Source organism: Pantoea sp. CFCC18177, assembly GCF_059412425.1.
The window spans coordinates 1-57,671 of sequence record NZ_JBNBPL010000029.1; the positions used below are offsets into that span (position 1 = coordinate 1).

At 54.4% G+C, this 57,671-nt stretch carries 51 protein-coding genes and 1 tRNA gene (1 of these 52 running past the window's edge); 26 read left to right on the forward strand and 26 right to left on the reverse strand.

Annotated features, from left to right (window positions below; translation table 11 throughout):
• The first annotated feature begins 271 nt into the window (after positions 1-271).
• The 6 genes from olsF to ACPUC8_RS22280 all read left to right on the forward strand — a co-directional run bounded on the left by olsF (position 272) and on the right by ACPUC8_RS22280 (position 10,385).
• Positions 272-1,990, forward strand: coding sequence for a bifunctional ornithine lipid synthase OlsF (gene olsF / locus ACPUC8_RS22255; RefSeq protein WP_039328865.1), 1,719 nt, complete (start codon positions 272-274; stop codon positions 1,988-1,990).
• Positions 1,991-2,444: 454 nt separating this feature from the next.
• Positions 2,445-3,509 carry an ABC transporter ATP-binding protein gene (locus ACPUC8_RS22260; RefSeq protein ID WP_059109764.1) on the forward strand — a complete coding sequence of 355 codons (1,065 nt, stop codon included), beginning with the start codon at positions 2,445-2,447 and terminating at the stop codon, positions 3,507-3,509.
• A 25-nt stretch (positions 3,510-3,534) separates the two neighbouring features.
• Positions 3,535-4,524: an ABC transporter substrate-binding protein gene (locus tag ACPUC8_RS22265; protein WP_494927366.1), complete on the forward strand. Its 990-nt coding sequence runs from the start codon at positions 3,535-3,537 to the stop codon at positions 4,522-4,524.
• A 2-nt stretch (positions 4,525-4,526) separates the two neighbouring features.
• Positions 4,527-6,269 carry an ABC transporter permease gene (locus tag ACPUC8_RS22270; RefSeq protein ID WP_494927367.1) on the forward strand — a complete coding sequence of 581 codons (1,743 nt, stop codon included), beginning with the start codon at positions 4,527-4,529 and terminating at the stop codon, positions 6,267-6,269.
• Positions 6,257-7,375 (forward strand): MBL fold metallo-hydrolase, encoded by a 1,119-nt coding sequence (locus tag ACPUC8_RS22275; RefSeq protein ID WP_494927368.1) that lies wholly within the window; start codon positions 6,257-6,259, stop codon positions 7,373-7,375. The genes ACPUC8_RS22270 and ACPUC8_RS22275 overlap by 13 nt, the downstream gene beginning before the upstream one ends.
• 166 nt (positions 7,376-7,541) lie before the next feature.
• Entirely contained in the window at positions 7,542-10,385 is a 2,844-nt protein-coding gene (locus tag ACPUC8_RS22280; protein WP_494927369.1) for an EAL domain-containing protein, read from the forward strand.
• Positions 10,386-10,536: 151 nt separating this feature from the next.
• Here the strand turns inward: ACPUC8_RS22280 and ftnA are convergent, their stop codons facing one another.
• Positions 10,537-11,046 carry a non-heme ferritin gene (ftnA, locus tag ACPUC8_RS22285; protein ID WP_038644750.1) on the reverse strand — a complete coding sequence of 170 codons (510 nt, stop codon included), beginning with the start codon at positions 11,044-11,046 and terminating at the stop codon, positions 10,537-10,539.
• A gap of 238 nt (positions 11,047-11,284) precedes the next feature.
• Between ftnA and ACPUC8_RS22290 the strand changes: the two genes are divergently transcribed.
• The 11 genes from ACPUC8_RS22290 (at position 11,285) to mrdA (ending at position 24,139) form a co-directional block, all read left to right on the forward strand.
• On the forward strand, positions 11,285-12,388 hold the full coding sequence (locus ACPUC8_RS22290) for a M20 peptidase aminoacylase family protein (RefSeq protein WP_494927370.1): 1,104 nt from the start codon (positions 11,285-11,287) through the stop codon (positions 12,386-12,388).
• Between the two features lie 302 nt (positions 12,389-12,690).
• A complete protein-coding gene (prfC, locus tag ACPUC8_RS22295) occupies positions 12,691-14,280 on the forward strand; it encodes a peptide chain release factor 3 (RefSeq protein ID WP_039327028.1) in 1,590 nt (529 codons plus the stop codon).
• A gap of 319 nt (positions 14,281-14,599) precedes the next feature.
• Positions 14,600-15,187 (forward strand): molecular chaperone OsmY, encoded by a 588-nt coding sequence (gene osmY, locus ACPUC8_RS22300; protein WP_039327031.1) that lies wholly within the window; start codon positions 14,600-14,602, stop codon positions 15,185-15,187.
• A 96-nt stretch (positions 15,188-15,283) separates the two neighbouring features.
• On the forward strand, positions 15,284-15,445 hold the full coding sequence (locus tag ACPUC8_RS22305; RefSeq protein WP_013510475.1) for a DUF1328 domain-containing protein: 162 nt from the start codon (positions 15,284-15,286) through the stop codon (positions 15,443-15,445).
• A 183-nt stretch (positions 15,446-15,628) separates the two neighbouring features.
• Positions 15,629-16,672: a patatin-like phospholipase family protein gene (locus ACPUC8_RS22310; protein ID WP_039327032.1), complete on the forward strand. Its 1,044-nt coding sequence runs from the start codon at positions 15,629-15,631 to the stop codon at positions 16,670-16,672.
• On the forward strand, positions 16,669-17,445 hold the full coding sequence (locus ACPUC8_RS22315; protein ID WP_494927371.1) for a TatD family hydrolase: 777 nt from the start codon (positions 16,669-16,671) through the stop codon (positions 17,443-17,445). The genes ACPUC8_RS22310 and ACPUC8_RS22315 overlap by 4 nt, the downstream gene beginning before the upstream one ends.
• A gap of 290 nt (positions 17,446-17,735) precedes the next feature.
• Complete coding sequence (gene deoC, locus ACPUC8_RS22320; protein WP_494927372.1) at positions 17,736-18,515, forward strand: deoxyribose-phosphate aldolase; 780 nt, start codon at positions 17,736-17,738, stop codon at positions 18,513-18,515.
• 108 nt (positions 18,516-18,623) lie between these two features.
• Positions 18,624-19,946 carry a thymidine phosphorylase gene (deoA, locus tag ACPUC8_RS22325; RefSeq protein WP_058968697.1) on the forward strand — a complete coding sequence of 441 codons (1,323 nt, stop codon included), beginning with the start codon at positions 18,624-18,626 and terminating at the stop codon, positions 19,944-19,946.
• Positions 19,947-20,037: 91 nt separating this feature from the next.
• Positions 20,038-21,261 carry a phosphopentomutase gene (deoB, locus tag ACPUC8_RS22330; protein ID WP_494927373.1) on the forward strand — a complete coding sequence of 408 codons (1,224 nt, stop codon included), beginning with the start codon at positions 20,038-20,040 and terminating at the stop codon, positions 21,259-21,261.
• A gap of 33 nt (positions 21,262-21,294) precedes the next feature.
• Positions 21,295-22,008: a purine-nucleoside phosphorylase gene (deoD, locus tag ACPUC8_RS22335; RefSeq protein WP_034828492.1), complete on the forward strand. Its 714-nt coding sequence runs from the start codon at positions 21,295-21,297 to the stop codon at positions 22,006-22,008.
• 253 nt (positions 22,009-22,261) lie between these two features.
• Positions 22,262-24,139 carry a penicillin-binding protein 2 gene (gene mrdA / locus ACPUC8_RS22340; protein ID WP_494927374.1) on the forward strand — a complete coding sequence of 626 codons (1,878 nt, stop codon included), beginning with the start codon at positions 22,262-22,264 and terminating at the stop codon, positions 24,137-24,139.
• A gap of 59 nt (positions 24,140-24,198) precedes the next feature.
• Here mrdA and ACPUC8_RS22345 read toward each other — a convergent pair whose 3' ends face one another.
• The 5 genes from ACPUC8_RS22345 to ACPUC8_RS22365 form a co-directional block, all read right to left on the reverse strand.
• A complete protein-coding gene (locus ACPUC8_RS22345) occupies positions 24,199-24,909 on the reverse strand; it encodes a GGDEF domain-containing protein (RefSeq protein WP_081998037.1) in 711 nt (236 codons plus the stop codon).
• Positions 24,906-25,292, reverse strand: a complete 387-nt coding sequence (locus tag ACPUC8_RS22350) for a DUF1987 domain-containing protein (RefSeq protein WP_039327053.1) — start codon at positions 25,290-25,292, stop codon at positions 24,906-24,908. The genes ACPUC8_RS22345 and ACPUC8_RS22350 overlap by 4 nt, the downstream gene beginning before the upstream one ends.
• 7 nt (positions 25,293-25,299) lie before the next feature.
• Positions 25,300-25,851, reverse strand: coding sequence for a SiaB family protein kinase (locus ACPUC8_RS22355; protein ID WP_052205854.1), 552 nt, complete (start codon positions 25,849-25,851; stop codon positions 25,300-25,302).
• Between the two features lie 10 nt (positions 25,852-25,861).
• Positions 25,862-27,085, reverse strand: a complete 1,224-nt coding sequence (locus ACPUC8_RS22360; protein WP_494927375.1) for a SpoIIE family protein phosphatase — start codon at positions 27,083-27,085, stop codon at positions 25,862-25,864.
• A 139-nt stretch (positions 27,086-27,224) separates the two neighbouring features.
• Positions 27,225-28,550 (reverse strand): methyl-accepting chemotaxis protein, encoded by a 1,326-nt coding sequence (locus ACPUC8_RS22365; protein ID WP_494927376.1) that lies wholly within the window; start codon positions 28,548-28,550, stop codon positions 27,225-27,227.
• A 194-nt stretch (positions 28,551-28,744) separates the two neighbouring features.
• On the opposite strand from ACPUC8_RS22365, the gene ACPUC8_RS22370 reads away from it, so the two are divergent.
• Positions 28,745-28,820: transfer RNA gene (locus ACPUC8_RS22370), tRNA-Phe, on the forward strand.
• 189 nt (positions 28,821-29,009) lie between these two features.
• Here the strand turns inward: ACPUC8_RS22370 and ACPUC8_RS22375 are convergent.
• Positions 29,010-29,342 carry a MerR family transcriptional regulator gene (locus tag ACPUC8_RS22375; RefSeq protein WP_052205856.1) on the reverse strand — a complete coding sequence of 111 codons (333 nt, stop codon included), beginning with the start codon at positions 29,340-29,342 and terminating at the stop codon, positions 29,010-29,012.
• Positions 29,343-29,415: 73 nt separating this feature from the next.
• Here ACPUC8_RS22375 and ACPUC8_RS22380 point away from each other — a divergent pair, with 73 nt between their 5' ends.
• Positions 29,416-29,796: an EthD domain-containing protein gene (locus ACPUC8_RS22380; protein WP_494927377.1), complete on the forward strand. Its 381-nt coding sequence runs from the start codon at positions 29,416-29,418 to the stop codon at positions 29,794-29,796.
• 9 nt (positions 29,797-29,805) lie between these two features.
• Here ACPUC8_RS22380 and ACPUC8_RS22385 read toward each other — a convergent pair whose 3' ends face one another.
• The 6 genes from ACPUC8_RS22385 to ACPUC8_RS22410 all read right to left on the reverse strand — a co-directional run bounded on the left by ACPUC8_RS22385 (position 29,806) and on the right by ACPUC8_RS22410 (position 36,097).
• Entirely contained in the window at positions 29,806-31,848 is a 2,043-nt protein-coding gene (locus ACPUC8_RS22385; protein ID WP_494927378.1) for a pyridoxamine 5'-phosphate oxidase family protein, read from the reverse strand.
• 10 nt (positions 31,849-31,858) lie between these two features.
• Complete coding sequence (locus tag ACPUC8_RS22390; protein WP_058968966.1) at positions 31,859-32,476, reverse strand: glutathione S-transferase family protein; 618 nt, start codon at positions 32,474-32,476, stop codon at positions 31,859-31,861.
• Positions 32,477-32,639: 163 nt separating this feature from the next.
• Complete coding sequence (celB, locus tag ACPUC8_RS22395; RefSeq protein WP_494927379.1) at positions 32,640-33,992, reverse strand: PTS cellobiose transporter subunit IIC; 1,353 nt, start codon at positions 33,990-33,992, stop codon at positions 32,640-32,642.
• Positions 33,993-34,079: 87 nt separating this feature from the next.
• On the reverse strand, positions 34,080-35,396 hold the full coding sequence (locus ACPUC8_RS22400) for a 6-phospho-beta-glucosidase (protein ID WP_494927380.1): 1,317 nt from the start codon (positions 35,394-35,396) through the stop codon (positions 34,080-34,082).
• Entirely contained in the window at positions 35,389-35,730 is a 342-nt protein-coding gene (locus ACPUC8_RS22405) for a PTS lactose/cellobiose transporter subunit IIA (protein ID WP_058968976.1), read from the reverse strand. Before ACPUC8_RS22405 ends, ACPUC8_RS22400 begins: the two co-directional genes overlap by 8 nt.
• Positions 35,731-35,791: 61 nt before the next feature.
• Entirely contained in the window at positions 35,792-36,097 is a 306-nt protein-coding gene (locus ACPUC8_RS22410) for a PTS sugar transporter subunit IIB (RefSeq protein ID WP_039327081.1), read from the reverse strand.
• 292 nt (positions 36,098-36,389) lie between these two features.
• Between ACPUC8_RS22410 and ACPUC8_RS22415 the strand changes: the two genes are divergently transcribed.
• Positions 36,390-37,388, forward strand: coding sequence for a MurR/RpiR family transcriptional regulator (locus ACPUC8_RS22415; protein WP_494927381.1), 999 nt, complete (start codon positions 36,390-36,392; stop codon positions 37,386-37,388).
• Here the strand turns inward: ACPUC8_RS22415 and ACPUC8_RS22420 are convergent.
• The 12 genes from ACPUC8_RS22420 to ACPUC8_RS22475 all read right to left on the reverse strand — a co-directional run bounded on the left by ACPUC8_RS22420 (position 37,369) and on the right by ACPUC8_RS22475 (position 49,606).
• Positions 37,369-37,908, reverse strand: coding sequence for a fimbrial protein (locus ACPUC8_RS22420; RefSeq protein WP_039327083.1), 540 nt, complete (start codon positions 37,906-37,908; stop codon positions 37,369-37,371). The two genes, ACPUC8_RS22415 and ACPUC8_RS22420, sit on opposite strands and share 20 nt — an antisense overlap.
• An 8-nt stretch (positions 37,909-37,916) precedes the next feature.
• Positions 37,917-38,402, reverse strand: a complete 486-nt coding sequence (locus ACPUC8_RS22425) for a fimbrial protein (protein ID WP_494927382.1) — start codon at positions 38,400-38,402, stop codon at positions 37,917-37,919.
• Between the two features lie 9 nt (positions 38,403-38,411).
• The gene (locus ACPUC8_RS22430) at positions 38,412-38,924 is read right to left on the reverse strand and encodes a fimbrial protein (protein ID WP_082672277.1); all 513 of its coding nucleotides are present in this window, start codon (positions 38,922-38,924) and stop codon (positions 38,412-38,414) included.
• Entirely contained in the window at positions 38,917-39,537 is a 621-nt protein-coding gene (locus ACPUC8_RS22435) for a fimbrial protein (protein ID WP_153011391.1), read from the reverse strand. Before ACPUC8_RS22435 ends, ACPUC8_RS22430 begins: the two co-directional genes overlap by 8 nt.
• Before the next feature lie 16 nt (positions 39,538-39,553).
• Positions 39,554-40,330: a fimbria/pilus periplasmic chaperone gene (locus ACPUC8_RS22440; protein ID WP_058969155.1), complete on the reverse strand. Its 777-nt coding sequence runs from the start codon at positions 40,328-40,330 to the stop codon at positions 39,554-39,556.
• A gap of 38 nt (positions 40,331-40,368) precedes the next feature.
• Positions 40,369-42,891 carry an outer membrane usher protein gene (locus ACPUC8_RS22445; protein ID WP_494927383.1) on the reverse strand — a complete coding sequence of 841 codons (2,523 nt, stop codon included), beginning with the start codon at positions 42,889-42,891 and terminating at the stop codon, positions 40,369-40,371.
• Between the two features lie 14 nt (positions 42,892-42,905).
• Positions 42,906-43,454 carry a fimbrial protein gene (locus ACPUC8_RS22450; RefSeq protein ID WP_039327092.1) on the reverse strand — a complete coding sequence of 183 codons (549 nt, stop codon included), beginning with the start codon at positions 43,452-43,454 and terminating at the stop codon, positions 42,906-42,908.
• Between the two features lie 76 nt (positions 43,455-43,530).
• On the reverse strand, positions 43,531-44,070 hold the full coding sequence (locus ACPUC8_RS22455; protein WP_039327095.1) for a fimbrial protein: 540 nt from the start codon (positions 44,068-44,070) through the stop codon (positions 43,531-43,533).
• A gap of 524 nt (positions 44,071-44,594) precedes the next feature.
• Positions 44,595-45,989 carry an MFS transporter gene (locus ACPUC8_RS22460; protein WP_039327100.1) on the reverse strand — a complete coding sequence of 465 codons (1,395 nt, stop codon included), beginning with the start codon at positions 45,987-45,989 and terminating at the stop codon, positions 44,595-44,597.
• 151 nt (positions 45,990-46,140) lie between these two features.
• A complete protein-coding gene (locus tag ACPUC8_RS22465; RefSeq protein ID WP_494927384.1) occupies positions 46,141-46,917 on the reverse strand; it encodes an MrpH family fimbial adhesin in 777 nt (258 codons plus the stop codon).
• Between the two features lie 278 nt (positions 46,918-47,195).
• The gene (locus ACPUC8_RS22470) at positions 47,196-48,284 is read right to left on the reverse strand and encodes a tartrate dehydrogenase (RefSeq protein WP_494927385.1); all 1,089 of its coding nucleotides are present in this window, start codon (positions 48,282-48,284) and stop codon (positions 47,196-47,198) included.
• Positions 48,285-48,301: 17 nt separating this feature from the next.
• A complete protein-coding gene (locus ACPUC8_RS22475) occupies positions 48,302-49,606 on the reverse strand; it encodes an MFS transporter (RefSeq protein WP_039327106.1) in 1,305 nt (434 codons plus the stop codon).
• Positions 49,607-49,736: 130 nt separating this feature from the next.
• On the opposite strand from ACPUC8_RS22475, the gene ACPUC8_RS22480 reads away from it, so the two are divergent.
• On the forward strand, positions 49,737-50,645 hold the full coding sequence (locus ACPUC8_RS22480) for a LysR family transcriptional regulator (protein WP_494927386.1): 909 nt from the start codon (positions 49,737-49,739) through the stop codon (positions 50,643-50,645).
• Positions 50,646-50,652: 7 nt separating this feature from the next.
• Here the strand turns inward: ACPUC8_RS22480 and ACPUC8_RS22485 are convergent, their stop codons facing one another.
• The gene (locus tag ACPUC8_RS22485) at positions 50,653-51,696 is read right to left on the reverse strand and encodes a LacI family DNA-binding transcriptional regulator (RefSeq protein ID WP_058969013.1); all 1,044 of its coding nucleotides are present in this window, start codon (positions 51,694-51,696) and stop codon (positions 50,653-50,655) included.
• A gap of 242 nt (positions 51,697-51,938) precedes the next feature.
• On the opposite strand from ACPUC8_RS22485, the gene iolG reads away from it, so the two are divergent.
• The 5 genes from iolG to ACPUC8_RS22510 all read left to right on the forward strand — a co-directional run.
• On the forward strand, positions 51,939-52,970 hold the full coding sequence (gene iolG, locus ACPUC8_RS22490; protein WP_494927387.1) for an inositol 2-dehydrogenase: 1,032 nt from the start codon (positions 51,939-51,941) through the stop codon (positions 52,968-52,970).
• Positions 52,963-53,757, forward strand: a complete 795-nt coding sequence (locus ACPUC8_RS22495) for an SDR family oxidoreductase (RefSeq protein ID WP_494927388.1) — start codon at positions 52,963-52,965, stop codon at positions 53,755-53,757. Before iolG ends, ACPUC8_RS22495 begins: the two co-directional genes overlap by 8 nt.
• Before the next feature lie 50 nt (positions 53,758-53,807).
• On the forward strand, positions 53,808-54,737 hold the full coding sequence (locus tag ACPUC8_RS22500; RefSeq protein WP_494927389.1) for a sugar ABC transporter substrate-binding protein: 930 nt from the start codon (positions 53,808-53,810) through the stop codon (positions 54,735-54,737).
• A 225-nt stretch (positions 54,738-54,962) separates the two neighbouring features.
• On the forward strand, positions 54,963-55,925 hold the full coding sequence (locus ACPUC8_RS22505; RefSeq protein WP_058969024.1) for a LysR family transcriptional regulator: 963 nt from the start codon (positions 54,963-54,965) through the stop codon (positions 55,923-55,925).
• Positions 55,926-56,259: 334 nt separating this feature from the next.
• Positions 56,260-57,671, forward strand: partial view of an NAD(P)-binding domain-containing protein gene (locus ACPUC8_RS22510; protein ID WP_039327127.1) — the 5' portion only. 43 nt of this gene lie beyond the right edge of the window; only the first 1,412 of its 1,455 coding nucleotides appear in the window; the start codon lies at positions 56,260-56,262; the stop codon falls past the right edge of the window.

Consider the following 57,671-nt stretch of genomic DNA (forward strand, 5'->3'; position numbering starts at 1 on the left):
AAAAAGCTGCTGCAGCTGGCTTATGGAGTGCTGAAATCAGGCCGCCCGTTCGATGCAGAAATATGTCTTGCCAGGTAACTGGCAAGACGGTATCTACAACGGCAAGGCACGATTTTCGTAAGGTGCGCATTGATGCGCACCTGCAATCTGCCATGAATGACGCTGCTTTTCCGTTCTACGCTTTTTCCGGTCCACCCCGTCACCAGTCATAAATCTGAAAACAAGCCTGTTTACCTTCGGTGCGATAACCTCTGCGCACAAAAGGTGAATGATGTTCTCTGTTGATCAACTTCTCGATACTTACTGGCCAGGCCATCACCCCGCGAACTGGCAAAAACGCCTGCTGAAATGGGCGGTTCGCGAACATGAATTCCAATCCTTTGCTGACCGTTATCGCCACCTGAAAGGGGTGGATATGGTTGAGCAAGTGCTGGAGCACCTGGATGTGCGCTGTGAATTAAGTGAACGCGATCTGGAGCAGATCCCGACTCAAGGCCCGGTGGTGATTGTAGCTAACCATCCGCTGGGTGCGTTGGACGGTCTGGCGCTGCTGGCGGCGGTCTCTCAGGTGCGTCGCGACGTGAAAATTGTTGCGAACCGCATGTTGATGATGCTGGAACCGATCAACAACCTGATGTTACCCGTGGATAACATGGGTAACCGCACCAGCCGTGAACAGCTGTCACGCATGCAGCAGCATCTCGACAATCAAGGTGCGCTGATTATCTTCCCAGCGGGTGAAGTCTCACGCCTTGGCACTCAGGGCGTACGCGACAGCAAATGGCACCACAGCTTCCTACGTCTGGCGGCGCGTGCTCGCGCCCCGATTGTGCCGGTGCACGTGGTGGGTCGTAACAGCCTCGCATTTTACGCGGCGGCAAAAATTGCCTCGCCGCTGGCGCTGCTGATGCTGGTGCGCGAGATGTTTCGTCAGCGCGGTTCCCGCATCAAACTGCACATCGGTGAGCAAATTCCCTTCGCCAACTGGCACGACGGCCACACGCCGGGTAAAGAGCTGGCAAAACGGCTGCGCAAACATCTCTATCGCATTGGTCAGGGGCGGCGCGGTTTGTTCCTGACAGAAGCGGCGATCGCGCGTCCGGAAGATCGTGCCGAACTGAAAAAAGCGCTAATGGAGAGTGAGCGACTTGGCTCGCTGCCGGATGGCAAGCAGATCTATCTGTGGCGACGTAACGGGGCCACCTGGGTGCCGCTGTTACGCGAACTGGGACGCCTGCGCGAGATTGCTTTTCGCGCGGTAGGCGAGGGCAGCGGCCGCCGCCGTGACCTCGATAAATACGATGATGATTACTATCACCTGATTTTATGGGATGACGATGCGCTGGAGATCGTCGGGGCGTACCGCTTCATTCCGGGGGCCGAGCAGTTAAATCGTCGTGGCCTGGAAGGCATTTACAGCGACAGCCTGTTCCACTACGACGAGCGCATGCTGCCGATCATCAATCAAGGGCTGGAACTCGGGCGCAGCTTTATTCAGCCCGCCTACTGGGGTAAACGCGGTCTGGATTATCTGTGGATGGGGATTGGTGCCTACATCGCTAAATACCCGGAAACCCGCTACCTGTTCGGCCCGGTATCGATTTCCGGTGGCATGCCACTGGCCGCGCGCGATCTGTTAGTGGCGTTCTACCGCATGTACTTCCCGACCGAGTTGCCGCTGGCGAAGTCACGCCGACCGTATCCGGCTTCGTTGCCAGAGGTGCTGGCGCAGTTCACCGGGGATAATTACACGGAAGATTTACGTCGCCTCAAGCATCTGCTGGCAAACCTGGGCACCGCGATTCCAACGCTCTATAAGCAGTACTCAGAGGTGTGCGAACCGGGAGGAGTGCAGTTTATTGATTTCGGTAGCGATCCCGATTTCAACAACTGTATTGACGGGTTGGTGTTGGTGGATCTGACACGCGTTAAGCCATCCCGTTATGAGCGTTATATCGGCATGCATTTGCAACCGCAGGATATGGCATAAAATTGTAGCGGCGCGATTTATCGCGCGTATTTTAGGCTTTTTAACGCTGAAAGATGCGCAATGAATTGCGTAATGCTCGTCAGTTAAGCGACTGACGATAACGCCGTCTGGGGCCGCACCGGGGCTGGCGGTCCTCGCGCCGCTGTCGCGGTGCCTTCACTTCACTCGCCTGCCTTACGGACCGGTGCCGATGGAACATCCATGTTCCAGCGCCACCTTTCGCCCGCGTCCTGCGGGCTCTCCTGGCATACTCACTCAGCTCAGCGCTGCGGATGCCAGCCCCGGTGCGGCCCCAGCCAGCTCATTAGCTTCAGTGCGGGTTGTCAAAAAGGGCACATTGGCGGCAGAGCCCGCACAGAAAAGAAAGGCCACTGGTGTAAGTACAGCCATGTCATGTAATCGTCATCGTCGTGTCGTAGGGTCTTAGCCGGACTGTCAGATAAAGGCCAGAAACATGGCAACGATCACACTTCGCGGGTTGTGCAAATCTTTCGCCGCCCAACCGGTACTGCAAGATATCTCTCTGCAGATTGCGCAGGGCGAGTTTATCGCCGTGCTCGGCCCGTCCGGCTGCGGCAAAACCACCTTATTACGCTTACTCGCCGGGTTTGAAACCGCCGATGCCGGTGAAATCCACGTTGGCGAACGCTGCTTTGCGGCACCGGGTGTGCATCTGCCGCCGGAAGATCGTCAACTCGGCGTGGTATTCCAGAGTTATGCGCTGTGGCCTCATATGACGGTGGCAGAAAACGTCTGCTACAGCCTCAAAGTCAACGGTGTGGCGCGTCAAGAACGCGACAGCCGCACCCAGCAAGCGCTGGAACTGGTGGGCTTGGAGAAATTTGCCGCCCGGCGTCCGGCGGATCTCTCTGGCGGTCAGCGTCAGCGTGTGGCACTCGCCCGCTGCCTGGTGGCCCAGCCCACGCTGGTGCTGCTCGACGAACCGCTTGCCAACCTCGATGTGCATCTGCGTGCCACCATGGAAGAGGAGTTCCGCCGCTTCCATCGTCACAGCCACGCTACCTTGATTTACATCACCCACGATCAGCACGAAGCGATGGCGCTGGCCGATCGCATTGTGGTGATGGATGGCGGCCGCGTCATGCAATTCGCCACACCCCAAACCCTGTGGCGCGAACCGGCGAACGCCATGGTCGCGGGATTTATCGATGACGGCAAAGTGCTGCCGGTCAGTGACATTGAACCCTGCGCTGACGGCCACGCCTTTGCCACGCTGTGCGGCCTGCGCGTGACGTTGCGCTGCGCACCCGATCAGCGTCCGATGCCCCACGGCCACGCCAGTTTTCACGCGGTGGATTTCCGCCTGGCACAGCCGGACGAGCCACAATTCGCGGTGCATGTTCAGCGGGTTATCTATCGCGGCGGGCACTATCAGATCGATGTCGCCCCTGTGGCGGCACCCGACACCAGCATCACGCTACTGTCCGATACCCCTTTACCCGTTATCGACGCGACGCTGGGTGTCGCGCTGCGTGACGGTTGGATTCTTCCTTCATAACGTTCAGATACTTAGGGAAATTGCTATGCGCACGTCGTTTAACGCTTTGATGTTAGCCAGTGGATTACTGCTTGCCGCCGCCAGCCAGGCGGAAGATGCACCCTCCGGGAAGCTGGTGCTTTACACCTCGCAGGCGCCAGAAATCGCGCAGCAAACCGTGGATGCGTTTAAAGCCGCCTATCCGAACGTGCAAGTGGAGTGGACGCGCAACGGCACTACACAGCTGATGAACGTGTTGCAGACCGAGATGATGAGCGGCGGGGCCAAGCCCGATGTGTTGCTGATTGCCGATGCCATCAACCTTGGCGCGCTGAAAAACCAGAATCAGCTTTACAGATACACGGATGCCCCGCTGAGCCACATCAACCCTTCGTTTTACGATAAAGATAAAACCTTCTTCGGCACCAAAATCATCGCCACGGTGATCGCGTATAACACCCAACACGCACAGCCGATCGACAGCTGGAACGCGCTGGCGGTGGAAGCCAACAAAGGCCAGATCGCCGTGCCAAGCCCACTTTACTCTGGCGCGGCGCTCTACAAACTGCACACCGACATCAATACGCCAACCATTGGCTGGAACTTCTATAAGAAGCTTGCAGCAATCGGCGTGGCACCGCAGGGCGGTAACGGCCCGGCGCTGAAGGCGGTGGCCAGCGGGCTGGATAAATACGGCATCATCACCGATGCCGACGTGATTCTGGCGAAGAAAAAAGGTTCGCCGGTGGATCTGGTGTATCCGAAAGAGGGCGTTTCCTACGTCACTGAGCCGGTTGCCATCATGAAATCGGTACATAACCTGCCAGCCGCCAAAGCCTTTGTTAATTTTATGCTGTCCGAGCAAGGCCAGAAGCTGGTGGTCGAGCAGGGTAACCGTCCGGTTGACGATCGCGTTTCTGCGCCAGCAGGCTTCACGCCGATCAACAAAATCAAGCTGCTGACGCCTGATGTGGCGAAAGCCATCAAGGAAGATGCCACGGTGCGCGATCAGTTCACCGCGCTGTTTGGCGGCTAAGCATGAGCGTGGTGAGCAACGAATGGCGTAACGCGACGCGAGGCGTTCAACGCCTCCGTTTCAACAGTGAAAAGCTGGTCTTGGCGCTGATGGTGCTGCTGATTGGCCTGCTGTCGGTTGCGCCCTTAGTGCGACTGGTATGGACGGCGATTGCGCCGCAGGGCGTGCCGGATATGGCACGTCTGATGCGCCTGATTGCCAGCGACCGCGTATTGATCGCCAGCGGCAATACTTTGCTCATCGCGCTGAGCTCGACCCTGATTTCCGTGCTGCTGGGTACTGCCGCCGCCTGGCTGGTGGCGCTCAGCGATTTACGCGCGAAAACGGCCTGGGTCTTCGCCTTTATCCTGCCGCTGATGATTCCACCGCAGGTCACGGCACTCGCCTGGCTCCAGGCGTTGGCCCCGTCGAGCCCGTTAGCGCTGCTGTTTGGCTCGCTGGGTTTGCCGTGGTTTGCGCCGGGCGAGCAGCCGCTCTATTCGCTGAGTGGCATTGTCCTGCTGCTGGGCACCCACAATGCGCCACTGGTGTTTCTTACGGTACGCGCGGGTTTACGCCGCCTGCCCGCGGATTTGGTGGAAGCGGCGCAGGTCAGCGGGGCATCTCAAGCACGTGTGCTGTTCACTATTATTCTGCCGCTGGCACGACCGGCGATCTTTGCCGGGGCGGCACTGACCTTTGTTGCCGCCGCCGGTAACTTTGGTATTCAGGCGATGCTCGGTATCCCTGCGCGGGTGCCGACACTCATCACGCTGGTGTATCAGCAGCTCAACGGTATCGGCCCCAGCGCTCTTCCGAACACAGCCGTTTATGCGCTGCTGATCGCGGTGATTACGCTGGCGGGCATGGCGGCCAGCGCCTGGCTGGGCGGACGCCACGATGTGCGCGTCAACGGCGCACCGCGCCTGTGGCAGCAGTCATTGGGGCGTGGACGCATGGCGATTGAAGGGGCTGCCTGGTTGTGGATGGCGCTGACGCTGCTGCTGCCCATCAGTGCGCTGTTGATTACCGCGCTGACCAGCGGATTTGGTCAGGCGCTGACATGGCAAACCCTGACGCTGGAGAACTTCCGTAGCGCGCTGTGGGGCTATCCCGCGGTGCGACACGCGTTTATCACCAGTCTGGGATTAACCTCGCTGGCCGCGATCATTTTGACCGCCACTGCGCTCTTCCTTGCCTATTTCCTTAGCTGGCGGCGGACCAAACTGGTACGTGGCCTGTGGCTGGCCAGTGAACTGACCTACGCATTGCCGGGCATTGTTACCGGCGTCGCCGCAATGCTGTTCTTTCTGCGTCCGCTGCCGATTATCAATGTGTCGCTGTATGGCACGGTGTGGATCATCCTCGCGGCCTATCTCGCCAACTTCCTCGCGCTGGTGCTGCGCCCAACGCTGGCAGGATTCGCCCAGCTCGAACCGGCATTAGATGAAGCGGCACGGCTGTGCGGTGCCGGATTTATGCGTCGTATGCGCGATATTTTGCTGCCGTTAGCGGCGCCTTCTGCGCTGGCGGGCACGGTGCTGGTGTTCCTCACCGCACTCAATGAAATTCAGGTCTCGGTATTGCTGGTCACTTCGCAAACCCAGACCATCGGACCCACCATCGTGTTTCTGGACGAAGGGGGCTCCGCCTCGCTGGCGGCCGCGGTAGGCTGCCTGATGATTCTGGTCGTCTGTTTGCTGATGGGACTGGCAACGCGGCTGGCGCGGCGATTGCCGCAAGGGGTATTACCATGGCAAGCGTAACGGTGATCAGCGGTGTGGGTGGCAAGCTGCCTGCGGCATTTTTGCTGGAGATTGATGGCTATCGATTACTCATGGATCTTGGCGCCGGGCCACAGCCCGGCGTGCGCCCGGATATTCCAGCCATTGGTCGTGTAGATGCACTGTGCCTGACGCATTCACACATTGATCATGCTGCTTCGCTCGATTGCTGGGGGCAAATTGGTTCCCCGCCCGTCTATGCCACCGAACAGACTTGGCTGCAGTTAGGCGACGTCGCGGTGCCGATGTATGCGCGCCGTCTGCTGCCGTTACGCGGTCAGAGCGCGATTGGCCCGCTTAACCTGTTTACTGGCCGCAGTGGCCATTCACCCGGTTCGGTGTGGTTTCATCTACCGGTTGCGGGCGGTATCACCTACATGGGGGACTGGAGCCGTGAAGCGTTGCTGCTGCCTTTTGACTGCCCGCCCCAGGCAAAATTACTGATCACCGATGCGTCCTACGGTGACCGTAATCAGCGCCTCAGTGAGCAGATGGACGCGCTGGCGATAGCCGCCTGCAACGGTGCGGTGGTGGCGGTGCCCGAACACGGACGCGGGCCGGAGGTGGCATTACAGCTGGTGGCGCGCGGTCTGGCTGTGCAACTCTGTCCGCAAATCCGCAGCGAAGTTACCCAATTGCTGGCGATAGATAAGTTACCGGCTGCGACGGTGTTAGGTTTGGTGCGTCTGTTGCAACAGCCACAGCCGGAGCAGTGGTTGCCCACCAGCGTGATCGTTGCGGCGGATGCGGTGGCCGATCACGGCTTAGCGGCCCAGCTCAGCCAGTGGGATGATTTCCGTCTGATCTTCAGTAGCCACGTAGCAGCGGGCACGCGCGCAGCGGAACTACTGGCTACCCAGCAGGCGCGCTGGCTGCCGTGGAACGTGCATCCCCCGCTGGATGACCAACAGTGGCTGATCGGCAAAACCGGCGCTCAGCGGGTGGTCCCGGCGTTTGTCGCGGCGGCGGAATGCCCACAATTGGCCGCCAGCGCACCGCTATGCTGGCAGGCGCACATTCCTCTGCAATGTCATCTTGAGAGTCCCCGCTTTCCCCGCGAGCACCGTCAACGCAGCATAATAAGTTGAGTATCCCTCTGAATAATTTTTCGCCACTGCCGATAACCTGACTACCAACTTTTGTCTGATGATGATTAGCGCTTGTAAGCCAAGCGCTTTTGCGTTTAAGTCAGCACATTGATTAAGAAATATCTTAAGCAGCAATGTACACCAGGCCAGCAATAGGCGAACAACAATGAATAATAACTCTGACGTCATGTACCGGCTTCTGGTGCAGAGCGTGGTGGATTATGCCATTTATATGCTCAAACCCGACGGCACCGTAGCAAACTGGAATGCTGGGGCGCAGCGTGCCAAAGGCTATACGCCGGACGAAATCGTCGGCAAAAACTTTGCGCTGTTTTACAGCGAAGAAGATCGTAAAAACGGTGCACCGCAGCGTGGGCTTTCCGTCGCGACAGCGGTGGGGCGCTTCGAGACGGAAGGTTGGCGCTATCGCAAAGATGGCAGCGCTTTCTGGGCACATGTGGTGATCGATGCGATTCGTGACGACTACGGCGAGCTGCTTGGCTTTGCCAAAATCACTCGCGACTGTACCGCACAGCAGGAGCTACAGCGTAAGCAGCGTGAGCAGGAGCAGCGTTTCCGTTTATTAGTTGAAGGCGTAACGGACTACGCCATCTACATGCTTGATCTCGACGGTAATGTCGAAAACTGGAATGCCGGCGCGCAGCGTGCCAAAGGCTATGTGGCTGAAGAGATCGTCGGCCAGCACTTCTCGCGCTTCTACAGCGCGCAGGACCGCAAAAATCATATCCCAGAAAAAAACCTCAGCACCGCTTTCAAAACCGGACGTTTTGAAGACGAAGGCTGGCGTTATCGCAAAGATGGCAGTGCGTTTTGGGCGCATGTCATTATTGATGCCATTCGTGATGATTCAGGCAAGCTGATTGGCTATGCCAAAATCACCCGCGACTGCACCGAACAGCGTGAGCTTCAGCGTAAACAGCGTGAGTATGAGAAAACCTTCCGTCTGCTGGTGGAAGGCGTCACTGACTACGCCATCTACATGCTGGATTTGCAAGGCCGCGTAGTGAACTGGAACGCCGGTGCACAGCGTGCCAAAGGCTATGTCTCCGATGAAATTGTGGGTCAGCATTTCTCCGTGTTCTACGGTTCGCAGGAGCGCTTGGCCAATACGCCGGAAGCTAATCTCGGTATCGCACTGAAAACCGGTCGCTTCGAGGATGAGGGCTGGCGCTATCGTAAAGACGGCTCCGCGTTTTGGGCTCATGTGGTGATCGACGCGATTCACGACGAAGAGGGCAAGATGATTGGCTTTGCCAAAATCACCCGAGACGTCACAGAACGCCGTGAGAACGAACAGCAACTGCTGCGGGCGCGGGATTTGGCGCAGGCGCAGAGTGCCAAAATGTCTGAGCTTTCTACCTTCCTCGACACTGTCATCGCCAATATCCCGTCGTGCGTGATTGTCGAAGATGCCATCAGTCGCGAAATCCTGATGGTCAACGACAAAGCTGAGCAGCTGTTTGGCATCAGCAAACATCTGATCATGCACAAACGCCCGCATGAGTGTATGTCAGCGGAGCAGAGCGATTACTTCAACAGTCTGGCGGATATCGCGCTGCGCAGTGAAGGTATCCACTCGCGTGAGCAACTGCTGCTGACGGCGGGCGGGGAGCGCATTCTGCATACCCGCGCCACCACCATCAGCGGCAATGATATGCGACAGAATTACGTAATGCTGATTGTGGAAGACGTCACCGATCAGCGTGAAGCGGATGCGCGCATTCATCACATGGCGCATCACGATACGCTTACCAGCTTGCCAAACCGTGTACTGTTCCGGCAGAAATTGAGCGAAGCGTTGCGCGTGGATAATCAGCACCATTCGCTGAGTGCCACGCTGTGCCTTGATCTCGATAACTTCAAGAACGTCAACGATGCGCTGGGTCACCAGATTGGTGATGACCTGCTGCGGGTGGTGGCGAAGCGTCTGCGCAGTGCGCTGCGCGATCAGGACACGCTGGCCCGTATTGGCGGCGATGAGTTTGCCATCGTGCTGCCGAATATCAACAACGCCCAGGAAGCGGCGGTGGTGGCACAGCGCCTGATTGAAGCGATCCGTCCACCGGTCAACGTGGAAGGGCACAACCTGTCGGTTGGCTTGAGCGTCGGCATTGCCCTGACCTCGCAAACCACTAACACGCCGGAGCACATGCTACGCTGCGCGGATATGGCGCTGTACGAAGCCAAACGTAATGGTCGTAACCGCTTTGAGCACTTCACGCTGGAGATGGATGACCTGGCGCGTAGTCGTCGTGTGATTGAAAACGATCTGCGTGATGCGATTACCGGTCGTCAGCTCAAGCTTTACTATCAGCCGATCACCAATGAAGAAGGCATTATCGGTTATGAAGCGCTGATGCGTTGGCATCATCCGATCAAAGGATTGATCATGCCGAATGACTTTATTCCGATTGCCGAAGAGACCGGGCTGATTCATATGCTCGGCGCGTATGCGCTGTATGAAGCCTGCCGCGAGGCGCAGAGTTGGGGCACAGACCAGTCGGTGTCCGTCAACCTGTCGCCGCTGCAGTTCAAGAACAGCTCTCTGGTGTCGGTGGTGGAAGGCGCGCTGCGAGAGTCCGGTCTGGCACCGCATCGTCTGGAAGTTGAGATCACCGAATCGGTGTTACTCGACGATACGCTGGGTAATATCCGCACCTTGCAAAGCCTGAAAGCGATTGGCGTGCAGATCGCCTTGGATGACTTCGGCACCGGTTACTCATCGCTGAGCTATCTGCGTTCGTTCCCGTTCGACAAGATCAAAATCGACAAGTCGTTCATCAACGATATGGGTGACAGCCGTGAAGCCATGGCGATCATCCGTGCCATTACCGGCATGAGTCGTAGTCTGGACATTCAGATTACAGCAGAAGGCGTGGAGAGCGGCGAGCAGTTCGCGAAGCTGCGTGAAGAGGGTTGTACCCTGTTCCAGGGATACTATTTCGGTCGCCCACAGCCGTCCGAATTGCGTTTGAAAGAGTTGGAGTAATTAAGGTCGCCATTAATGGCGACCTTACAATGGCATATCGTAGGGTGCGCATTAATGCGCACCTGGCCGATAACCGCAAACAATTCATTAATGCATAAAAAAACGCCCGGCAATGCCGGGCGTTGTGCTGTTTGCTGTGTGTAATCTTTGCTTATGACTGGCCGTGGCCTTCCACGTTCATGCGGCCCAGGTCTTTATCGACCAGGAACAGGCCTTCGCCTTTATTGCCGACCAGTGCCAGTTTATCCAGTACGGTTTTGAACAGCTTCTCTTCTTCGTGCTGCTCAGCCACATACCACTGCAGGAAGTTGAAGGTTGAGTAGTCTTGAGACATCAACGCGGTGTGCACCAGATCGTTGATGCGCTGGGTGATCAGCTGCTCATGCTTCAGCGCTTCTTCCAACACGTCATTCAGTGAGTTCCAGCTAACGGCAGGCGCGGCAATGCTGCCCAGCACCGGCAGTGAACCGGCATCGCTGACGTAATCGAACAGGCGCTGCATGTGTTCCATCTCTTCACGAGAGTGCATCTTCAGGAAAGAAGCAGCACCTTCAAAGCCTTTGTCGCTGCACCATGCGCTCATCTGCAGATACAGGTTGGCTGAGAAGAATTCCAGGTTCAGTTGGTCGTTCAGGCGAGAGGTCATTTCAGCAGTTAACATGGCTGAGTCCTTTTTAATTTGTCAGGTGAAGTACGGTGAATTATGCATCAATCTATACTTTTTTGTGAAGGCTTTTTCGCAAAAAAGTTGAATTTATCTTATTGATTGTAAATGGAATTATTCCATTTTTTGAATGCGAAGAGTTCTCAGTTTTGACTCATTTTCATTCACGCTGGATTGATTATAGCTGCGCATCGGCGGATGCTGGAGCGAGCCTTTACTTGTCAGGAGCTTAGCGGTGTCGAACGTATTAGATCATTACCATTACCTGCATGAAATTCCGGAACTGGGATTTGAAGAACTCAAAACTTCCGCCTATATCGCTGAACAGCTGGAGCAAGCTGGGATCAAGGTGAGGCGCGGCATTAACAACACCACCGGCATCGTGGCGGAAATTGATAGCGGCGTGCCGGGTCCGGTGCTGGCGTTGCGCGCGGACATGGACGCGCTGGGTCATATCATTAACGGTGTCGCGTGTGCACGTCATACCTGTGGCCATGATGGGCACTCTTCGGTGGTGCTGACCGCGGCGCAGGAACTGCTGAAAGAGGGTGCAATCAAAAAGGGCAAACTTAAGCTGCTATTCCAGCCCGCTGAAGAGTTGGGTGCCGGTGCGCTGGCGATGATTGAAGGCGGCGCGATGGATGACGTGGAGATGATTCTCGGCTTCCACGTCCGCCCACTGGAAGAGTGCCATGTTGGTCAGGCGACACCCGCCGTGATCTACTCAGCCTGTAGCACGCTGGAAGCTACTATCAAAGGCGTTCCCGCCCATGCGGCACGTCCCCATTTAGGGGTGAATGCGTTAGACGCTGCCGTACAAGCGGTGCAGGCCGTCAACAGCATTCATCTCGCACCGGGTTTGACCTGGAGCGTGAAGGCAACGCGTTTCCTGTGCGATGCTGGCGTCACCAACTCGGTGCCGGATGAAGCGCGCGTGGTGTGGGACCTGCGTTCACAGGAGAACGCGCCAATGGATGTGCTCAAGGATAAAGTCACCAAGGCGATTCAACACAGCGTGGCCGCGCTGGGTGCCACTGCTGAAGTGGTGGTGTTGAAAGAGATGCAAGCGGCTGAGATCCATGAAGACGCTACGGCGGTAATTCGTGCGGCGATTGTCGATGTGCTGGGTGAGGAAGGATTGCTGGATACCAAAACCACCCCAGGCAGTGAAGATTTCTTCTACTACCCGGTGAAGCGCCCGCAGGTGAAAGCCGGCTTCTGGGGCCTGGGAACCAATCTGGTGCCGGGCCTGCATCATCCTGATATGCGCTTTGAGCTGAGTTCGCTGGAGATCGGGGTGAAGATCTTTAAGGCGGCAGTGGTGCGTGTTTTAGGCTGATAAGCTGACTACGCGCAATGAATTGCGCCGCTACGTATCAGCAACATGCTGTAGCGGCGCGATTCATCGCGCTTTATTAATCTTTCTGCACGAATCCCACGATTTCCCCGCCTGCCGAATTATTGTATGCTATGCCGCCTCAATGCTGACTGGATAACCGGACTGCCGCCCATGTAGATCGCGCACATCTTGCTGTGAACTGACGCCTTTGCGTCACTATTGGGTCCGTTATCCTCCGGACAGCCCGGAACAATTTATTCGCAGCGCGCCCCCGCGTGTTGCCCTTGAAGAAGAATTCACTCATGTCTATTGCTCCCTTTTTAGAAGAAGTGGCGCGCCGTCGTACGTTTGCGATCATCTCGCACCCGGATGCTGGTAAAACCACAATTACCGAAAAAGTGCTGCTGTTCGGGCAGGCGATCCAAACCGCCGGTACCGTAAAAGGCCGCGGCTCCAGCCAACATGCGAAATCCGACTGGATGGAGATGGAGAAACAACGTGGTATCTCCATCACCACCTCAGTGATGCAGTTCCCGTATCGCGACAGCCTCGTCAACCTGCTGGATACCCCAGGACACGAAGACTTCTCGGAAGATACCTACCGCACCCTGACGGCGGTGGACTGCTGTTTGATGGTGATCGACGCTGCAAAAGGTGTTGAAGATCGTACCCGTAAGCTGATGGAAGTGACCCGTCTGCGCGATACGCCGATCATCACCTTTATGAACAAACTTGACCGTGATATCCGCGATCCGATGGAGTTGCTGGATGAGGTAGAAAGTGAGCTGAAAATTGCCTGTGCGCCTATTACCTGGCCAATTGGTTGCGGCAAGCTGTTCAAGGGGGTGTATCACCTCTACAAAGATGAAACTTACCTGTATCAGACCGGTAAAGGCCACACCATTCAGGATGTGCGCATTGTTAAAGGTCTGGCGAACCCCGATCTGGATGCGGCAGTCGGTGAAGATCTGGCGCAGCAGCTGCGTGATGAGCTGGAACTGGTGCAGGGCGCTTCACACGAATTCGATCAGGATCTGTTCCTGAGCGGCGAAATTACCCCGGTGTTCTTCGGTACCGCATTGGGTAACTTTGGCGTTGACCACATGCTCGATGGCTTAGTGGCCTGGGCACCTACGCCGATGCCGCGTCAGTCAGATTCGCGTCTGGTTGAAGCGAAAGAAGAGAAGTTCAGCGGCTTCGTGTTTAAGATTCAGGCCAACATGGACCCGAAACACCGTGACCGCGTGGCCTTCATGCGCGTGGTGTCGGGCAAGTACGAGAAAGGCATGAAACTGCGCCAGGTGCGTACCGGCAAAGACGTGGTGATTTCCGATGCGCTGACCTTTATGGCGGGTGACCGTTCGCACGTCGAAGAAGCCTATCCGGGTGACATCATCGGTTTGCATAACCATGGCACCATCCAGATCGGTGACACCTTTACTCAGGGTGAAAACATGAAGTTCACCGGTATTCCGAACTTCGCCCCAGAGCTGTTCCGTCGTATCCGTTTGCGCGATCCACTGAAGCAGAAACAGCTGCTGAAAGGGCTGGTTCAGCTGTCGGAAGAGGGCGCAGTGCAGGTGTTCCGTCCAGTGCACAACAACGACCTGATTGTTGGTGCAGTAGGTGTGCTGCAGTTTGAAGTGGTGGTGGCGCGCCTGAAAAGCGAATACAACGTTGAAGCGATTTATGAAGCCATCAACGTCTCGACTGCACGTTGGGTCGAGTGCAAAGACGCGAAGAAATTCGATGATTTCCAGCGTAAAAATGAAGTGAATCTGGCGCTGGATGGCGGTGACAACCTCACCTACATCGCCCCGACCATGGTTAACCTCAATATCACCCAGGAACGCTATCCTGACGTGACCTTCCGCAAGACGCGCGAACACTGATGCTGCGCGGCCCTTAGGGCTGTAGGGTGCGCCCTTACTGACGCCCGCCGACTCATTAAGATGCATCTCTGCTTCAGGGCCAGTGGTTATCACTGGCCCTGTTTTTATCCTACAGACTGTTCCTATTTACGCTGCGTTTATCGCTTTTTGGCGAGATATCAACCACAAAAGCCAGCAAAACCTGTAATCCCTACTATGATTATCCTGTCGGACGAGAAAAGAGACCTCTGGTTTCATTACGTCCATTCACGCAGCGACGCCGTTTGTTGCTGGCGCATTCGCAGTTGCGAGTGAGTTAACTGATAGAAGGATGATATCGATGAATAAGACTAAGATTGCTAAAACCCTGATTGCTGCGCTGGCCAGTTCTGTCTTGCTGAGCGGTGCTGCGTTTGCTGCAGATACCAGCAGCACGGGTTCCAAAATCGATAGTTCTATGAAAAAAGTCGATGGTTTTATGGATGACAGCGGCATCACTGCCAAAGCCAAAGCGGCGCTGGTGGATGATGAAGCGATTAAAAGCACGGATATCTCAGTAAAAACGCATCAGGGCGTGGTCACGCTGAGCGGTTTTGTCGCCTCGCAGGATCAGGCAGAAAAAGCCGTGGCGCTGGTGCAAAAAGTTGAGGGTGTGAAATCCGTCAGTGACAAACTACACGTTAAAGACAGCAAAGAAACCACGCTGAAGGGTTACGCGGGTGATACCGCCACCACCAGCGAAATCAAAGCTAAGCTTTTAGCAGATGACATTGTGCCATCGCGCAACGTGAAAGTGGAAACTAACGATGGCGTGGTGCAGTTATCAGGGAATGTGGCAACCCAGGCACAGTCTGATCGTGCTGAGAAAATTGCCAAAGCCATTGAAGGCGTGAAAAGCGTGAAGAATGACCTGAAAGTGAAATCTTAACGCGAGCAGAACGGCATCAGTTTGACGCCGTTCTTTAATAAAAACAGTGATGTATGAATAAGCAGTTCGATTTTCACTATGGTAAAGGAGAGGCTTATGTTTCGTTGGGGTATTATCTTTCTGGTCATCGCTCTGATTGCTGCAGCATTAGGTTTCGGCGGTCTGGCGGGTACGGCAGCATGGGCAGCTAAAATTGTCTTCATCGTCGGTATTATTCTGTTCCTCATCAGCCTGTTTACCGGGCGTAAACGACCCTGACCGATTGCGTTAACACAACGCTAACCCGCGAGTCACTAAAGCGGAGAACCGTCATTTGCGGCATACTAACCCGCCGCGCCGATTGCTGATGCAGATGCAATGGGTCAGGGAACGACAATGACTGGTTCTCCGGGATGCTGCCTCAAGCGGCTCCCTCAGAGCAGGAAAACTGAGGGACATCCATTGGGAATACGCATCCCGGTGTCACTGGACACCTTTGAGCCGTTGGCGCTCACTCCTTTCAAATCCAACAAAATCGCCCTGGTCTGCGAAGGCGGCGGTCAACGCGGCATCTTTACCGCAGGCGTGCTGGACGAGTTTCAGCGTGCGGGATTTAATCCCTTTCAATTGATGTTAGGCACCTCGGCAGGCGCCCAAAACCTGTCAGCGTTTGTCTGCGCGCAGCCTGGCTATGCTCGCCGCGTGATTACCCGTTACACCACCAGCAAACTGTTTTTTGATCCGCTGCGCTTTGTACGCGGTGGCCATTTGATTGATCTCGACTGGCTGGTGGACATCACCAAACAAGAGTTTCCACTGGCGCTGGACACGGCTCAAGGTCTGTTTGCCAAGGGCAGCGAGTTTTACATGTGTGCCTGTCGTGGCGACGATTACTCGGCTGAGTATTTCAATCCGACTCACACCACATGGCACGACATTATTAAAGCCTCCAGCGCAATCCCTGGATTTTACCGCAGCGGCGTGGAGATGAACGGCATCAGTTATCTGGATGGGGGCATCAGTGATGCGATCCCGGTGCGCGAAGCGGCCCGGCGTGGCGCTGACACCATTGTGGTGATCCGCACGGTGCCTTCACAGATGTCCTATACGCCGAAATGGTTTAAACGCATGGAGCGCTGGCTGGGTGACAGTGCGCTGCAGCCGATGATTAACATCCTGCATCACCACGAAGAGAGCTACCGTGAGATTCAGCAGTTCATCGATCAGCCACCGGGCGATCTGCGTATCATCGAGATCTATCCGCCTAAACCGCTGGCCAGTATGGCGCTGGGCAGCCGTCTCGCCTCGCTTAATCAGGATTACCATCTGGGCCGCCGCAGTGGTCGCTATTTCCTCGCTACCCTCGGCCAGTGGTTGAGCGATGCCGAACCTATCCTGCGCGTGACGCCTCCGGCCGCAGTGGCGAATGCCCCCGATAATCGTGCCGTGCATACGCCATTGCTGGCGGATAACGATGCAGACTTTGATGCAGGGTCGCTGGCATGAGATTTATCGATACCCACTGCCATTTTGATTTTCCCCCTTTTGTCGATGACGCAGCGGGCAGCATCGATCGGGCGGCGCAGTCGGCGGTGGAACGGATTATTGTGCCAAGCGTCGATGCCAGTCGATTCGCTTTGGTCACTCAACTGGCGCAGCAACATGACGCGCTGTATGCCGCGTTGGGCTTACATCCGATCAATATCGCCGTGCACACCGATGCGCATCTGGAGGAGCTGGAACGCTGGCTACAAACGCCCGATCCTAAACGGGTGGCGATCGGCGAGATCGGACTCGATCTCTATATGGATGATGCGCAGTTCAGCAAACAAACGCATCTGCTGGATGCGCAATTAAAATTAGCGAAGCAGTACGACTTGCCGGTGATCCTGCACTCGCGGCGCACGCACGATCAGTTAGCGCTGCATCTGCGACGTCACAACTTAGCGCGCTGTGGTGTGGTGCACGGCTTTGCCGGGAGCCAGCAGCAGGCTGAGCGTTTTATTCAGCTTGGCTATGCCATTGGCGTTGGCGGCACCATAACTTACGAGCGGGCCAGTAAAACCCGCAATACCATCGCCCGTTTGCCGCTGTCATCGCTGTTACTGGAGACCGATGCGCCAGATATGCCGCTGCAAGGTTTTCAGGGCCAGCCTAATCGTCCTGAAAGGGCGCGTAACGTATTTGATGTGCTGTGCGAGCTGCGCAGCGAGCCGCCTGAAATCATCGCTGAAGCCCTGTGGCAAAACAGCCTGCGCGTGTTTGCACTCCCCGACTGACACCCTCCCGACAGATTCTGGAAATGCCACTTTTGTGGTCCGAATTGGCTACAGTATTAAAGCCGCTATACACTTTCTCACCAAAAATTGTGATAATATTAACAACCAGTATTTCGCCAGAAATCGGTTGTGCCAGCGGCTATTTGTGATGAATGTCACGATATGACTGTATTTACATGACAAGTTTTCTTTTTTCGTGTGACTCATGGCGCAATTAATTCGTGCGAGGATTGTTAGAATTATCACATTCCCCGGTGACACCGTCTGCCGGGTACCTTTTGGAGAGCACCATGACCGATCTCAACGCTGCTGCACAACGTGCACTGCAACTGATGGACTTAACCACGCTGAATGAAGACGATACGGATGAGAAGGTGATCGCACTGTGTCGTCAGGCGAAATCGCCAGCCGGTAACACCGCGGCTATCTGCATCTATCCACGCTTTATTCCGGCGGCGCGTAAAGCACTGCGTGAGCAGGGCACCCCAGAGATTCAGATTGCGACTGTAACCAACTTCCCGCACGGCAACGATGACATTGACATCGCGCTGGCAGAAACCCGCGCGGCTATCGCTTACGGTGCCGACGAAGTGGATGTGGTTTTCCCGTATCGCGCGCTGATTGCCGGTAATCGCGAAATCGGCTTTGAACTGGTGAAAGCCTGTAAAGAAGCCTGCGCCGCCGCTAATGTGCTGCTGAAGGTTATTATCGAAACCGGTGAGTTAAAAGAGGAAGCGCTGATCCGTGCCGCTTCTGAAATTGCCATTGATGCGGGTGCTGATTTCATCAAAACCTCCACCGGTAAAGTGCCGGTCAACGCCACACCAGAAGTGGCGGCGATCATGATGCAAGTAATCCGTGATAAAGGCGTCAAGCAGCAGGTCGGTTTCAAACCGGCGGGTGGCGTACGTACCGCCGAAGATGCGGCCATCTATCTGAAACTGGCAGACGATATCCTCGGCGAAGGCTGGGCGGATGCGCGTCATTTCCGCTTTGGCGCGTCAAGCCTGTTGGCAAGCCTGCTAAACACGCTGGGCCACGCAACGGCGACCAGTAAGACGGGTTATTGATTTCACGCCAATGGTCGCCATAAATGGCGACCCTACAGGTGTCTGGCGCATTTTAGCGCACCTGGCCGATGTTCTGCCATTTTCACAGCAATCTCCGGGGAGGCAACCTTGTTCCTGCCACAAGAAATTATTCGAAAAAAACGCGATGGCCTGCCACTGACTGAGGCGGAAATCCGCTTCTTTATTAATGGCGTGCGCGATAACAGCGTGTCAGAAGGTCAGATCGCCGCGCTGGCGATGACCATCTATTTCCACGACATGAATCTGGAGGAGCGTGTGGCGCTGACCATGGCAATGCGTGACTCCGGCACCGTGCTCAACTGGCAATCGCTGAATCTCAACGGTCCGATTGTCGATAAACACTCAACCGGCGGCGTGGGTGATGTGACATCGCTGATGCTCGGCCCCATGGTTGCCGCCTGCGGCGGTTATGTGCCGATGATCTCCGGGCGTGGCCTCGGGCATACCGGCGGCACGCTGGATAAGCTGGAAGCGATCCCCGGTTTTGACATCTTCCCGAGCGACGACCGTTTCCGCCAGATCATCAAAGAGGTCGGCATCGCGATTATTGGCCAGACCAACTCACTGGCACCGGCCGATAAACGTTTCTACGCCACGCGTGATATCACCGCCACCGTTGACTCAATCCCGCTGATCACCGCCTCGATCCTTGCCAAAAAACTGGCTGAAGGCCTCGATGCGCTGGTGATGGATGTCAAAGTCGGTTCCGGTGCCTTTATGCCGACCTTTGAAGCCTCTGAAAATCTGGCGCAGGCGATTGTTGGCGTGGCGAACGGCGCAGGCTGCAAAACCACCGCGCTACTCACCGACATGAATCAGGTGCTGGCTTCAACCGCAGGCAATGCGCTGGAAGTGCGTGAAGCGGTGCAGTTCCTCACTGGCGAAGCGCGCAATCCACGTCTGCTGGAAGTCACCATGGCGCTGTGCTCTGAAATGCTGATCTCCGGCAAACTGGCGGAAAATGACGCTGAAGCGCGGCAAAAACTGCAGCAGGTGCTGGATAACGGCAAAGCGGCAGACGTGTTCGCTCGCATGGTGGCTGCACAAAACGGCCCGGTTGACTTTATCGAACGCATGGACCATTACCTTCCTGCGCCTACGCTCAGCAAAGCGGTGTACGCCGACCGCGCGGGTATTGTCAGTGCGATGGATACACGAGCGCTGGGCATGGCGGTAGTGGCGCTGGGTGGTGGTCGCCAGCGCGCCAGCGACAGTATTGATTACAGCGTGGGCTTAAGTGAGATGACCACGCTCGGCACGCAGATTGATGCGCAGCGCCCGCTGGCGGTGATTCATGCCGCCTCGGAAGCGCAATGGCAGCAGGCTGCTGAAGCCGTCAAAGCGGCTATCACCTTAAGCGATACTGCGCCTGCGGCAACACCGGTAGTTTATCGCCGCGTCAGCGAGTAACGCTTCTTCGTGCCAGGGAGCGGCCGTTCGGGTATACTGATCTGATCGCTTTTTTTTGACTTGTCATCGCGCAGTTGCGCAGGAGACTTGCATGAAACGTGCTTTTATTATGGTTCTCGACTCCTTTGGGATCGGCTCCAGCAAAGACGCCGATAAATTCGGTGATGAAGGATCGGATACGCTCGGCCATATCGCCGAAGCGTGCTTCGAAGGCCGCGCCAATATTGGTCGCGAAGGCCCGCTGCATCTGCCTAACCTGACCGCACTCGGTCTGGGGAAAGCGGCTGAACTCTCTACCGGTCGCTTCCCGCCGGGTCTGGACGCCAATGCGGAAATCATTGGTGCCTATGCCTACGCCAGCGAGCTGTCGTCGGGCAAAGACACGCCGTCAGGCCACTGGGAAATCGCCGGTGTGCCGGTGCTGTTTGACTGGGGCTACTTCAGCGACAAAGAGAACAGCTTCCCACAGGAACTGCTCGATGTGTTGGTGAAACGCGCCGATCTGCCGGGTTATCTCGGTAACTGCCACTCATCCGGCACAGTGATCCTCGACCAGTTGGGCGAAGAGCACATGAAATCCGGCAAGCCGATTTTCTACACTTCGGCTGACTCGGTATTCCAGATTGCCTGCCACGAAGAGACCTTTGGCCTCGATCGTCTGTATGAGCTGTGTGAAATCGCCCGTGAAGAGTTGACCAACGGTGGCTACAACATCGGCCGTGTGATTGCGCGTCCGTTTGTCGGTGACAAAGCGGGCAACTTCGAACGTACCGGTAATCGCCACGATTTAGCGGTGGAACCGCCTGCGCCGACTATGCTGAAAAAGCTGGTGGACGAGAAGGGCGGCGAAGTGATCTCCGTTGGCAAGATTGCGGATATCTACGCCGAGCAAGGCATCACCCAGAAGGTGAAAGCCACCGGTCTGGATGCGCTGTTCAACGCCACCATTGAGCAGATGAAGAAAGCGCCAGACAATTCCATTGTGTTCACCAACTTCGTTGATTTTGACTCAACCTGGGGTCATCGTCGCGATATCGCGGGTTATGCTGGTGGGCTGGAGTTCTTCGACCGTCGTTTGCCTGAGCTGATGGCGCTGGTGAAAGAGGGGGATATTTTGATCCTCACTGCCGACCACGGTTGTGACCCAAGCTGGCAAGGCACTGAGCACACGCGCGAGCACATTCCGATTCTGATTTACGGTCCGAACGTGAAGCCGGGATCGCTGGGTTACCGCGATACTTTCGCTGATATCGGTCAGACCATTGCGACCTATTTTGGCCTGTCCAGCATGGACTACGGTAAAAGCCTGCTGTAAAACAGCCCACCAATTTTAAAAAGGAAAATAACCATGGCAACGCCTCATATTAATGCAGAAATGGGTGATTTCGCAGACGTCGTACTGATGCCGGGCGATCCGCTGCGCGCGAAGCACATCGCAGAAACTTTCCTGGAAGATGCGGTTGAAGTGAACAACGTGCGCGGCATGCTGGGTTACACCGGGACGTACAAAGGCCGTAAGATTTCAGTGATGGGTCACGGTATGGGCATTCCTTCTTGCTCAATCTACACCAAAGAGCTGATCACCGATTTCGGCGTGAAAAAAATCATCCGTGTTGGCTCCTGCGGCGCGGTACGTGCAGATGTGAAACTGCGTGATGTGGTGATTGGTCTGGGTGCCTGCACCGATTCCAAAGTGAACCGTATGCGTTTCAAGGATCACGATTTCGCGGCGATTGCCGATTTCGATATGGTGCGCAACGCGGTTGACGCGGCAAAAGCACTGGGTGTCGATGCCCGCGTGGGTAACATCTTCTCCGCTGATCTGTTCTACACGCCAGATCCGCAGATGTTCGACGTGATGGAAAAGTACGGCATTCTGGGCGTGGAGATGGAAGCGGCCGGTATTTACGGTGTGGCAGCAGAGTTCGGTGCTAAAGCGCTGACTATCTGTACGGTGTCGGACCATATCCGTACCCATGAGCAGACCACTGCTGCAGAGCGCCAGACCACCTTCAACGATATGATTAAGATCGCGCTGGAGTCGGTGCTGCTGGGAGACTGATTAGACATATCTCCCTCACCCTAGCTCTCTCCCGCAAGCGGGAGAGAGCACGGTTCGAAGAAAGTATCAAAAGTGTGCGGTTTGCTCCCTCTCTCGCTTGCGGGAGAGGGCCGGGGTGAGGGCGTCAAACCGCACTATCTAGTCCGCCGTAAACATCTGACACACTTTTACCCAAGCTTGTGCATCTTCCTGCTGGCTCTAAAGCCATCTCTGCTTATCATTAGCGTGATAACAAAGAGACTAAGCCCCCCTGATGAATTTCCGTAATTTCGAAGCTGAAGAGAAACTGTTTGTCCGCCGTGCGCTTGTCGCTTTTGCTCTGGTCGTCATCTGCTTCATCATTCTTGGCGTCAACCTGTATCGTATTCAGGTGGATCAGCACAGCTATTATCAGACGCGATCCAACGAAAACGACATCAAAATGATCCCCATCGCCCCCACGCGCGGGCTGATTTACGATCGCAACGGCATTCCGCTGGTGCGCAATGTCACCTGGTACGACATTCTCATCACGCCTTACAAAATCGCCAATATGCAGGAAACGCTCAAAGCGCTGACGCCGATTGTCGATTTGACGCCAGAAGAGATCGAAACCTTTGAGCATGAGCTGAAACAGAACAGTCGTTATAAGCCGGTAGAGTTGAAAGGCGAACTCACTGACGAAGAGGTGGCGCGTTTTTCCGTTAACCAGTTCCGCTATACCGGCGTCACCATCGATACCTATCAAGACCGTGAATACCCTTACGGTGCCGATCTGGCGCACGTGGTCGGCTATGTTTCCAAGATCAACGACAACGATTTCAAACGCCTGAACGCGGAAGGCGTGGGCGAAAACTACGCGGCGGACCATAACATTGGCAAGCAGGGCATCGAAGGCTATTACGAATCGCTGCTGCATGGCAAAACTGGCTATCAGGAAGTGGAAGTCGATAACCACGGCCGCATCGTGCGCGTGCTGAAAGAAGTGCCGCCCGTCGCCGGACAAAACATCTACCTTACGCTGGATCTGCATTTGCAGCAGTATGTGGAGAGCCAGTTGGCCGGACAGCGAGCAGCGGCATTGATTGAGGACCCGCGCGATGGCAGCGTGTTAGCGATGGTGTCCGCGCCGAGCTACGATCCCAACCCGTTTGTGAAAGGCATCAGTTATAAAGCCTACAAAACGCTGCTGCAGGACAAAAACCTGCCGCTGATCAACCGCGTCACTCAAGGTCTCTATCCACCAGCCTCCACGGTGAAACCCTATATGGCGATGTCGGCGTTATTAAGCAAAGTCATCACCCCGACCACGACGTTCTTCGGGGCACCGACCTGGACCTTGCCGGGGACCGATCGTAAATACCGTGACTGGAAAAAATCGGGCCATGGCATGTTGGATGTTACCCGCGCCATTGAAGAATCCGCGGATACGTTCTTCTATCAGGTGGCGTTTATGATGGGCATCGACCGCATTCACACCATGCTGAGCCAGTTTGGTTACGGCAAACCTACCGGTATCGACCTGAATGAAGAGTACGCGGGCCTGTTGCCAAGCCGCGAGTGGAAGCAGAAAGTGCACAAGCGTGCCTGGTATCAAGGGGATACGGTGTCCGTGGGTATCGGGCAAGGCTACTGGATCGCCACGCCGATTCAGATGGTGAAAGCGTTGGTGGCACTGCTTAACAATGGCCGCGTCATTAACCCGCATCTGCTGGAGAAATCACAGCGCGGTACTGTGCAGCAACCTTATCAACCGAAAGAGCCGCAGCCACAAATTGGCGATCCAAAATCGCCGTACTGGTCGCTGGTGCGTCATGCGATGTTTGGTATGGCAAATGCGCCAAATGGTACAGGTTATAAGTACTTCCATACCGCGCCTTACGGCATTGCGGCGAAGTCCGGGACCTCTCAGGTCTTCAGCCTGAAACAGAACCAGGTGTATAACGCCAAGATGATTCCCACGCGCCTGCGTGACCACATTTTCTATACCGCTTTTGCACCCTTTGATGCGCCGAAAGTGGCGGTGGCGTTAATTCTGGAAAACGGGGGAAGTGAAGGGGTGACGGCGGCTCCGCTGATGCGCAATATCCTTGACCATATCTTCCTGCCGCCAGCGACCGATCCCCCAGTGCAAACGGCGCAGAAAAATTAGCGAGCGATTGGCCTGTAGGGTGCGGCCTTCAGGCCGCCCGTCGCAGCGAACGCTGTTATTTAACGGAAAAACACCCGATTACGGCCATGGTTCTTGGCATCGTATAACGCGGCATCGGCATTGTTATACAGGGTTTCAAAATCGGAACCCGGCTTGCCATAGCTCACGCCGAGGCTGGCTGTCACCAACTGCCCTGGCAGTACCGCCAACGGTGAAGCATTAAGGGATGCGTGAATTGCGCCCGCCACGATCACCGCATCTGAGAGGCGATAGTGGGGCAGCAGTACGGTAAACTCTTCGCCACCAATGCGGCCAATGCTGGCATCTTCCGGGCAGTGGTTCTGAATACGTGATACCAGCCCACAAATCACTTTATCGCCCATCGGATGGCCGAACTCGTCGTTGATCTTCTTGAAGTGATCAATATCCAAAATGATCAGTGCCGCCGGGCCATTGCTCAATGTATTGGTAATACGCTGAATGATGGCACCGCGGTTCCACACCGCCGTCAACGGGTCGTGAGTGGCTTTGTACTCCAGCTCTTGCGCCAACTGCTGCAACTGCTCATTAACGCGGTTGAGTTCCCGCTCGGCGCGATCGCTGCGTGAGATCATGCGATAGGTTTCACGCATCAGGCGCTGATAATGGCGATTCACCATTTGCAGCGCATCACGGTAATCTTCCGCGCTCAGCGCGCTTTGTGCCGCAACATCCTGTGAACGAGTCAGTACCTCGCTCTCTTCGCGAAACAGCTCGTTCAGGTCCATCATGACGCCATTTCCGCTCGCAGATTGACCTGCAAATCGGTGAAGTCCAGCGCCAGCTCCTGACCGAATTCTTCAGAGACATCATCTTCTTCATCGAAGAACCAGTTCAGCTCCACCGTCTGGCCTTTTTGCGCCAGCTGGTTAAACAGGTCGAACAGGCTGAACAGCATCTTGGTGCTGGAGCTGTTGAAGTAGCGCAGTGCAATGTTGACTTCTACCTGGCCGCCTTGCTCGGGCTGCCAGTTTTCCAGGGCATCCAGCAGGGGACGATAAAAGGCCGCGGCATTTTCGGGCCAGGACTCACCGCGCAGGGCGAACTGGCTGGTTTCGAAATCAAAATTGACGTCGGGGGTGCTTTCTGTGGCAGCAATAACAAGGTTTTGCATAGCAAAATCAATCCTGGTGAATGGTGGCTTTCAGCCAAAACGTGGCGTAACCGCTGGACTCCAACGGACGCAGTTCATACTCCAGCGGTTCGCTGACGTCACGTGCTAACGTCAGTAAACCTATGTTGGCCCCTTTGCTTGTCGCAGGGCTCTCAGCACGCAGACCTACCCGGTATGCCTGTTTGATCTCTTCATTACTCATCGTGCGCAGCAAATCCAGCCAGTAACGTAACTGCTCGCAGGCGACTTCATCCACCTGGTTGCTGCTCTCCAGCACATAGTTGTCACCCTCAACGTGCAGGGTAACAGTGCCAAAGCGAAAATCCTGTTCGGCATAACTCATGCTGCGACTGTCCTGCGAGTAGCGCAGGATGTTCTGTACGATTTCAACAAAACTGGAGAACAAGCGGCGACGGACTTTGACGGGCGCTTGCTGGTTCTCCAAAAAGACCTTGATCACCTCGCCCATGGCGGTGATGTTCTGCGGCGAGAAAAAGCCAGTATAGTGCAGCGCAACACTTTTGGGTGGCACGTTGCTAAGGGTTGAACCTGAGTTCATACGGTGCTCATTAATAACGGAAGCCAAACCAGGTGACGTCATCGCGTCGCGGCTGGTTGCCTTGCCAGTTGAGAAATTCCCGCTCAAATGTTGCTGATAGCTCAGCCATCGGCAGGGTTTGATATTGTGAAACCAGCGTCTGAATGCGCTTTTTGCCAAACATAATATGACGTTCGCCGCCGGGCTGATCGGTAACGCCATCGGTCATCACCAGCAGCATGTCGCCGGGGATGAGCGTGCGTTGATGCTGAGGCCAGACATAATCCTGCGGCGTATCGGTATAGCCCACTCCTACACGATCGGCCTTCAACGATTCCGCATCGCCCTCGGCAGGGTGCAACAGCGCATGCATACGTGCACTGGACCAGCTGAGTTGATGTTGTTGTGTATCGAGGCGCAGTGCGATGGCATCACAGCCGTCATTGGATAAGGACGTTTGCTGTGAAGCATTGAGCTGACCTAAGGTTTGCTTGATATGTCGATTCAACGATTGCAGCAGATCGGACGGTGCACGACGATTTTTCTGCAGGGCGTTTTCCAATGCCGATTGCAGGATTACCGTCATAAAGGCACCCGGAATGCCATGGCCGGTACAGTCGGCAATCAATGCCAGCCAGCCTTGCTCATCCTGATGGAACGCATAGTAATCGCCGCCCACGCCATCGCGCGGCTGCCAGTGCAGGCACCAGTCGTGAAGCTGCTGTGCCATTTGCTGTTTAGAACGATCGAGCATCGCGTCCTGAATCACGCGCGCATAGTCAATACTCTGCAAAATCTGCTGATGCTGCTGCGCCTGCAAATCCGAGACGGTGCGGATCAGATCGATACCCAAGCCGATGCCGATATAGCGGCCCTGCTCCGTGAGAATGAAGCCATCGGTAACCGATTTATCGCCGCTGGCCACCACCTGTTGTGCCACTTGATCAAGCTCGGTATCGGCATCAATCACCAGTGGCTCTTTATCCATAAAGGCGATGCAGCTTTTGCGGTCGTAGAGTTCGCGGAAGAAGGGGCGCGTCATCTGCGACAGGAAAATATGGCGGTTAATCATGCCGAACGGCGTGCCGTTTTCGACCACCGGCAGACCAATCAAATCTTTGTGTTCAGTAAACAACGCCATCACCGCGGTATTGTCGATGGCTGGACTCACAAACGGGACTTCAATGCACAGCGAACGCGCACGGGAGCGGCTCGACAAGGAGGCTAATCCTGCGCGTAAATCAGGCAACTGCATGGGAGTATTCTGGCGTTGGTTAGGAATTATCCTAGATTACTGCAATGCTATGACACTTTTATGTCATCAGCTTTGAACGTAGGGTGCGGCTCGCAGGCCGCACCCTACAAAACGTGGCGTGCACGTCGGTAGGCGCGGTTTATTGTTCTTCTTTTAATGCCTCAGCCACATGGCTGATAGCGCGTACCACTTCACTGGAGCTGCCGCGAATCTCGGAAATCACGCCACCGGCTTCTTTGGCAAGAACGACACCATGATCGGCGCGTTTCAGATTCGATTCGATGCCTTTCAGCGCTTTTTCCGCCAGCATATGGTTCTGCTGCACCATGTTCTCAATCTCGGTGGTTGCGCGGTTAATGTTAGCTGCCAGCGTACGCACCTCGTTAGCGACCACGGCAAAGCTACGGCCATGCTGACCGGCGCGGGCGGCTTCCACCGCTGCGTTGAGCGCTAACAGGTTGGTTTGATCGGCAATGCGGCGGATGCTCTCGACAATCGCACCGATGCGATCGGAAGACTCGCTCAGATTGTTGATATCACCGGAGATGCCATGCAACTCGCCCGCCAACTCATTGATGGTCTGCACGCTGTTTTCGATCACCGTGGCACCGAGTCGGGTGCTTTCGCTGGTTTGCAGCGCGGTTTGATAGGCCTGCTGTGCTGCTTCACGCTCGAGTTGGTTTTTCTCGACCTGCGCGGTGACATCAGTGGCAAATTTCACCACTTTGTAGAGTTCACCGGCTTCATTAAATACCGGGTTATAGGTTGCCCGGAGCCACACGGTGCGACCCAGCTTATTTAAACGCTCAAACTGTCCAGAGATGTATTCGCCCTGGTTCAGTTTGTGCCAGAAGCGGCGATACTCTTCGCTGTTACGTATTTCAGGCGGACAGAACTGGCTGTGGTGTACGCCAACCACCTCGCTGGCGCGATAGCCCATGGTTTTGAGGAAGTTGTCATTGGTCATCAACACTTCGCCTTTAAGGTTGAAGGCGATAACCGCCATCGAACGCTCAATGGCGGTGGTCATGGCGCGCTGTTCTTGTGCATCAATGATGCGTGCGGTGATATCACTCGCCAGCTTCACGATCTTGATCACCCGACCGCTGCGATCCTGCACCGGCACATAGTTGGCTTCGAGCCAGATAGGGCGGCTGTGTTTTGCCACGCGCAGGAATTTATCGCTGAATCCTTCGCCGCGATTTAAGCGGCGCCAGAAGTCGCGATACTGCGGCGAGTGAATCAAATCCTCAGTACAGAACATGCTGTGATGCTGGCCGACAATTTCCGGCAGCGTATAGCCCATGCGCTCAAGGAAAAGCTCATTGGCGCTGATAATCTTGCCTTCCGGTGAAAATTCGATCATCGCAATCGCATCCTGCAACGAGTTGAGCGTTGCGCTGCTATTGCCGCGTTTCTGCCACGCAAGACGCGACAGGATTCCCGATGTAATCGTGCTAAACATGGTGGACCTTATAATTGGTATTTATCGTCAAATCGGTTATCGGCGGGTGTGGTTAAAAATTCACCGCTAAAGTTAGTAGTTGCAGAATTTTTTTACCGAATGGTCTGAAGGTTGCTGTAAAAGCCAGCAGTCAGCGGGTTTTTGCAGAAAAGCGTTTGACGGTGCGGCCTGAGTAGGGTTTAATGCGCCCCGTTGCCCGGATAGCTCAGTCGGTAGAGCAGGGGATTGAAAATCCCCGTGTCCGTGGTTCGATTCCGCGTCCGGGCACCAACATTCTGAAAACCCAGCCTTATGGCTGGGTTTTTGCTTTTCAGAGATCGCATCCACCCCTCATCATTGAACAAGTAGATGCTGTAGTAATTCACGGCTCTTATTCAAATCATCAAACTGTCTTTCAATCTGCTGAAGCTGATNCTTATGGCTGGGTTTTTGCTTTTCAGAGATCGCATCCACCCCTCATCATTGAACAAGTAGATGCTGTAGTAATTCACGGCTCTTATTCAAATCATCAAACTGTCTTTCAATCTGCTGAAGCTGATCCTGAATTTTGTTTTTCAGCGCATCGCAGGGGGCAGTTCCTGAGTTCACGCAGTTGAGCAAGCCGATGATGGTCGGCAACGTAAAGCCCGCCCGGTTCAGCACTAATATTCGCTCCACTCGCGAAACATCATCGACCGTATAGCGCCGATATCCGGTCTCTGTTCGTTCTGGAACAAGTAACCCCGCCTCTTCGTAATAGCGCAGCATACGAATGCTCACACCGGTTAACGTGGCCAGCTTTCCTATTTGCATAATGTCCCTCTTGACCCTGACAGCACTGTCAGAGTGTAGGCTTTGAGCTTCATAGTGAATAGGAGTAAAGAAGATGTTGAAGCTAATCATGTGCGCAAAGAGAAACCCCGCAATTTCACGTGAGGAATTCGATCATCACTGGCGCAATGTTCATGCGCCACTGGTTCGCAAGCATGCGGAATTGTTAGGTATACGGCGCTACATCCAGACGGTGCCCTATGCCAACCCGGAGGCGCAAGATGCTTTACAGAAAATGCGCGGGACTTTAGCCGTGGATTTTGATGGCTGCGCGGAATTGTGGTGGGATGATTTACCCTCGCATCTCGCGGCCCGAAAAACGGAACAGGGTTTGGCGGCATTACGCGAGTTAATAGAAGATGAGCGCAAATTCGTGGATCTTGAAAACTCTCAGCTTTGGTATGGTGAAGAGAGAAGCATTATCCCGTTGTTATGATTTTGCGCTTTATAAATCCAACTGAATCGCCTCTATCTCGCCCTCCTGCTGCGCCGGAACCGCGCAGCAGATCAACACTTCATCCTCTGCCACTTTGGCACTCGGTCGCGTTTTATAGGTTACGGCACCTTTAAGCAGTCGGGTTTTGCAACTGCCGCAGTGGCCCTCGCGACAGCTGTATTCCGGGCTCAATCCGCGCGCTTCAGCTAACTCCAGCAGTGAACCGCTTTGCGGCGTCCAGCGGGCTTCTTTTAAAGACGACATAAATTTGATTGGTACAGCGCTGTTTGCCACGGGCGACAATAGCGTTGCAGGCTCATCGTTATCGGTGTGGCGCACCAGTGATGACGGCCCAAAAGCCTCGGCGTGAATACGCTGATCGGCAATGTTGTAGCTGCGCAGCCCGTCATACAGCGCCTGCGTGAACGGCGGCGGGCCGCACAAGTAAAAGTCGTAATCGTTGAACGGCAGCACTTGGGAGAGTAGGGCCATATCGATGCGTCCGGCAACATCGTAATCAAAACCCGCTTCTGCATCCTCGGTGTGACTCAGCACGCGTATCAGCCTGAACCCACCTTGCGCAGCCGCCAGCAGCGTATCTAACTCGCGCGCAAAAGGACGTTCGGCTTTGCTGTGTGCCGACTGGATAAAGTAGGTAGGACGCATACGCTGTTTGCGGCGTCCTTCAAAAACCAGATGGCGCAGCATCGCCAGCATCGGCGTGATGCCAACGCCTGCCGCCAGCAGAACCGCTGGACGCGTCTCGCTGGCATCGAGGGTGAAATCTCCGGCAGGGGCGCGGGTTTCAAGGCCATTGCCCACCTGCAGATGAGCGTGCAGGTAGTTTGAGACCACGCCATCACGCTTCACACTGATGCGGTAAAAACCGTCCGATGGCGCGACCGATAAGGTGTAGTGGCGAATCAGCGGTTTCTCTGTGTCGGGCAAGGTCACGCGAATCGGCAGATGTTGTCCGGCCAGATGCGGCAATAAACCCGCGCCATCATCCGGCATCAGATGGAAGGATCGAATTGAGGCGCTCTCATCGACAATTTTCGTCACTTTGAATGGACGCCAGCGCTGAGCCAGTTCGCTGGCGAGTAAATGTTTGGCGGCAGATTGCCAGTCGCCGGTCATCTCAGAGGCGGGTGAAATGCCCTCGGGATGGCTGCGCCAGCGCAAGGCCAGTGCCGCCCGACGGCGCACAATGCGGCGAGCGCGAAAGGTCCATAGCCGCTCGGCACCCTGGAAGGCGGCAATTTCTGGCGAATCAAGGATGACGCGGGCATCGCCGGTGATTTGCAGCGTATCGCCGCTGTGATAATCCACAAACAGCAACCCGGCTTTACCATTCTGATGGATATTACCGAGCGTGGAGAAGAACAGGTTGCCGTTAAAATCAGGGATGGTCAGCAGACCATCGTCATCGACCCGCACAAAGCCCGGTTTGCCGCCGCGATGTGAGACATCCACTTGCTGGTCCGCGTAGGTGGCGACGTAAAACGTATCGGCGGTGGCGAGGGTGGTGCGTGCCTCCGCATCCAGTGCGTTCAATTCTTCAACATCACCCGCAAAAGGCGCGTCAGGCTGGCGAGCAAAACGATAATCACGCAGCTGGATGTAACGCGGACAGTTACCAAAACTCTGTGTGACCTGCACCCGCAACCCTCCACCGATGGTGCTCAATACCCCGTTCATACGGTTACGGCGGCGGGTATGCAGTTCAATGCCGAGCAGGCCAACCGCTGCGCCATCCATGATGCCCGCCGCAGCCGGATCGCGGGCGTCCGGCTGCGCTTCAATATCTAGCGTGGTGGCGTTGGGCGAGAAAATAAATCCGGGTTGACCTTCCAGCAGCGTGGCCCAGGCATCGCCTTGTGCGTCGACGCTGCCCAGCACGATAAACGGCAACTGTGCATAGAAGTCGCGATGCTGATCGGGCATGAAATCGCGAATCACACGTTGACCGACCTCTGCCATACGTTCGGCCACGCCCGCTTGCTGTTGCAGGGCTATTTCACCTGCATGCCATACCGATAATTTCTCGCCCATGATGGCTCACTCACGCGATGCTGCGCAGACCCGCAGCGGTTTGGGGGAAGGGGACAAAACCGGGTAACGCTTCGATGCGGCGCAGCAGCGCATTGACCGCCGGATAACCGGAGAGATCCACATTGCCCTCCGGTGCACCGATGAGATAGCTGTACTGCGCGACATCCGCGACAGTGGGATGATCGCCGACCAGCCAGTCGCGTCCGGTCAGATGCTGCTCCATCAGCGCCAAAATCGCATGCGCGCGGGCGATGACTTCATCCGGGTTGAAAGGGCGGCCAAATACGGTGATCAAGCGCGCCGCGCAAGGGCCGTAAGCCAGTTCGCCCGCTGCTACCGATAACCAGCGCTGCACCTGCGCTGCTCCCAATGCATCTTCTGGCAGCCATTCGTGGCGACCCGATTTCTTCGCCAGATAGACCAGAATGGCGTTGGAGTCGGAGATATAAACACCTTCATCTTCCAGCACCGGTACCTGGCCGAACGGATTCATAGCGAGGAAGGCAGGCGTTTTGTGTTCGCCGCCTTTGAGGTCCACATCAATAACCTCGTGTGGCAAGCCAAGCAGTGACAGGAACAGGCGCGCACGATGCGCATGGCCAGAGAGTGGGAAGTGGTAGAGTTTCATCAGCGATATCCTTTAGTGGTGGCCGGGGCGATCCCGAACCTTGTCTAAAGGTTGTCACAGCCTGTGGCACGGCAGAATAGCCGGGTTTGCAAAGTCATTATTGCGGAAACTGGAAGAATGGGGATGTGATGGAAGGCGGCCTGATGGCCGCCCTAGAGATACGTTATGAAACCACCGGGTTGCCGGCCATAGCCTGCGCTTGCTGCTCGCTTTGCTGCTCTTCGCGATGCTTCAGGCGATCCCAGATGCGGAAAAACGGATAGTAAATCACCATTGAGATCGCCAAATTCACCACTTGCAGCACCGTACCGGAGATATGGCCGCCCGTGGCTAAATAGCCACTGACAAAAATCGGTGTGGTAAACGGCAGGGCGATCCCGGCGGGTGGCGCGACCAGTCCGGTGGTCATTGCCGCCCAGGAAACGATCACAAGCACCACCGGCGTCAGGATAAAAGGCAGGAACAGATACGGGTTCATCACCAACGGGATACCAAATACCAGTGGCTCGCTGATGTTGAACAGGGCTGCCGGTCCGGCAATTTTACCCAGTTGCTTCATCTGACGACTGCGCGAACGGATCAGCATGAAAATCACCAACCCCAACAGCGCACCGGTGCCGCCGGGTGCAATCCACAAATCATAAAACTGCTGCGTGAAGATGTGCGGAATCGGCTGGTTATGCTGAAACGCCTCGAGGTTCTCGCTCATGTTGGAGAGCCAGACTGGCTGGATAAACACCAACACAATCGCATCGCCATGCAGGCCCAGGGTCCAGAGGATACCAATCAGCAGCACCGAGAAAATCATGCCCGGCAGCGTGCCGCCCACGTGATGCATCGGCAACCCGATCACCGTGGCGATCAGATTATTAATATCGCCAAAAGGTGAGGCTTCCACGGCCAGACGGATCACCAGCACCACCGCCAGCACACAGAAACCCGGCACCAGCGCGAGAAAGGATTTCGCCACCGCAGGGGGAACGCCTTCCGGCATCTTGATCACCAGATTGCGGCTGTGGACGAAGCGATAGATCTCCGTCGACATCAGCGCAATCACAATCGCCACGAACAAGCCCTGGCTACCAATCATCGAGATTGGCAGTACGCCGGTCACCAGTTGTGCGGGCGCATTTTCAACCGGGGCGAACAGCGTCTGCTGCGGAATGGTCATTACAAAGGCGACTAACGCCATTGCGCCGCTGGTCAATGGGTCCAGCGTGCGGTACTTCTCCGCCAGACGATAGGCGATACCGAAGCTGGAGATTAGCGCCATGATGTCGTAGGTGGCACGTACCGGATAGAGCAGTTTGTTGCGCCAGCTATCACCAAACAGATCCGCCATCAGATGGCCCCATGCCGGGATGGGCAGGTAAGCGAAGATCAGGAAGAAACTGCCAATCAGCATAAAGGGCATGTTGAGAATGATGCCGTCGCGCACCGAGAGCACATGCTTCTGGCCAGCGACTTTCAGCGCTGCGGGCAACACATAACGTTCAATAAAAGTTCGGTTGGACACAGGGCCTCCTCAGGCTCAATGGCACAACAATATAATGGGCTCGGTAGCGGCGCGATTCATCGCGCAATAAATTGCGCCGCTACGGCATTACGCGTGATAGGTGAACTGGGGTAACCACGGCTTATTCAACGTCAACACCTCTGCCAGCAGGGCTTCCGCCGTGGCAACATCACCGACTAAGGGGTTGCCCAACAGCGCCAGCAGCGCCTGATGGCGATCGCCGTGCACTGCTGCTTCGATGGTCAGGCGTTCAAAGGCTTTGATTTGCTGCGTCAGGCCATTCATCAGCGGCGGCAGTTCACCAAACATCAGCGGATGCGCGCCTTGGGCATCCACCAGGCAATTGACCTCCACCACCGCATCATCCGGCAGGCCATGGATCGCGCCGTTATTACGGCAGTTCACCACCAGATTCTTGCCGCTGTTGTTATGAATCGCACTGATCAACTCGACCGCCACTTCCGAGTAATAAGCGCCGCCACGGAAACTGAGCTGCTCCGGTTTGTGCGCCAGATGCGGGTCGGCATACAGCTCAAACAGCTCGGCTTCCACCTTCATCACTTGCTCTGCACGCGTACCTTCATGGCCGTTTTGCGCTTTTTGCTGCTCTTCGGCCAGCATCTGGGGTGTCTGCCAGTAGTAGCGATGATAAGGACATGGAATGGCGTTGAGCGCACGCAGGAACGTCGGCGACCACGGCATATCCTTGATATTGTTCATGGTAAGTGACTGGCCGTCACAGAGTTGTTCAATCACCTGTGCAGTGACATCTTTGCCCCGACAGGTGACCTGATGCACCCACACCAGATGATTTAGCCCGGCAAAGCGCAGCTGTACCTCATCCCGCGACACGTTGAGCATGCCAGCAATCATATGATGCATATTCACCGGCACGTTACATAGCCCGATAATTTTGGCGTTGCTGTAGCACGATACCGCTTCCGTCACGATACCCGCGGGATTGGTGAAGTTGATGATAAAGGCATCGGGAGCCAGCTCTTCCACTTTGCGCGCGATATTCAGCATCACCGGAATGGTACGCAGAGCCTTGGCAAAACCGCCGACGCCGGTGGTCTCTTGGCCGAGACGGCCATATTTCAGGCCCAGGCGCTCATCGGCGGCACGCGCTGCCAGTTGGCCTACGCGCAATTGTGTCAGTACAAAGCGGGCACCGCGAATGGCATCGTCCAGTTCAAAGTGGACGCTGATTTTAACCTGCTCTAAACAACTCTTCTGCAGCATCCGGCGCGTGAGATCGGCGATGATATTCACCTTCTCGCGTCCCGATTCCACATCCACTAACGCCAACTCCGTGACCGGCAGTTGTGCATAACGATTGATAATCCCTTCAACCAGCTCCGGTGAATAGCTGCTGCCACCACCAATAATCGCCATCTTAAGCATCGGTTCCTCCTGCCGCAGTGCGGCGGTAGAGTTCTATGATTTCGCCCGCCAGATCCTGAATTAACATGGCGTTCATCAAGTGATCCTGGGCATGTACCAAAATCAGGGTGACCGCGAGTTTGCCGCTGCCTTCATCAAGACCAATTAACGCGGTTTGCTGCTGGTGCGCGCCGTTGATGCTCTCTTTCGCAGAGGCTAATTGCTGTTCAGCGGCAGCAAACTGGCCTTCACGCGCCAGTCGCAGTGCGCTGAGCGCTGCACTGCGGGCTGCACCGGCCTGAACCAGCAGCAACATGATTTGCTCTTCAAAATCGATAACCACGTCTTCGGACATGCAGAATCCCCCACAGCACAGGGCCGTGTTTCAATCAGTAGATTTGGGTAAAACGGGTGAATTAAGCGGTGTGCAACGCCAGGGCTTTATCCAACACCTGCTCGCCACGCATCATGCCGTAATCCATCATGTCGATGACGGCGACAGCTTTACCCTGCGGCGTCGCAATGGCGGTTAGCCGGGCAGCTTCAAACTGCACCTGTGGGCCGAGCAGCACCACATCGGCATCGGGCAGGATGCGTTCAAATTCCGCCACTGGCACGGCTTTGATATCAATCGCCAGTCCACGTCCTTGAGCAGCACTCTGCATTTTGGTGACCAGCATGCTGGTGGACATCCCTGCTGCACAGCAAAGTACGATACGCATATGATTTCCTTCTGTGATTTGTCGGGGCCATTTAAGACCCGTCTCTGCGGTGCTGTAAATACCCTCGGGACAGACGATTTTCTGATGAATGTGAGATAAGTCATTAATAATCAGTGAATTGAATTATCTTTGTTTGTGAAAATATTTTTCATGAGTGTGATCGGTGCTTTAATTTATCGTTAATAAGCGCTGTTTTAAGCAGGGTAAAGACGTAATCAGATGAAAAAAAACTCACATTGAAAAATATTTTCATGCATGATGAGTGTTCGCAAATTGAGGATGTGGTGAGCGAATGGATATTGTCTGGCAGCTGCGACAGCAGTCGGCACGGGTGGATGCACCGGAATCTAGGCTGGCGCGTTTTATTCTGGATAACTTGCACGTCAGCGCGCAGGCCACGATGGAAAGTCTGGCTACCCAAGCGGGCGTCAGTCCTGAAGTGCTGCGTCGTTTTGCCGCCTCTGCTGGCTGTCGCGATCTGGATGATTTTCTACACCAGGTGCGTAAAGCTGGCCAGCAGCAGGAAGGCGCATTCATCGAGGTGATCCGCCAGCGGCAGCCGTCACTGAGCCATCAGGAAAATCGTGTGGCACTGGCCATCCTTAACGATATGGCGTTTGCCGCATCCGCCACTATTGAGCAACTGGCCGGACGCGCCGAAGTCAGCGCTGCCACCATCACCCGATTTGCGCGTTCGGTGGGCTGTGAAGATATCCGCGATTTGCGCATGCGTCTGGCGCGCGCCAGTTCGGTGCCATCAGCGCGCCGTGCACAAAACATTCCACAGCTTGAGACGATTCATCAGGCACTGGCACAGCAGTGGTCGCTGGCTGAAGAGGTAACCTGGGAGCGTGCTGCGCTTATGCTTCGGAATGCCCGAAGTGTGTTATTGATTGGGGCCGCAGGACAGACCACACCGCTGGTAGCAGAAGTTCACCAGCGACTTACAACGGCAGGACTGGCACTGGCATGGATTCAGGACGACAACCTGCTGCGTATGACGCTGAGCCGCTTACAGCCGGATGATTTACTGTTAATCCCCGCGCCAGATACGGTGAACAGCAGCGTGCTGAGTGCGGTACACCATGCACACATCCAGAAAACAGCGGTGATTGCGATCTGCCCAGCAGCGCTGGATCTGGCGAACCAGGCAGATGTTTGGCTGCCGCTGCCGGAAAATCAAAGCGCGCGTAGCTATGGCATTCTTTGCGCGCTAGACCGATTAGAAACGGCACTGGCATCGCCGCAAGACAATGCTGCACCAACGCAGGTCAAAGATAATTCAGGATAAATGTCGTAGTGGCCGTGAATTGTCCATGGCCAATCCGACGATTTAGGATGGCATCGGGTTCGCCCTGCATATAAGCCTGGAATGCCAGCACCATATTGCCGGTCTGCAGTGCTCTTACAGGCGCAGGCTTATTGATGCTGATAGTAGAACCGTCCAGACCCTCAATGCCAATCGCAACGCCACTGGCAATGCTACCTGCATCAAGGCGTAATAATCCCGGTAAAGCCGTATTTTCAATACCTTGAAAGGTAATCTCGACCTCTTTAACAACACTGACATCGCAATCTTCTAAATGAATCAGTAAAGGCCGACTTGGCGTGCGGGAAAAGCGATAGAGATATTTATCTATGACTTCTCCAAAATCGAGTTTTATTAACTCATCGCCCGGTCGTATAACACAGGGTGCATCGACGAGGCTACCGCGCATAATAAGATTTTCCGCTGCGTTGACCGCAGAAGGAGAGAGGAAACCAAAGGTCCACACGAACAGGAAACCTAACAATGTAATAGTTTTCTTCATCAAGAGTCCTATTGATAGTCTGCAATGATTGTGGCTCGTGATGTAAAGGCCCCCGAAGAAGGCAATGATGCCGGATTAGCCACAGGGACAACCGTTAAAGTAGGAGGCCGTAAAAGGTTGATGGCAATATATTGGTTTATACGGAGCGGGGAGCCATCTTGTTCAACTCTAATTCCTAACCCACTCTGATTAGTGACAACAGCGGTGTTATCAAAGCTTGAAGGTGTTCCTTGTACACTCAGTCGCACACTTCCCGTTCCCGTGCAATTTACTGAATAGGGTACGGGGCGGCGATATTTATCCCCATCAATGGAACGAATAATTAAGGTATCGAAATCAATTTCGATTAGCCCACCATTATTTATTTCACAGGGAATAGATTCTACAAGTGTTCCCTTAAAGCTGACATTTGTGGCTTGTGCCAATGGAAGCATTATAAATGAACAAGCCAATATTAATGCCTGTTGTCCGTTAAGACGTTTTACGTGTCTCATTGTTCTTCCCTATTGATACTCAACCAGCAATGTTGATGTTGCTGTAAAAGCCCCGCCCGTGACAGTGCCGCTGCGATTTTTAACCAGCACAGCACTTAATGCCGGGCGTGCAGGATCGGTGAAATTGTGCCAACTATTTACCGCCATTTTTGTACCGTTGCTTTTTAACTCAATAGCGAGATTGGCTTTGCTGGTGCTAAGCACTGTTGTGTCAAAAGAGGCCCCCGCTCCGCGCAACTGCATTTTCAATGATTTTGATGTGGCTGAAGAACAGTCAAGTACATAAGGTATTGGGCGTTCATAAATACGGCTATCAATGCGTGAAATGATAATGTCATTGCCAAAGTCTATTGGGATATCTCTATTGCCGTTTACGATGCAGGGTGCCGATAAAACTTTAACCTTCACCGTGGCAATGGTCGAAAATGCCTGTACATAACCGGGAAAAGGCATAAGGGCGAGTAGCGTCGCCATTATGCAGATTAGGGTATCTTTTCTTTTCCTTGAGGATGAATTAATCATAGTTCAACCTGAAGTTCACAGTGGCAAAATAGCTTCCGGCACGGAGATTATTGTGCGTGCGTTCCGGAGCAATGTAATAAATGACGACATGACTTGCTGGTGTGATGAGTAGTGGTTTGCCGCGCTGCCCGAGTGTGACGTTATTTCGCAACGCGTCTTTTATACGCAGCCCAATACCTTCTACACCGTGAGTTTTAATTAATTGCGGATTATCAATGTCCTCAATCCCGGTGAAGGTGAAGGAAGCGGCTGGCTGGCTGGCGCTCCAGGTCAGATTGCCTTTTACATCGCGATTGGCCGATGAGGTACGTAGGCAGTCATGCAAGTAGAGGGCAACGGGAACAAGGTTACCTGTATCGCCGGGATTCTGCAGTTTACCTGTGGCGATATTGCCCAAAGAGACTGATTGATCAGCCGAACGCATATCTAACCGGCAGGCGCTTTCGGTCAAGGTGCCGTGGGCACGGATAACCCCATAGTTGCCATCTACCAGACCATCAGTAAAGCCGGCTTGCGCCATTGAGGAAAAGAGGATTGCGCAAGATATTAATGCTGAACCTTGCATCTTACGCATTCCAGAGGCTGAACGTGCTGCAATGACGATTATTTGCATTTCATCATTTCCCTGATTATTTTGGCGTTGCACGTTTACTGGTATCTACGGTGCAAGTATTTCCGCTGCATTTAAAGGTTAAGGCTGTTTGGCCGCCGTAATCATTAACGTAAACCAGCACGGGCGTCTGCCCTAAAGCTGCTGTGCTGCCGCCCATCGCCGCCTGACTTTTCGGTGCGATCATCAGTGCTTCAAATCCTTTAATCACGTCGCCCTCTTTTTTGGCGCTCGCACCAATCAAGGTGACGTAATAAGGAGTCGGATTTACAACAGTATATTTATCACCACTTTTACTGAGGGTGATTTTTTCCTGGAATGGTAATGCTTGCTGTGCAGCCGCGGCTTCTGCTAATGCCGCAGGGCGATAAAACACTTTAATACGTGTTTGCAGGGCAATCTGCAATACATTGGGTTTGTCACTTTTAGGTGGGATCTCTCTCAGATTGAAATAAAAAAGAGACTCTCGATCCTGTGGTAATTTTTTAAATGCCTCAGAAGAGGTGAGTGCCTGAATTTTTACCTGACTTTCAGCTCGGGGTTCAATACGTTGTACCGGCGGTACGACCGTCAACGGATTGTTATTATCCAGTTTTTCACCTTGTTCATCTTCAAGCCATCCTTGAGCCAGATAAGGCAATTCAGTGTTTTGGTTACTTACGGTCAAACTTACTGATTTCTCTGACCCGGGGAATACGACACGTGTTCTGTCCAATGAAATGGCGGCAGAAACAGAATGGGCAATAAAGCTCAATGTCGTGGCGGCGAAGATGTTCACTAATGTTTTTCTTTTCATCATTGACCTACAGAGTCTCATCATTGGAGTGTGTTTATTTATGACGTTACGATTGTTTCGCAAGGAAGTAGTAAATTATTCATCATGTTGTCCGGTAAAGTGTTCGGCAGGGAAATTTCGCATTGTTCCGCATTATTCCAACGTACTGTCATGGTATCACCGGCATTAATTCCGCTCAGATAGACACGGCCATAATCATTAACAATGCCGGTTTCCTGTTTTTTTGTATTCAGTACGATGGCACCAAACGGCGGCGAACTGCCATCAGCCAGACGGATGACCGCCATGGCTTTTTCACCGGAAATGACGTTGAAGTTACGATAGCCAATCGCCCCCTCGGTCAGCGTACCCTGTGCCACCGATTGGCTGGCTTCGACATTGTCTGCCAGTTTATCGATGTTGATTCGCACGCTGTTGCGATAGTAGCTGCTGATATCACTCACCACCGCTTTACCGAAACGGTTGGTATAAACGGGGTTACCGTAACTGCCGACAGGCACACCGGCAACGCCATCGGTGTCAACTAACATCCTTGTGCCACCCAGGATATTAGTGCGATGTAATGCACCGCCTTTAGTGGTGAGTGTTGCGCCGCCTTGCAGGGCAACGCCTAATGCGCTGTGTTGGCCCTCGCGATAGCTTGCCGAGCTGTTGACCTTAGCCAGGGTGCCGTTATGGGTATAGTAGCCACTCAGATCGGCGCCCTGACGTGCAACACCTGCACTCACCTGATAGGAGTCAGCATCGTCCAGCCGACTGTAATAACTCGCACTTTGACGGTTATCTCCTTTGGTATAGGAACCGTTGTAACTTACCGTTCCGGATTCGCCCCACGGTAATGACAGTGACATGTACATGCCGTCATCATTGGTGTTATTCAATTTGTTACGATAAGCCGTAAGTGAGAGGCTAAGATTTCTGAAGCGGCCAAGATCGAAATAACGGGAAAGCGATAAGTCATAACGATCGTTGGCTGGTTGGTTCCAGAATGTCTGATGGTTGTAATTGACATACGCGGTCAGATTGAGCGATTCAAATTGCTGATTCAGAGAGAGGGTATACATCTCTTTGCTGCGCCCGGTGGTGATATCGCCATCCCGTGAATCCAGATATTCGGCCATGGAGCGAAAGCCGCTATCGGAAAAGCGATAACCGGCGAACGTCACCTGACTCCCTGTTTGCTCAAAGCGTTTGGCGTAACTCAGGCGGTAAGATCCGCCGCGCTGGGTATCCCGGCTCGGGATTTTAGCCTGCGACATCGTTACATCTGAGGATAGAGCGCCAAAAGCCAATAGATCACGACCCACCCCCACGGAAAAAGCGTTGTAATCTTCCCCGCCCATGCCTCCACCATAGAGTGACCAGCCATTACTGATGCCCCATGAAAGCTCGCTGGCAGCGAACACCGGCCCATCAACACGATGCTTCCAGTCCGATGGTTTCCCCACGGCGGTTTTAAAACGCACTTGTCCCGGCCGGGTGAGATACGGAATGGTGGCGGTGCTCACTTGGTACTGCTTAACACTGCCGTCCTGCTCTTCAATGCGTACATCAAGATTGCCAGACACCGCACTATCGAGATCCTGAATACGGTATGGACCCGCAGCTACCTGCACCTCTTTGATGATACGCCCTTGCTGGCTGATGATGATTTTGGCATTGCTGTTCGCCACACCGCTGACTTCCGGTGCGTAGCCGCGCAAATTAGGGGGCAACATGTTGTCATCAGATACCAGACTGAGTCCGGTAAATCGGAAGCTGTCGAAGATTGCCGAGTTGAGGTAATCCTCGCCCATAATGAATTTCGCGCCGATCTTACTTAGCGCGCGATAAGCGTAGAACCTGCTCCAATCCCAGGAGCGGGTATTCGCCTCGTGATGGCTACCGTTGCGACGATCGTAACGAGTTTGCCAATCGGCACGTACCCGCCAGGCATCAAAGTTCGCGCCGCTGGTACCGTTACCGGATAAGTTGGTTGCGCTGCCGCCGCCCGCCCCCTTTTGCTGCAGGGTTTGCAGGTTGAGATTGTAGTCAAAGAGTGCACCTGTGATGCCCTCTTCCCAACGAGCAGGTGGATCCCAATAGGGACTGCTGTACTCTAAATAAGCTTGCGGGATACTAATGAACAGCGCTGATTTTCCTAAATCACCGCGTACTTCCATGCCTTTAATGCTTTCCAGTTTGAGGCACTGTTGGTTATGCCACCACGAGAGGTCAGTTAAGGCTGATTCCTTCAGGCCTAACTGAGACACCATCTCTGGCGTAATGCAGGCCACAGTTTGATTGGCGTCATCTTCTGCTGGGTAGAAGTGAACCTGGCGTTCAGGCAGCGTGTTCGCATTAAGATTAATGCCCAGGGTATAAGTACCCGGCAAAATAAAACCTTTACGTGAAAACTGGCTCAAATCGATATTGCTGCGATCACTAAGATCAAGCACATCTGTGTTGAACTGCACATCACTGACAGCAAGGGATGAAGATAATTTCCCGATGAATAATGTTGTCCCCACTACGAAGACAAAAATGAGATAACCTATATGGCGAGGAAGGCATTTCAGCATGATGGCGTGCCTCGTTAATTATAATCGATTCTAAAACGAATCGTTAATTGGTGGTCGCCAGCTTGCAATATTTCCTGGTTACCCACTAAGTTGAGCGTGTATTTAAGATGCATATTCTCGACCATGAGATCACCTTCAGGCAGATGTACCCCCGGCGTTGCGACATTGCCAATAAGATCGCTGATTCTGACGGATACACCACTGGCGGTACCGGACGTTTTAAAATGGCCTTTGTCATTTTCACCATCAAACATCACTTTAAATTTTTTCCAGTCAGATTTGCTGGGATCCAGGCTTGTCAATGTGCAGCCATATAATCGAATGGAAAACTCTTTTTTAGGCCCTTGGCCTTCTCTAATGATTTTGCTAATGGGATGATTACCCATATATAAAGTCTGATCGCGATCGCCGACGTCAATCGCACAGGGCGTTTCGACAATTGATCCCGTCATATTTAAACGACCAAAACCTTCGGCGTTTGCGAAGGTTTTGGTCATACTTAAAGCGCTGCACAATACCAGGAATGGGGCCGCATAGCGTAAAAATAAGGGCTTCCAAAACATCAATAAGCTCCAGAATACGGTACAGGTAAAAAGACCTGCGGCAGGGGCGCCGCAGGCCAATTAGTCACGCATATTGTTAGATGTAATTCAGTACGAAATTAGTCGGTACCTGGAATGTGCCAGGTACAATGGTGGCGGTTGCGCCGCCGCCCTTCACGCTGGCAGCAAAGGTCAGCGTGTTTTTGCCATCAACAACGGTTTGGCCTACTGTCGCGGTATTCAGTTTCACTTTGGAGCCGTCAGCGGCGGTCAGAACAATAGACGCACCGCTGGCATCACCCCCTACCAGCGCCAGGCTTTCTGCATCATAAGGAGAAGCTGTACCAGTGAAGGTCACTGTGACTTTATCTTTAGTGCCCGGCGTAGCAATAACGCAATCTTCCAGTTCAATATGGAAAGGCTTTGCACTTGAAGAACCGGTATTACCGTTTGCAGCCAGCACCACATTGGAAATAGCGCCGAGCGGAACGGTTTGATCTAATGAACCCGGAGCGATGGAGCAAGGTGCATCAATAATGGAACCGGTAAAAGTGACTTTTCCGGTTCCACCCGCAGCGTGTACAGAGGAAACAGCAAACAGGCTAAACATAGACAAGGCGATAAGACTCTTTTTCATTTAATATCTTCCATTGAGTTTTTTCTTCATGTTTTTTTAAAACATGGCGTTCTCTGGTTTTAATCAGACGTATAGACGTTGATCACCGTTTTTTATCGTCAGGTACCAGCATTTGCACGCTGTTAGCAGGTGCTCCGTTATCATGCAACTGGAGTAGGGCATGATATATTTAACGTGGCTATTTTTATTTTTAATTGGCAGCTCAAGTGAGTGCTATTATGTTCAAGGTGAGTAATTAAGAAAATAAGATTTCTATGGCGTTTATGTAGTAAGCGAACGGGGTGCTTGTAAGGGGAATATTACAAGGATAAAAGATGGGTATGTGAGTAAGAGAGGGAGAGTGTTAATTTTAATCGTCTATCAATTCAATTGCTGAAAACTATATCATTAATGTCATGAGGTGAATGTGACCGAGGCTGTATTTATTAGGTCAAATATTAACGCAATCTACTAATGATGACGTTCGTAAAAGATGAGATTAAGCGAATCAGCCCGTGCCACTGCATCGTCACGGGCGTGCCCTGTTATCGGCTAAGCACCTGTGCGCCGGCACTCTTTTCTAACCGCCGAACATCAAGCAGTGACATCAATACCAACAAAGCTACGCCGGCAAAGGCGATGTGAATATCACTCTGCTCAATGGTGGTGTGGCCATGCCACAGCATTGAGCCGCGCAGGAACAGGGCTGCCAGCGCAATTCCGGCGCTCATGCTGAACTGGAAGAAGATACTGAACACCACGGAGGCATCACTCATTTTTGTTTGGGGCACGTCAGCAAAGCCCAGACTGTTGTAGCAGCTAAACTGCAGTGAACGCGACAGCCCGCCAATAAAAAGAATCGCGGCAATCGCAAAATAACCCAGTGAAGGGCTAAGCAGCAGGCACCCCAGCATCGCCACCAAACTGATGATGCCATTTACCATCAATACCTGACGGAATCCCCAGCGCTTCATGAGCCATGTCGTGGCCGGTTTCATGGCTAAATTTCCGGCGAACACCCACAATACCGTGGCACCGGCTTGTGCGGCACTCCAGCCAAACCCCAACTGGAACAGTAAGGGCAGCAGAAAGGGCACGGCATTAATTGAAGCGCGAAACAGCGAGCCACCCATCACTGAGTTGCGGAAGGTGTTAATGGTCAGCGCATTGAATGGCAGCAACGGTTGCGGATAAAGGAAGCTGTGGCGATAAGCCAGTATACTGCTCAGTATGCCGACCAACAGCAGTGGGATGCCGAGGCTGAGATGCATCTGTCCGAGCGCTTCCAGTGCGATAATCAACGCCGTACAGGCGGATGCCGTCAGCACAAAACCACGCACATCAAAGGGGCGCGGCTGTTCTGCTTTGAACTGTGGTACCAGATAGCCGGTAGCGATAATGGCGAGCAGACCGAGTGGAATATTCAGCCAGAAAATCCACGGCCAATGTCCGTAGGTGACAATCAACCCGCCGAGTGGTGGGCCGAGCACGGGGGCAATCAGCCCGGGCCAGGTAATAAAAGCGATCGTTTTCACCATCTCTCTCTTTGCGGTGACGCGCAGTACTACCATACGGCCGACTGGCACCATCATTGCCCCTCCGATGCCTTGTAAAATACGGCTCAGTGTAAACATCGCTAAGGTGTCGCTGAAGCCGCACATGACTGAGGCGAGGGTAAAAATCAAAATGGCACAGGCAAACACGGTACGTGCCCCAAAGCGCTCGGCCAGCCACCCGCTCATTGGGATGCCCACAGCCACCGCCAACAGATAAGCACTGACACCCACATTCAATGCCACCGGACTTGCCGCGAAGTCATGTGCCATTTGTGGAATGGCCGTGGTGATTACCGTGGCGTCGAGGTTTTCCATGAAGAAAGTGATGGCCACCAGCAAGGCCAGTAACAGGGGATGGTTCGCCTTAAGCCCCGTTTGCGTCATAGCAACATTCCTTTCTCTTTCTGGGTTCGTGATGATCAAGAAAGGTCAGTTTTATGTGCAATGGTGTTTCATGCAAGTCTCACCAATGAAAAACCCGGCAGGTGCCGGGTCATCAGAGAGGCAGGGAGAGGAGCATCTTTGCCGGGAAAAGTTACGGCAGTGTAATCACAATGGTGCCGCTACCGCTTTTATCGCCGGGGGTAGGATTGGTCCCCCGGAGCGTAGAGGCAACGGTATGGGATGAGTTACCGTTGGGCAAATAAATGGAGCCTGTGGTGCGGCCATCAAAGGTCAGTGTGGATGTCACACCTCCCCCTAAGTTAATGGTGCCGCCCAGACTCGTCAGGGTGGCTGAGGTGGCACGATTGCAGTTTACATTAATCGAGACGCTATCCTGTTTGCCATTGACCTGATTAGGCTGCAGCGAGCCGTGGTCAATGATTGGCGATCCGCTAAAGGAACAACTGGTCGGCTGAGGGGGTAAGGGCACTGTGACGCAGGATGTGCCTGGCTGGGTGCGAAACAGGTATCCCATATTATTTTGAGCCCCACCCACACAGACGGTATAAGGCCCTCTTGACGGATAAAAAACCGTTGTGAATGTGGCGCTGGCAGGGTAGCGATGCAAAAATGCTTTGTTGGCATTGGCCCAGGTATCTGTCCCGCCATTCGACCCACCATCCAAAATAATACGTGAGGGATAGATATCGGGATAGGTGCCACTGTCGTGCAACACCCAAATGCCAAAATCGCAGTATCGTGTCCCACATCCTATCGACGCGCTCGAGTTTCCTCCCGACATGATGTAGCTGATTTCCATGGGCATATTCCAGGCAGGAAAGGCCGCGCGCGTGATGATGATGACCGCCTGAGCAGGAAGCGTAATAAGAGCGAAAGTGAACAACAATAATAGCGGGATTATTTTCATGTTATTCCAGAATAAAATGGGGAAGAAAGGCGCTCGACTCGTTCAAAATGAATCGTGACATGACCTTCCAGCTGGACGAGCCAATATATTGGGATTTCGATAATGAGATTTATTGTACGGAGGCTGTTTTCTTAAATATGTAAATATTGGCTGCGATGTGAGTCATTTAATACTGGTTATATTGTCAGGCGGCACTGACAAAAATAAACGGAGACACTGCGATACTGTAAAGGAAGGGAATAAAACAGGTCACCCAGCGGCAACCTGTTTTTGCGTCATTATGCCGTTGCAGCCACTTGGGTTTTCGCTTCAATATACTGCACAACTGCCTGTGTCACCTCGGCGGTATTGGCGCTGCCCCCCACATCCGGTGTCAGAATTCCTTTCGCACACACATATTCGATCCCTTCCATAATCAACGCGGCAGCGTTGCGCTCACCGAGATGCTCCAGCATCTGCACTGCGGTCCAGAAGGTAGCAATCGGGTTGGCGATGCCTTTGCCGGTAATATCAAACGCCGAGCCGTGGATCGGTTCAAACATCGAAGGGAAACGACGCTCTGGATCGATATTGGCGGTCGGTGCCACGCCCAGACTGCCCGCCAGCGCGCCCGCCAGATCGGAAAGAATATCGGCGTGCAGGTTAGTGGCGACGATGGTATCCAGCGTCTGCGGATGCAGCGTCATGCGGTGCGTCATGGCATCGACCAGCATTTTGTCCCACTGCACATCCGGGAATTCCAGCGCCACTTCAGCGGCAATCTCATCCCACATCACCATGCCGTGACGCTGCGCGTTGGATTTGGTCACCACCGTCAGCAACTTGCGTGGACGTGACTGCGCCAGTTTGAAGGCATAACGCATGATACGCGTGACGCCGACACGGGTGAAAATCGCCACTTCGGTGCCGACTTCTTCCGGTAAACCCCGGTGCGCACGGCCGCCGTTACCGGAGTATTCCCCTTCAGAGTTTTCACGCACGATGACCCAGTCCAGATCGCCCGGACCGCGATTGCGCAGCGGCGAGGTGACGCCCGGCAGGATTTTGGTCGGACGCACGTTGGCGTACTGGTCAAAGCCCTGGCAAATCGGCAGGCGCAGGCCCCACAGCGTGATGTGATCCGGCACATCCGGCGCACCCACGGCACCGAAGTAAATCGCGTCGAATTTTTTCAGCGTGTTCAGACCGTCTTCCGGCATCATCACGCCATGTTTTTTGTAGTAGTCCGAGCCCCAGTCAAAGGTCTGCACATCAAACTGCAGTTGCTCATCGTGACGGGTCAGCGCCTGTAACACCTCCACACCCGCGGAGATCACTTCCGGGCCGATACCGTCTGCCGGGATGGCAGCAATTTTGTAGTTACGCATGTTGTTTCTCCAGTTGCTTAATGTGTTTGGGGGATCTCAGCCGTCTCGGGTTTATTCGAGCGGGCAGAAAGAATCAGGACAACGAGGGCAGAGAGCGCCAGCAAACCAGCGACAAAATAGAGCCCCCAGGTGTAGCTGCCGGTTTGCTGGCGGATGACGCCAATCATCATCGGGCCGACAAACCCGCCCAGGTTGCCGATAGAGTTGATGGTAGCGATGCCCGCAGCCGCAGCCGGGCCGCTGAGGAACAGCGTCGGCATACTCCACAGCGGCGGTTTTGATGCGCTGATACCAACCGTCACCAGCGTCAGGGCAACGATCACCGCAAACAGCGTGCTGACGTTCCCGGCGTAAATCAGTCCCGCCGCCGCCAGTAAACAGGCACCAATCACATGCCAGCTGCGCTCCCTGGTGCGGTCGGAATGGCGTGCCCACAGGATCATGCCTATTACCCCGATCACCGCCGGGAAGGCGTTCAGGAAACCAATCTCCAGCGAGGAGGCACCGAAGCTTTTGATGATCTGGGGTGACCAGATGCCGAGCGTGTAGAGTCCGGCGGAGGTGCCGAAGTAAACCAGCGCCAGGGCCAGCACGCGTTTATCCGCCAGTCCGCGCCAGACGCTGCTGTGCCCCTGAGCTGCGGCACGCGTGCGCTCTTCCGCCTGCATGGTGTTTTGCAGCCACTCGCGCTCTTCGTCAGTCAGCCATTTGGCTTTGGCCGGGCGGTCAGTGAGGAAGAACAGCACCACGACGCCCAGCACCAGCGCGGGGATGGCCTCCAGCACAAACATCCACTGCCAGCCCGCGTAACCCAGGAAGCCATGCATCTCCAGCAGGGCAGCTGAGATCGGCGATCCCAGTGCGGTGGAGAGCGGGGCAGCCGCCATAAAAATGGCAGTCACCTGCGCGCGTCTGGCGGCCGGGAACCAGTAGCTGAGATAGAGGATGATGCCGGGGAAGAAACCGGCTTCCGCTACGCCGAGCAGAAAACGCAGGGTGTAGAAACTGGTGGTGCCCTGCACAAAGGCCATGCAGCCAGAGACTAAGCCCCAGGTGATCATCACGCGGGCGATCCAGATGCGCGCGCCGACTTTATGCAGAATTAAATTAGAGGGGACTTCGAACAGGAAATAACCGAGGAAAAAGATGCCCGCACCCAAACCAAATACTGTGGGTGAGAAACCTAAATCCTGATTCATGGTTAACGCAGCAAAACCGATATTGACGCGGTCGAGAAAGGCGATGAAGTAGAGCAGCATGATGAAGGGCACAATGCGCAACGTCACTTTACGCATCACCCTTTTTTCGAGGTGAGAGTTCATATTAAAGTGCTCCAGATTGTGTAGGGTGGTGTTATTTTTTTGTCATCGAGTTCAGTATGCAGTTTTGCCTTGGCGGATCATTAAGTGTGGATTATATAAAGTATTTGAATAATCGAATGGCGAGGGAAATGTGGATATAAATCAACTGCGTTGTTTTGTTGCGGTGGGTAAAGAACTCCATTTTGGGCGCGCAGCCCAAAGAATGGAAATGATGCCTGCGTCACTTTCTCGCTTCATTCGATTACTGGAAGAGGACCTCGGCGTACGGTTATTGAACCGTTCGACGCGCAATGTTTCACTCACGGCGGAAGGTGCGATCTTTTTTGACGAAGCCAGCAAACTTATCGATCAGTTTGATGCGCTGGCATTGCGTTTTAAAGTGGGATTAAAAGATGAGCGCCGCACATTGCGTATTGGTGCCATTGATAGCGCCGCACGTGGAATAGTGCCAGCATTATTGAATTTATTTCTGCCGTTACATCCCACCAGTGATATTCATATTATTGAAGATAAAACCATCAACCTGATCCCGAAATTAAAATCTGGCTGGCTGGATATGATTATTATTCGTGCTCCGCAAGTAATGGATGCCTCGCTAGCGATGCGCTTTATCACCCGAGAAAGCTGCGTACTGGCGGTGCCGTTGCAGCACCCACTGGCGGGACGGTCACAGGTCAGCGTTGAGGATTTCCAACATGAGGCGATGATCATTCCCGACCGACGCACGCGCCCACACAGTCACGATCTCACCATGAGTTTGTTTAAACAGGCCGGATTAACGCCGCATATTGCCCAGTTCGCTGAAGAAAAGCAGACCATTTTGAGCCTGGTGTCCGCAGGCTTGGGCCTCGCGGTGGTGCCCGCATCTTACCGCACCATGAACAGTGACAGCGTCAGCTATATCGCGCTGTCGTTACCTGAGCAAATCAAAGGGTTGCCACTGAGCATTGCCTGGCAAAAGGGCAATGAAGATGATTATCTGCGGGAGATGCTGCGCCTGTTGCATGACAACAAGCGCGAACTCACGGAAAAGCTGTAATGAGCGATTAACTGAATTCTGATTCCGGCGGGCAGTTCTCGCGAATATAAATATTGAACGGAGTGTAGCCGCCAGTATTTTTATCATTTTCGACGCGATTAAAATGCACCGCAATAATCTCCAGTGCGCGGCGCGCTTCTTCATGCGGATTTTGATCGATAATCACATCAATAACCCCCTCACGTAACATTCGACGTCGCTCAGTAGTGAGTTCATGGGTAATTAAGACCACCTGCTGTTCCAGTTTGAGGGATTTTATTGCCTGAGTAATATTGGTATTGCCCGCAGAGACGTTATAGATACCTCGGATATTCGGATTATTTTGCAACGCCCGTCGCACCACTTCACCGGCACGGGTTTGATCCTCGCCGCTTTCCAGCGTTTCGCTGATGGCATACTGTGGAAAACGCTCACGCAGTACCGAGCGGAACCCCATCTCGCGCTCTTCATGACCAATCATATGCTGCATACCCAGCACCACTAAAACCTCACCGCCCTGGCTACCGCAAAAACGGCCAATAAGTTCACCGGCTGCACGTCCCATCTGACGATTATCTGGCCCCACATAGGCGATACGCCCGCTGGTGGGGATGTCGGTCACCAGCGTCACCACTGGCGTTTTGCCTGAAATCTGGCGCAGTGCTTCCGCGACATCCGGATCGTTGGGGCATACCACTATCATCGCGTCGTTGACTGCCGCAATTTGGTGGATCTGCTTAATGGTGCCCTGCGGATTGGTCAGATTGAGGTAGTGGATAAAGCAGTTGAGGCGCATATCGGACAGGGTCGCGCCAATGTCGGCGAAAGCATTACGCAGACCGCGATAAAAGGGATTCTTGGGCGACTGCATCAGCACCGCCACGCGCAGCATCGGCAAATAGCCGCGAAACAGCACGCGATCCACGTTGAGCTTGTTGGCCCACTCCAGCACTTTGGCTTCCCTGGCCGGAGAAACACCGCCGCGTCGATTCATCACCCGATCGACGGTACTTAAACTGACGCCTGCAGCGGCAGCAATCTGATCTAACGTGGTTTTTTTGATGTCAGTCACAATAAAGCCCCGATTTGAAGGGAAGCCCTCATTGAATGAATGTTTACCGCCAATTCAGCGATTGATCAATATATCCGCATCACTTAATTTTTAATTCGTGAGGTGAGTGGGATTTATTAATGAGTGTAACTGAGGTTTTAAAATAAAAGGGCGTTGAGACCATCCTGTTTAATTAAATTCATTCGATATAAATAACGTAAATAACCAAGCAACCATCAATCCTTTTATTTAAGGAGTCAAACATGACGCAATTAACCGGCATTGCGCTACTCGGCGCGGGCCGCATGGCAAAAGTGCATGCGGCGGCCATTCGCCAGGCCGGCGGGCAGATCGTTACGGTGTACGATCCCGTCAGCGCGGCAGCTGATGCGATGGCAGCAGAAACCGGTGCGGGCGTGGCATCCAGTGCCGCAGCGGCGATCGGCCATCCTGACGTCACTGCCGTGGTGATTGCCACCTCTTCGGATACTCACGTGGAACTGATCATCGCGGCGGTCAATGCCGGGAAACCGGTGCTGTGCGAAAAACCGATTGCCAGCAGCTTAACCGAGGCGCGGCGCTGTATTGAAATCATCGGCAGCGAGGCCGCACAGCAGGTATTCCTCGGCTTCAATCGCCGCTTCGATCGCGGCCATGCTTCGGTGCGCCAGGCGGTGCAGGCGGGTGAGATTGGTCGTCTGGAGCAGCTCACCCTCACCAGCCGCGATCCGTTTCCGCCGCCGCTGGAATACATTCCCCGTTCAGGCGGCCTGTTCCGCGACATGATGATCCACGATTTCGACATGGCGCGCGGCATTGTCGGCAAAGAGTTTGTCAGCATCACTGCGCACGGTTCGTCGATTATCGATCCTGAAATCGGTCGACTGGGGGATGTGGACACCGCCAGCGTCACGTTACTGGCAGAGGATGGCACCCTCGTCACTATCCTCAACTCCCGCCGCTGCAGCTATGGCTTTGATCAGCGTATCGAGGCATTTGGCTCGCAGGGCATGGTGATGTCCGATAACCCACGGCAGTCAGGCTTCACCCGCTACACACCACAGGCGCCGGGCTGTGCCGCACCGATCCTTGAGTTCTTTATGGAGCGCTATGGGCCGAGCTACATCGAAGAGATGCGCTTATTCCTTGAATGCGCACGCAGTGGCACACCGATGCCGGTCAATGCGCTGGATGGTCTGAAGGCCGCGCTGTTGGCAGAAGCCGCCACCGCATCACTCAAACTGGGCAAAACACTTCATCTCACCGGATTAGATCAGGAGTTCCCTCATGCATAACACCGCAGGCCGTCATGCGAATACCATTGCCATCGTGACCGGTGGCGCCCAGGGCGTGGGGTTTGCCATCGCACGTCAACTGGTACTGGAAGGGTGCACGCGTCTGGTGCTCGCGGGGCGCGATGCCGAAAAAGGCACGCGAGCCAGTGCTGAGCTGGCTGAGTTAGGTGCCAGGGCGCAGTTTGTGGCGCTGGATTTGCAGGATGTCGAAGCCTGTCTGGCACTCACGGAGAAAGCCGTCACCACTTTTGGTGATGTGAATGTGCTGGTCAACGCCGCTGCATTGGGCGCTCGAGGCACGCTGGTGGATACGCCGCTCGCACTCTGGGATCAAATGTTTAATACCAATGCGCGCGCGCCGTTCTTTTTGATGCAGGGCTTTGTGCGCCATCGGCTGGCGCAGGGAGGTATCGGGGCGATCGTCAATATCCTGTCGCAGTGTGCACACTGTGGGCAATCCTATCTGGCGCCTTACTCGGCGTCTAAAGGCGCGCTGGCAACCTTGACCAAAAACGTCGCCAATGCCTATCGCGGCAACCGTATTCGTTGTAACGCCATTTTACCAGGCTGGATGGACACCCCAGGCGAAGATCTCACTCAACGGAAGTACCACGCTGCCACCGATGGCTGGCTGGAGCGTGCTGAAGCGTCGCAGCCGATGGGGCAGCTATGTAAACCGCAGCAGTTGGCGGGGCTTGCCAGCTATCTGCTGAGTCATGAAGCCGGTGTGATGACCGGTGCCTTGATCGATTACGACCAGAATGTTGCCGGTGCCTATCCAGAGTAATCTGGGCACTGATTCTGTCCCCTGGTTATCCATAAAAATAAGGTCAGATTATGCAATTCAAAAAACACCTAACCGCGCTGGCACTGCTGTGCGCGTTATCCGTGAGCGTGATGGCGAAAGATCTCAGCATCGGCGTCAGCATGGATCATTTCGACGATAATTTTCAGACCATCCTGCGTCAGGCCATGGCCAGCAAAATGAAGCAGCTCGGTGATGTGAAAGGGCAGTTTGAAGATGCCAAAGGCGATTCCGCACAGCAGCTGCAGCAGGTTGAATCCTTTATTGGTCAGGGAGTGGACGCCATTATCGTCACTCCCACGGACACTCAAGCGATGAAGCCGATTATTGCCCTGGCTCAGAGAGCCAAAGTGCCGTTGGTGTTTGTTAACCGCCGACCCGAAACCCCGTTGAGTGATGGCATGGCTTATGTCGGCTCCGATCCGCGCCTCGCAGGAAAAATGCAGATGGAAGCGTTGGCGCAGCAGATGGGCGACAAAGGCAACGTGATGATTCTGATGGGGAATCTCTCCGGCGAAGATACCCGTGAACGCACCAAAGGGGTAGAAGAGGTGATTGCACAGCATCCGGGGATGAAAGTGCTGGATAAGCAGTCGGCCCTGTTTTTCCGCAAAGAGGCGAATGATGTCACCACCAACTGGCTGCTCACCGGACAAGACATCAACGCCATCGTTGCCAATAACGATGAGATGGCGATTGGGGCCATTCTGGCGTTGAAGCAGGCGGGCGCGAAGCACGTGCAGGTGGCGGGCATTGATGGCACGCCGGATGCGTTACAGTTCATCAAAAGCGGCGACATGCGTCTGACGGTGTTCCAGGATGCCAAAGGTCAGGGCGATGGCGCAGTGCAATCGGCGATCGGTCTGGTAAAAGGCGAGAAGGTGGCAAAGGATACCTTTATACCTTATCAACTTATTACCAAAGAGAATGTCAGCCAGTTTGCCAACAGTAATACGCGATAAAGCTGCTGCGTGTGATTTGACCTGGTCGCCATCAATGGCGACCCTACAGTGTGCGCAGGGTATGCCTGTGTATTACCCATTCCCGTAGGGTGCGCATTGATGCGCACCTGGCGAAAACCGGCTCTACGCCGCCCAGAGTGGCTAATTCTCATCACTCTCTCTATGATGGATTTTTTCCCGCATGATTGTCGGGAACGATCAATGACTTAGGGAAGTAACCACGCGATGACCCTGTTAAACGACCTCGATTTGCGCCAGCTGGAAGCCTTCTCGGCGGTGATCTCTGCGGGTAGTGTTACGGCAGCCGCCAAAGCGCTAAACCGCTCGCAGCCTGCGGTCTCCCGCTTGATCCAGGAACTGGAGCAGTCGCTGGGTTATCCGCTGTTTATCCGCAACGGCCCACGCATCCATCCATCCGAAGAGGCGCTGCAACTGCATCAGTATGTGCAAAAAGCCTTGCTGTCGTTACAGCAGATCCGCTTGCGCGCGCAGGAGATCGCGCATCAACAGCATCGACCACTCAGTATTGCCGCCACGCCCGCCCTGGCTGCCGGATTACTGCCGCAGGCATTGGCTGCGCTGAATTTGCAGAACAAAGTACAAATCCTCAGTGAATCCGCAGAAAAAACCGCCCATGCGGTGATCACCGCAGAGGCCGATATTGGACTGTGCAGCTTGCCGCTGGAGCATCATGCGGTAGAGTTACACTGGATTGGGCAGTCGCAGTGCGTGATTGCGCTACCGGAAGAGGATGAACTGGCGGCGCAGGCAACGTTATCCCTCAGCCAGCTGGCAGGTCGCCGTTTAATCGCCCCCTGGAGCCCGCAACGTCTGCGTGGACGCTATGAAAAAGCGCTGAAGAAGGTGAAAGCGCCGCTGCTGGAAACCATCGAAACCAACTCTTCGGCGAATATTCTTGGCTGCGTGCGTGCCGGGTTGGGCGTGGCGATCCTTGAACCGGTAACGGGTTGGGGCATGCCGCTGGCTGGCGTGGCGATCCGTCCGATTGAGGAAGACATTCCCTACTTCTTTGGCGTGATTACGCCGCAGGGGCGTCAGATTTCCAGTGCCGCACTGGCGCTGGTGGAGGCGCTGGCAGAGGCTGCGACCCAGCTTCTGCCGGGCTTTGAACGTCTGCCTGCCAGTGAACATCCGCGCATCATGCGGGTGATTAACCAGAACGGATAACCGCGGTCACCATAAATGGTGACCTTACAGCCTTCTCGGTCCTTCGTAGGGTGCGCATTTATGCGCACCGTCTCGCACAATCCCTTTATTTTCAACGCTTATAACTTTTCCGGCATAAGATATAAGAAATCCATTGGTCAAATCCTGAGCGCACTTCTTGACTCCGATTTAGGGCAAGAGGATTATGCGAAAACTTAGTTCTTATTATGCGTATTGATGATTGTTAGCTATCCATTATGCGATTTAAAGATAATTAAAAGGGTCGCTTCATCAACGCATTTTAACCGTTTTCGCTCGCTCTCATGGCGATCGCTGACACCAGGGAAATCTCTCTATGACTTATGCCGCTAAAGGTCTTGCCGCGCTGGAAGCTCAGCTACAACAGGATCTGGAGTTTCTGGAACTGCCTGCCAAATCTTGGGTACCGGAACGCACCTATCTGAGTGCACCGGTGCGCGACGTGGTGGTGATTGGCGCAGGCATGTGCGGGCTGGCGGCACTGGCCAAATTACAATTCACCGGCATCAGTAATGTGGTGGCGTATGACGCCGCACCCGCTGGGCTGGAAGGTCCGTGGATCACCTTTGCGCGTATGGAAACCCTGCGCTCACCGAAAACCCTGCACGGTCCGGCACTCGGCTTGGCTCAACTGACCTTCCGCGCCTGGTTTACCGCGCAGTGGGGCAAAGAGGCATGGCAGGAGCTGGACAAAATCCCTAAAGCACAGTGGATGGATTACCTGATTTGGTATCGCAAGGTGCTGAATCTGCCGGTGCATAACAACGTGCGCGTGAGCAATATCGCGCAGGACGGGGATTTGATTGCGCTGGATCTGGACGGTGCCGAAACCGGCCGGGTTTACACGCGTCGTTTGGTGCTGGCCACGGGACGTTCTGGTCTCGGCGGCTTTGCCGTTCCGGATTTCCTGCAAGGCATCGATCGTCAATTCTGGGCGCACTCCGCGGATGACATCGATTTTGCTGCCTTGCAGGGGAAACGTATTGCGGTGATTGGCGCAGGTGCTTCATCGATGGACAACGCCGCCACGGCGCTGGAGCAGGGCGCAGGCGCGGTGGATCTGCTGATTCGCCGCAAAGCGATGCCGCGCATCAACAAGATGACCGGTATTGGTAGCCAGGGCGTGGTGCACGGTATGCACCAGCTGCCGGATGCGTGGAAATGGAAGTTTGTCGATTACACCGCCGCCACGCAAACGCCGCCACCACGTTCCTCAACTTTGCGCGTATCGCGTCATGAAAATGCGCGTTTCTTCCTCGATTGCGGCATCAATGCTGTCAAACAGGAAGAGAATGGCCTGCTCATCGAAACTACCCAAGGTGCGCTGCACTACGACTATCTGATTGCCGCCACCGGTTTCACCAACGATTTCCACGGTCGCCCGGAATTTGCGGCTATCGCACCGCATATCCGCAGCTGGTCTGATGGTCGCTATCAGCCAGAAATGGGGAACGCGCGTCACAGCATGCTGGAAGCGCCCGACCTCGGCCCATCATTCGAATTTCGTGAACTGTCGCCAGGCACCTGCCCGATGCTGGCACACATCCACTGCTTTAACGATGCCGCGATGCTGACGCACGGCAAAGTCTCCGGCGATATTCCGGCGGTGAGCGCCGGTGCCGATCGTCTGGTGCGCGGGATTACTGCCTCACTGTTTGCCGAAGACGTGGAGCAGCACTACGCCAACTTACAAGCTTTTGACACCCCTGAACTGCAGGGCGATGAATG

Bases quoted from the DNA above. Each gene is read 5' to 3' on its own strand.
- ACPUC8_RS22315 (WP_494927371.1), top strand. From the start codon at position 16,669: ATGAGATTTATCGATACCCACTGCCATTTTGATTTTCCCCCTTTTGTC.
- ACPUC8_RS22420 (WP_039327083.1), bottom strand. From the start codon at position 37,908: ATGAAGAAAACTATTACATTGTTAGGTTTCCTGTTCGTGTGGACCTTT.
- ACPUC8_RS22305 (WP_013510475.1), top strand. From the start codon at position 15,284: ATGTTTCGTTGGGGTATTATCTTTCTGGTCATCGCTCTGATTGCTGCA.
- ACPUC8_RS22345 (WP_081998037.1), bottom strand. From the start codon at position 24,909: ATGATGGACCTGAACGAGCTGTTTCGCGAAGAGAGCGAGGTACTGACT.
- ACPUC8_RS22495 (WP_494927388.1), top strand. From the start codon at position 52,963: ATGCATAACACCGCAGGCCGTCATGCGAATACCATTGCCATCGTGACC.
- ACPUC8_RS22460 (WP_039327100.1), bottom strand. From the start codon at position 45,989: ATGACGCAAACGGGGCTTAAGGCGAACCATCCCCTGTTACTGGCCTTG.
- deoD (WP_034828492.1), top strand. From the start codon at position 21,295: ATGGCAACGCCTCATATTAATGCAGAAATGGGTGATTTCGCAGACGTC.
- ACPUC8_RS22415 (WP_494927381.1), top strand. From the start codon at position 36,390: ATGGATATTGTCTGGCAGCTGCGACAGCAGTCGGCACGGGTGGATGCA.
- deoC (WP_494927372.1), top strand. From the start codon at position 17,736: ATGACCGATCTCAACGCTGCTGCACAACGTGCACTGCAACTGATGGAC.
- ACPUC8_RS22385 (WP_494927378.1), bottom strand. From the start codon at position 31,848: ATGGGCGAGAAATTATCGGTATGGCATGCAGGTGAAATAGCCCTGCAA.
- ACPUC8_RS22405 (WP_058968976.1), bottom strand. From the start codon at position 35,730: ATGTCCGAAGACGTGGTTATCGATTTTGAAGAGCAAATCATGTTGCTG.
- mrdA (WP_494927374.1), top strand. From the start codon at position 22,262: ATGAATTTCCGTAATTTCGAAGCTGAAGAGAAACTGTTTGTCCGCCGT.
- olsF (WP_039328865.1), top strand. From the start codon at position 272: ATGTTCTCTGTTGATCAACTTCTCGATACTTACTGGCCAGGCCATCAC.
- ACPUC8_RS22430 (WP_082672277.1), bottom strand. From the start codon at position 38,924: ATGATTAATTCATCCTCAAGGAAAAGAAAAGATACCCTAATCTGCATA.
- ACPUC8_RS22355 (WP_052205854.1), bottom strand. From the start codon at position 25,851: ATGAACTCAGGTTCAACCCTTAGCAACGTGCCACCCAAAAGTGTTGCG.
- ACPUC8_RS22375 (WP_052205856.1), bottom strand. From the start codon at position 29,342: ATGCAAATAGGAAAGCTGGCCACGTTAACCGGTGTGAGCATTCGTATG.
- ACPUC8_RS22350 (WP_039327053.1), bottom strand. From the start codon at position 25,292: ATGCAAAACCTTGTTATTGCTGCCACAGAAAGCACCCCCGACGTCAAT.
- ACPUC8_RS22505 (WP_058969024.1), top strand. From the start codon at position 54,963: ATGACCCTGTTAAACGACCTCGATTTGCGCCAGCTGGAAGCCTTCTCG.
- ACPUC8_RS22380 (WP_494927377.1), top strand. From the start codon at position 29,416: ATGTTGAAGCTAATCATGTGCGCAAAGAGAAACCCCGCAATTTCACGT.
- ACPUC8_RS22470 (WP_494927385.1), bottom strand. From the start codon at position 48,284: ATGCGTAACTACAAAATTGCTGCCATCCCGGCAGACGGTATCGGCCCG.
- ACPUC8_RS22435 (WP_153011391.1), bottom strand. From the start codon at position 39,537: ATGCAAATAATCGTCATTGCAGCACGTTCAGCCTCTGGAATGCGTAAG.
- ACPUC8_RS22265 (WP_494927366.1), top strand. From the start codon at position 3,535: ATGCGCACGTCGTTTAACGCTTTGATGTTAGCCAGTGGATTACTGCTT.
- ACPUC8_RS22465 (WP_494927384.1), bottom strand. From the start codon at position 46,917: ATGAAAATAATCCCGCTATTATTGTTGTTCACTTTCGCTCTTATTACG.
- ACPUC8_RS22475 (WP_039327106.1), bottom strand. From the start codon at position 49,606: ATGAACTCTCACCTCGAAAAAAGGGTGATGCGTAAAGTGACGTTGCGC.
- ACPUC8_RS22425 (WP_494927382.1), bottom strand. From the start codon at position 38,402: ATGAGACACGTAAAACGTCTTAACGGACAACAGGCATTAATATTGGCT.
- ACPUC8_RS22450 (WP_039327092.1), bottom strand. From the start codon at position 43,454: ATGTTTTGGAAGCCCTTATTTTTACGCTATGCGGCCCCATTCCTGGTA.
- iolG (WP_494927387.1), top strand. From the start codon at position 51,939: ATGACGCAATTAACCGGCATTGCGCTACTCGGCGCGGGCCGCATGGCA.
- ACPUC8_RS22275 (WP_494927368.1), top strand. From the start codon at position 6,257: ATGGCAAGCGTAACGGTGATCAGCGGTGTGGGTGGCAAGCTGCCTGCG.
- ACPUC8_RS22365 (WP_494927376.1), bottom strand. From the start codon at position 28,550: ATGTTTAGCACGATTACATCGGGAATCCTGTCGCGTCTTGCGTGGCAG.
- ACPUC8_RS22400 (WP_494927380.1), bottom strand. From the start codon at position 35,396: ATGCTTAAGATGGCGATTATTGGTGGTGGCAGCAGCTATTCACCGGAG.
- ACPUC8_RS22440 (WP_058969155.1), bottom strand. From the start codon at position 40,330: ATGAAAAGAAAAACATTAGTGAACATCTTCGCCGCCACGACATTGAGC.
- ACPUC8_RS22390 (WP_058968966.1), bottom strand. From the start codon at position 32,476: ATGAAACTCTACCACTTCCCACTCTCTGGCCATGCGCATCGTGCGCGC.
- deoB (WP_494927373.1), top strand. From the start codon at position 20,038: ATGAAACGTGCTTTTATTATGGTTCTCGACTCCTTTGGGATCGGCTCC.
- ACPUC8_RS22280 (WP_494927369.1), top strand. From the start codon at position 7,542: ATGAATAATAACTCTGACGTCATGTACCGGCTTCTGGTGCAGAGCGTG.
- ftnA (WP_038644750.1), bottom strand. From the start codon at position 11,046: ATGTTAACTGCTGAAATGACCTCTCGCCTGAACGACCAACTGAACCTG.
- ACPUC8_RS22455 (WP_039327095.1), bottom strand. From the start codon at position 44,070: ATGAAAAAGAGTCTTATCGCCTTGTCTATGTTTAGCCTGTTTGCTGTT.
- ACPUC8_RS22260 (WP_059109764.1), top strand. From the start codon at position 2,445: ATGGCAACGATCACACTTCGCGGGTTGTGCAAATCTTTCGCCGCCCAA.
- ACPUC8_RS22500 (WP_494927389.1), top strand. From the start codon at position 53,808: ATGCAATTCAAAAAACACCTAACCGCGCTGGCACTGCTGTGCGCGTTA.
- ACPUC8_RS22410 (WP_039327081.1), bottom strand. From the start codon at position 36,097: ATGCGTATCGTACTTTGCTGTGCAGCAGGGATGTCCACCAGCATGCTG.
- ACPUC8_RS22445 (WP_494927383.1), bottom strand. From the start codon at position 42,891: ATGCTGAAATGCCTTCCTCGCCATATAGGTTATCTCATTTTTGTCTTC.
- ACPUC8_RS22270 (WP_494927367.1), top strand. From the start codon at position 4,527: ATGAGCGTGGTGAGCAACGAATGGCGTAACGCGACGCGAGGCGTTCAA.
- ACPUC8_RS22360 (WP_494927375.1), bottom strand. From the start codon at position 27,085: ATGCAGTTGCCTGATTTACGCGCAGGATTAGCCTCCTTGTCGAGCCGC.
- osmY (WP_039327031.1), top strand. From the start codon at position 14,600: ATGAATAAGACTAAGATTGCTAAAACCCTGATTGCTGCGCTGGCCAGT.
- prfC (WP_039327028.1), top strand. From the start codon at position 12,691: ATGTCTATTGCTCCCTTTTTAGAAGAAGTGGCGCGCCGTCGTACGTTT.